Here is a 54521-nt window from a genome sequence, read left to right on the forward strand (position 1 = left end):
CATGCTCGACCACGATGACCGACTTGCCAGCCTCGGCCAGCCTGTAGGCCATGGCACAGCCCGCGCTGCCTGCGCCCACGACGATGTAGTCCGCTTTTTTCATTCCGTGTGTCCCGTCTGAAACCGTGGATGCCTCCGGCGGGGATATTTGCAGCAGAGAAGAAACCAGGGCTGCGTGCCAGTTTCTTCTCTGATCAAATATCCACTGCAACCGGCAGAGCTGTGCGCCGCCTTCTCAGAAGGGAGCTTCCACGTCACCCATGCGCACGTAGACGCTCTTGAGTTGGCTATAGTGCTCGATCGCTGCCTTCGAGTTCTCGCGGCCAACGCCAGAGGCCTTCACCCCGCCGAAGGGCAGTTCGACCGGTGCATCGTTGTAGCTGTTGATGAAGCAGCTGCCTGCACGCAGGTTGCCGATCACCCTGTGGGCGCGGGTCAGATCGCGCGTGAAGACACCGGCAGAGAGGCCATAATCCGTGGCGTTCGCCCGGGCGATGACCTCTGCCTCATCGGAAAAGCTCAGGACCGACATGACCGGCCCGAAGATCTCTTCGCGGGCGATGGTCATCTCGTCCGTTACATCGGCAAAGACGGTCGGGTCGACAAAGAAGCCATCCCGCTGCGGCGCGGTGCCGCCAGCCACCAGACGCGCTCCCTCTTCGACGCCCTTGGCGATAAAGCCCATGACGATCTCGCGCTGACGCTCGGACACCATCGGACCGATGTTCACGGCCTCATCCATCGGATCGCCCATGACCACGCCCTTGAGCCGTTCGGCAAGCCTGTCGAGGAAGGCCGCCTTGATGCTCTCATGCACGAAGACACGAGTCCCGTTGGAGCAGACCTGACCTGTGGAGTAAAAGTTGCCGTTGATCGCCCCGCCGACAGCGTTGTCGATATCCGAGTCCTCGAAGACGATCAGCGGGCTTTTCCCGCCCAGCTCCATGGTCACATGCTTCATCTCCGCTGCCGCAGCAGCGTAGACTTTACGACCGGTCGGAACGGAGCCTGTCAGGGACACCTTGTCGACACGCGGGTCAGTCACGAGCGCGCCGCCAACGGCACCGGCCCCCTGCACGACGTTGAACAGCCCTTTGGGCGCGCCTGCCTCGATCAGGATCTCTGCTACTTTCAGCGCGCAGAGCGGCGTGGTTTCTGACGGTTTGAAGATCATCGCGTTGCCGCACGCCAGCGCCGGAGCGCCCTTCCAGCAGGCAATCTGCGTCGGATAGTTCCAGGCGCCGATGCCCACGCAGAGCCCCAGCGGCTCGCGCACCGTGTATCCCCAGTCGGCGCCCAGCGGCACATGCTCGCCGGTCAGGCTCCCAGCCAGGCCGCCAAAATACTCCAACGCGTCAGCGGCCGAGGTCGCATCGGCCACCAAGGTTTCCTGCAAGGGCTTGCCCGTGTCCCACGTTTCAAGAACCGACAGATCACGGTTGCGCTCACGCAGGATGTCCGCCGCGCGGCGCAGCACACGTCCGCGCTCCACGCCCATCATCGCGGCCCACTGCCTCTGCGCGCGCAGGCCGGATTCGATGGCCGCCTCGATCACCGCGGGCGTCGCGGCGTGGACCAGCGCGATTTGCGCGCCCGTGGCAGGGTAGATCACCGGGATCTGCTCCCCGGCGGTGTCTTCAAGATAGGCGCCATCAACAAAATGGCTGGCTTCAGGCTGCGTTGCATAGCTCATAGGTATGTCCTTCCAATCCTCCCCACCGCGAGCCCGCGCCCGGGTGGGTGAGTGACAGGCGTGCCGACCAACGGCCACACCCGGTCCTGTCATTCGCCGCGCGGAAAGCGCTGGCGCTCTTCAACGGTGTTCAGATCCATGTGATTGCGCATGTAGCGCTCCGAGGCCTTCTGCAGGGGCTGATAATCCCATGGGTAATAGCCGCCCTCGCGCAGCGCCTCGTACACCACCCAGCGCCGCGCCTGGCTTTGCCGGACATCCGCGTCGAAGCGGTCGAGATCCCAACGGCTCTCTGCCTTTGTCCTGAACGCGGCCAGCACATCCGCGTGGGCCGCATCCCTCGCCAGCTTGGTCAGCTCGTGCGGGTCCGCCTCCAGATCGAAAAGCTGCTCGGGATCAAGCGAACAGCGGGTGTATTTCCACCGCCCCTCGCGCAGGCAGACCATCGGCGCATAAGAGGCCTCTGCGGCATATTCCATCGCCACCGGCGTCTCGCGCGCATTGCCCGCCATCAGCGGCACAAGGCTCTCGCCCGCCGTCCACGGCATGACCTCCGACATGTCCACACCCGCAAGATCGCAGAGCGTCGGACAGACGTCGATATTGCTCACCGGATCGGTCACAAGGCCACCCTTGCCACCCGGCACCGCAACCATCATCGGGACCCGCGCGGAGCCTTCGAAAAAGCTCATCTTGAACCACAAGCCGCGCTCGCCGAGCATGTCGCCGTGATCGCTGACAAAGAGCACGATGGCCTCCTGCCGCGTGTCCTCAAGCACCTGCAACAGCGTGCCGATCTTGTCATCGAGATAGCTGATGTTGGCGAAATAGGCGCGTCGCGACCGACGGATGTCCTCGTGCGAAATCTCGAAGCTGCGCCAGTCGTTCGCGTCGAAGATGCGCTGCGAATGCGGATCGTGATCGGCGTAGTCCATCGCGGGAACCGGCGGGTCGAGATGGGCGCAATCCTCGTAGAGGTCCCAGTATTTCCTGCGCGCCACATAGGGATCATGCGGATGCGTGAAACTTGCCGTCAGGCACCACGGCCGCTCGTCCTGAGCGCGCGCGAGGTCATACAGCTTCATTTTGGCGAAATGCGCGACCTCGTCGTCGTATTCCATCTGGTTGGTAATCTCGGCCACGCCCGCCCCGGTGACCGAGCCCATGTTGTGATACCACCAATCTATGCGCTCGCCCGGCTTGCGGTAATCCGGCGTCCAGCCGAAGTCCGCCGGATAGATGTCCGTGGTCAGGCGATCCTCGAATCCGTGCATCTGATCGGGGCCGACGAAATGCATCTTGCCCGACAAACAAGTGTAGTATCCCGCGCGGCGCAGGTGGTGCGCATAGGTCGGGATGTCAGAGGCAAATTCGGCGGCGTTGTCATACACCCGGCTCATGCTCGGCAGTTGCCCGGACATGAAGCTCGCCCGTCCTGGCGCGCAGAGGGGCGAGGCGGTATAGGCATTGCGGAACCGCGTCGAGCGCGCCGCCAGCGCCTTGAGATTTGGGGCATGAAGCCAGTCTGCAGGCCCATCGGGGAACAGCGTACCGTTCAGCTGATCAACCATGATTATGAGGATATTGGGATTCATGCAGGGGTCTCCATCATTGCGCGAGCGGCGCACAGAACACGGTCGGCGGCGCCCTCGACCCCCTGCCCGACCAGGGCCGCGCGCAGGTACACGCCGTCGATCATCGCCGACAGGCTCTCGGCCACCTCATGTGGCGCCGCGCAGCGTCCATGCAGCGCATGAACGAGGTTGGAGCGGAGTCGAGACTGATAGATGCGCAGAAGCCGCGCGGCCTCCTTGTCGCTCTGTGCGAGAACGTAGAAATTCAGCCACGCGGCGATGGCCACCGGACGGAAGCAGCTCTCGGCAAAATTCGCCTGTACGATTGCTTCCAGTCGCTGATCTGGCGGGGCGGCCTTCAGCGCAGTGCGCACCTCCATCGCGTATTCATTCAGAATATGACGCATGGCGGCGAGGAAAATCTGCGCCTTGCCACCAAAATAATGATGGGCCAGCGCGCTGGACATGCCGGCGCGCTTGGCAATCTGGCCGACGGTTACGTCAAGCGTGCCGGCCGCGCCGATTTCCTCGACTGTGGCGGCCACGAGCGCTGCGCGGCGAAGGGGTTCTTGTCCGATCTTGGGCATGTGCCCTTGGTGAAGGTTTTTGACTGATCAGTCAATAAAAACCGTACCCCGAACCCATTGCGCCGCAGACGGCACAAGCCAAGGGCCGCCAACCCCAAGGCGGTCGGCGCTGTCGCAGGCCGTGGGAAGCGAATGAAGAAGGCCGTGAAGATGTCATCAGCCCGGTCGAGGCTGACCATGGTGGCCTGGCAACCGCCAGACCCCTGCGGACCGGGTGTTGCGCCAAATCGCAGTGCGATGGTCGCCGCAGTCCAACCTGTTGCTGGCTTCGGTGCTATGCGTCGCCGGGCAAGCGCGTCCCGATCCGGGCGATCAGCCCTGAATGGTGCCGATCAGCGTATTTTGCGGCAGCCGTGCTACCTCGATCCCGCTGTCGGTGCGGCGCAGGTTGTAGCCATAGCCGCGCATCCGGAATCGCCATTCGGCTTCGGACAGAACCTTCTCACGCTCGCTGAGCAGGAAGGCTTCGATCTCGTGCATGTCTTCGGTCATTTTGTTCTCCGCAAACATCTCATGGAACTCCTTCATGGTAGCGGGCTTGCGTTACACACTGTTTAAAGAATGGGGCAGGAACTGGCCTGAGATGCGGACTTTTGAAGATATGGCGACAATCGCAGCGAGAAGGCACGATTTTCCACGCCGAACCGCCAGTCACGCGGTGCGGCCCTGATGGGAAACCGTCATGTCTTCGATGGGGTTACACTGAACAAGCGCGCGACAGGCGCAATAATCCGTTCAATGCTTTGTTTCGAACAGCGAGGGCGTCACACGCCGTTTCAGAACCGCTTCGCGCCATGTGATGAACACCACCGCCGACAGGATCACAGCGCCGCCCGCGATCACCCAGGGGTCAGCCGGCTCACCAAAGAACAACGCGCCGATGGCCACGGACCAGACAAGCTGCAGGAAGGTGATCGGCTGCGTCACCGTTACCGGCGCGGCGGCGAAGGCCAGCGTCATGGTGTAATGCCCTGCCGTGGCAAAGCAGGCAACGCAAAAGAGGATCCCCAGATCCCACCATGTTGGCCAGACCCAGACCGTCCAAGCCAGAGGCGCAAGGCCGATCGTGACGGTGACAGAGAGCATGCTGACGACCACCGCCGCGTTCACCTCGCTCGAAAAAATCTTGGCGAGCAGGTAGGAAATCGAAAACGCAAACGCGGTGCCGAGCATGGCGATATGACCAGGGTCCAGTTCACGAAAGCCCGGACGCAGGATCAGAACCGCCCCGGCAAGCGCCGCGCAGATCGCCAGGATACGCCGGAGTGCGAGAGTCTCACCGAGGAAAAACACTGCAAGGATCGTGACATAGACCGGGTTGAGATAGTTGAGCGCGGTGACTTCCGCGATCGGAATCCGGGTCATGGCGTAAAACCACATGGCGACGCCGACGGAATGCACAACGCCGCGCAGGCCAAAGAGCTTCCACAGGCGCGGCGTCATCGGTGCGCGGCGCAGCGCGGGCCACATGGGAATCAGGAAAACGAGCCCCAGAAGATACCGCAGGAAAGCCGATTCCGCCGCCGGAACCCGCCCGCCGAGCGCCTTGACCAAGGCCGTCACGGCCACGAAGCACAGCCCCGTCACCACCATCCAGAAAATGCCGACCCCGGGCCGCTGCGCCAATTCATTGTTCATGCAGACAGGCTTAGCCGGTTTGACGCTGAGGGCAAGAGGGTGCGGGGCAACAGCCCCGCCCTACGCAGCGCCGTGCCCTGAGCCGAACCTGCGCGCGGCACAGATGCAGGGCGGAGCCGCGCCCCTTTGCCCCGGATCAGACCAGCAGCAGTTTTGCCGCGATCGCCCACATGGTCAGGCCGATGATCAGGTCGAGGATGCGCCACGCGCCCGGTCTGGCAAAAAGCGGCGCCAGAAGCCGCGCCCCGTAACCCAGCGAAAAGAAAAACACAAAGGATGCGGACATGGCGCCGAGGGCAAAGGCCAAACGGTCGTGATATTGCGCGGAAACCGCCCCGAGCAGCACCACGGTATCGAGATAGACATGCGGGTTCAGCCAGGTCAGCGCGAGACAGGTCAGCACGGCGCCCCGCAGGCTGCCCGCTTCCTTGCCGGCCGTCAGCACCTCACCGCCGCGCCACGCCGAGCGCAATGTCCGAGCGCCGTACCAAATCAGGAAAGCCGCGCCGAACAGACGCATGGCCCATTCCAGCCCCGGGATCGCCTCCACCAGCACGCCAAACCCGGCCACGCCACCCGCGATCAGCACCGCATCCGAAATCGCGCACACCAGCACCACCGGGAACACATGCACCCGCCGCAACCCCTGACGCAGGACAAAGGCGTTTTGCGCGCCGATGGCGAGGATCAGGCTCAGCCCGAGGGCAAAACCGGCCAGAGCTGCCGTCATGGCTCGTTCCTTTCTCCCGGCCCCACCCGGAACAGATATTCCAGCAGCACGCCCATGCGAAAGGGCAGCCGGTCCTTGCGTTCGTGCAATTGCCGGACCGTGAGGCGCCGACGCCGCACCACCGCGCGGGCGACGCGGTAATCCCAGCGTCTTTTCCACGCCAGCACGCGGTTCGGCAACAAACGCTGCAGCCCGAGCCACAGCCATCCCAATTGCAGAAACGCCAGTGCCTTGAACACCGTTTTCTGCACCGAGGTCCAGAGCATCTTGCCCAGCGAGATCGCCGCCGAGACCGCCCAGAGCGGCAGTTTGACCGAGAACAGGATCAGCCATAGGCCAAGCCCGCCAACCGAAAGCGCAAGCGTGCCGAACAGGATGATCGCCCAGGCCAAGGCCCGCTCAACGCCGCTCAGCCCGTTGAACCAGGCCATCATCGCCGCCTGCCGCGCCTGCACCCCGTCAAGGTATCCCGAGAGCCAGGCCTTCATCTGACGGAAGAACCGTTTGCCCAGCGCCAGCGGCACCACCACCGTCATCAGGTATTTCTTGATCAGCTCGACCTTGAAGAACGCGCCGCCCTGCGTCTTGAGCCACATGATCAGGACCGGCCACTCGATCAGCCAGAGCTTCTTGGTCAACACTTTGAGCTTAACGAGGATCAGACCAAGCGCGATCAGCACCTCGTTGCCGAAATACCAGGTCGCGAGGACCGACAGGCCGATCGTCAGGGACAATAGGAGAAGCGCACGCCAAAGCATGACAGGGTTTTACGCGGCGGCCAACGGCGGCGGCAATCCCTGACTTGCCCGGCCAATGACCGGATCAGATCGGCCTCAAGAGTGGCAAGACGAAGCCAGCCGGGTCCGAAACGCGTTCCGCGCAGCCGGTGCAGTCATCCGGGCGCGCGGATCAGGCAATTACGTCCCGAACGAGCCACCAAGACGGCCTGCCATGCCTCTCCCCCCGATCACTTCAATCGCGGGCGGCGCATGACCTCTGAACATGACTGGCAAAGACCGGGCACGGCAATCCACGAATACCGATGCACCACAACAATCGCGCCGGGACCATCGGAAAGCAAAACGCCCGGAGGTCTCCCCCCGGGCGCAAACAAGACCCTCAACGCGCCTCAGGCGGCGTCGAACTGCTCCATCACCTCGTCTGAGGCTTCGAAGTTGGTTGTCACGCGCTGCACGTCGTCGTCGTCTTCCAGAGCGTCCACCAGCTTCATCAGCCCCTGCAGACCATCGAGGTCCAGCTCCGTCGTGGTGGTCGGCTTCCAGATCAGCTTGGTGCTCTCGCTTTCGCCAAGCTCCGCCTCCAGCGCCGTCGAGACGTCATTGAGATCGGTGTCGGCACAGTAAACCACGTGGCCCTCTTCCGACGACTCGACATCCTCCGCACCGGCCTCGATCGCGGCCATCATGACGGTATCCGCGTCGCCCACGGACGCAGGATAAATGATCTCTCCCTTGCGTTCGAACATGAAACCGACGCTGCCGGTCTCTCCAAGGTTGCCGCCGTTCTTGGTAAAGGTGGAGCGCACGTTGGAGGCGGTCCGGTTGCGGTTGTCGGTCATCGCCTCGACGATCACCGCCACGCCGTTCGGGCCATAGCCCTCATAGCGGATTTCTTCGTAATCCTCGCCTTCGCCGCCCATGGCTTTCTTGATCGCGCGCTCGATATTATCTTTGGGCATGGACTGCGACCGCGCTTCCTTTACCGCAAGGCGCAGGCGCGGGTTCTTGTCCGGATCGGGATCACCCATCTTGGCTGCGATGGTGATCTCCTTGGAGAATTTGGAGAAAAGTTTGGCCCGCAGTTTGTCCTGACGGCCCTTGCGGTGCTGGATGTTTGCCCATTTACTGTGGCCGGCCATGGTGTACGCCTCTTCAAGGTGTCGAAAAATCTGTGCTCGTATAGGTCATGCGCCCCCCCTTTGCCAAGGGCACGGCGCGTGATCCTCTTGGCAATCGCGCGCCGCCCCCGTAATCGGGTACCATGGCACGCTTTCTCATCCTGCAGCTGCGCCCCGAACCGGAGGCCAGCGACGAAGAATACCACGCCTTTCTCGACAAGGGCGGGCTGCGCGATGCGGACTGTCATCGCATCCGGCTCGATTGCGAGGATTTGCCGGAGGGCCTCGATCCGCAGGACTATGCCGGGGTGATCGTCGGCGGCGGACCGGGCTGCGTATCGGACAAACCGGAAGACAAAAGCCCCGTGGAGGCGCGGATCGAGCGTGCCTGCCTGTCGCTCATGCCCGCGATCACCGAGGCCGACATCCCCTTCATGGGCTGCTGCTATGGCATTGGCATCCTTGGCCATCATCTGGGCGCGGACGTCAGCAAGGCGCGCTATGGCGAGGCCGTCGGCCCCTCCACCTGCATCAAGACAGAGGACGGCGCGGCGGACCCGCTCTTAAGCAACCTGCCCGACCGTTTCGACGCCTTCGTCGGCCATAAGGAAGCGCTGCAGGCGCTGCCCGAGGGCACAGCCCATCTGCTGCGCTCCGACGCCTGCCCCTTCCAGATGATCCGCCATGGACGAAACGTCTATGCCACGCAATTCCATCCGGAGGCTGACGCGGCGGGCTTCGAGACACGAATCAACATTTACAAGCACAAGGGCTATTTCCCCCCGGAAACCGCCAGCGATCTCATAGAGATGTGCCGCGCCGCCGACGTTATATGGCCGGCGGGCGTGCTGTCTGCCTTCGTCGCACGCTATCGCTGAGCGGGGCTTTCAGCCCCGCGCGCGCAGCACGGCACCGGGGTTCATGATGCCCTGCGGGTCCAGTGCCCCCTTGATTGCGCGCATCGCGTGCAGCTTGGCCGGGTCGCCGTATTTCTCCAGGTCGGCGACCTTGTGCCGCCCGATCCCATGCTCGGCACTGACAGAGCCGCCGCGCGCATGGGTCAGATCATGCACCAGCGCTGTCACCTCGGCGCCGCGTTCTTTCAGCTCGGCCTTGGACACACCTTTGGGCGGAAAGACGTTGAAGTGCAGGTTGCCGTCACCAAGGTGGCCAAAACAGTTGATCCGCCAATCGCCGATCCCGTTCAAAGCCGCGACGGCCTCGGGGATGAAGGCCGGAATCTCGCTCAGAGGCAGGGAAATGTCATGGCTTGCCACCGCGCCGATGCGCTTGTTCGCCTCCGGGATATGTTCACGCAGGTTCCAGAAATCCTGGCTTTGCTGCAGCGATTGGGCGATCACACCATCGCTCAGGAGCCCGGCCTCGAAGCCCGCTTCGAACAGATCCTCCAGCGCCGCCGACGCGCCCTGCCTGCCGGACAGGCCCAATTCGATCAGAACGCACCACTCCGGCGCCTCTGGCCAGGGCTGGCGAATATCGGGCAGCGCTTCGCGCAGAAAGTCAAAGCCGGTCTTCGACATCAATTCAAACGCGCTGATCCCGTCGCCGATCCGCTCCCGTGCCAGCGACAGCAGATTGAGCGCCGCTTCCGGCCCGGGCACGGTCAGCAGCGCCGTGCCGGTCTCCGCCGGGCGCGGATAGAGTTTCAGGCTCGCCGCCGTGATAATGCCAAGCGTGCCCTCAGCCCCCATCAGCAGGTGCCGCAGGTCATATCCGGTGTTGTCCTTGCGCAGCCGCTTCAACCCATGCCAGATCTGCCCGTCCGGCAGCACCGCCTCCAGCCCGAGCACCAGCTCGCGCGCGTTCCCATACCGCAACACGTTGACGCCGCCCGCATTGGTCGAAAGCAGCCCGCCGATCTGCGCCGAGCCTTCGGAGGCAAGCGACAGCGGGAACAACCGCCCCGCCTCTTCGACCGCCACCTGCACATCGGCGAGCACACATCCCGCCTCAACCACCATGACGTCTTCCGCACGGTAGACCGCCCGCACCTGGTTCATCCGTTCGACAGAAAGCAGAAGCGGCGCCGCCCCCTCGCGCGGCACCTGCCCGCCGACAAGTCCGGTGCCGCCGCTGTAGGGAACCACCCCGACTTTCGCCTCGGCGCAGGCCCGGACAATTGCCGCGACCTCTTCGGGACTGCGCGGCAGGGCGACATGGCTCGCCACACTGGGCCAGCGCCCGCGAGGGTCCTCGCGGTAGCGCGCCTCGGCGGCACAGACCGTGCCCTCGGGCAGATCCTGCGACAAGCGCGCGACAAAATCGGCATCGGCGGGGTTCAATGGCATGGTCGGCTCCTCCTTGCCTCTCCCTTATCGTCTGCCGCAGCCAAGCCCAAGCCATTGGTTTGCCTGCCCCCGGGGATTTTCCGTCGCAAGCCTCGCCTCCGGCAACAGCCAGTCTCCCAGCGCACCGCCTCCTCTTTGGTCCCCAAATACCTTGGGGTTTGGGGCAACGCCCCAATGCGCCCCACCGGGGCGCCGGTCGGGCCGCGAAGCGGGCCGAAACATGCTATTCTTTCAGCAGGTCGTCATCCTTTCAGCAGGTCGTCATCCTTTCAGCAGGTCGTCATCCTTTCAGCAGGTCGTCTTCCTTGGGACCTTCCACCGCCGTGGCCATCTGATCTTCGAGGCCCTCCACTTCGTTCGACAGGTCGTCCTCCGCGTGGCTGGTCTCCGCCTCGGGCACCGTTTCGTGCACCGGTGCGACGCGGGGCGGCGTTCCGGCCGACACCGACGCATCCACCGGCCAGGGCAGCCCTTCGGGAAAGATGATCTCGCGTGCCGGGTCCGGCATCGACACACCCGCTTCCATCAGCGACTTCTTCACCCGGCGGATCAGCGCCGAGCGCAGTTTCAGGGGTGAGAACCGCGTGCCGTCGAACCAGTAGTAGACGGTGATGGTCACCGTGGAATCGCCAAGCCCATCCGCAAGAACCATCGGTTCGGGATCGCGGCTCACCGCCTCATGCTCCATCAGAACGGCAAGGATGATGTCCTGCGCCTCTGAAATCGCGCCGTCATAGCCGATCCCCACCTGGAAACTGCCCCGGCGCGAGGCGCTGGCGGTGTAGTTTTCGATGGTCGACTTGAACACCGACGCATTGGGGATCTGGATGTGGTTGCCCTCCGGCGAGACCAGCACGGTCGAACGCGTGTTCATCGAATGCACCACGCCCTGATAGCCGGCAACGTCCACGAAATCGCCGCGCCGGAAGGGTTGGCGCAGCGACAGCAGCAGCGAGGCGAGGAAATTCTCCGCAATGTCCCGGAAGGCAAAGCCGATCACGATCCCGACTATCCCGGCCCCGCCGATCAGCGACACGGCAAGCTGCGTCAGCCCGGCCACCTGCAGCACGATATAGAGCCCGATCAGGAACACCGGCAGCGCGATCATCCGCACCGTGATGTCGCGCAGGATCGGCGTCTTGATCCGGTCTTTCAATCCCCATGCAGCGATCCGCGCCACCACGCTCGCCAAAAAGAAGGCCAGCGGCAAAATCAGCACGGCCACCACCACCGAGGGCGCCGCCGCCACCGCCTGATCGCGCAGCGCGCGCAGCTCCGACATGGCCGGGGACAGCGTGAATTTCACTTTCTGGTTCAGGCGAATGCGGTTGACGACGGCGACCACGCCATCTGTCTTGGCCGCCAGATCGCGCACCCATTCCTGACGCTTCACGCTGTCGGTGGTGCCATCGAGAAACACGATGCCGTCCTCCACGTGCACCGCAACATCCGAATACCAGCCCGAGGATTCGATGATATTGCTAAGGCGGCGCTCGATCTGATCGTCGCGCACGCCACCCTCGACAGAAACGGTCTGATTGGTGTCCACCACCTCCTCGTCCATGCTCTCCGCCTCGGCGGCGGGGGCGTCCTGCGCAAGAAGCGGCGTGGTCAACAGGAGGAGCAGGCTCAGGGCGGCAAGCAACGGTCGGATCATGGCTGGGTCAACAACTTTTCAGGGAAAAACGGTCTCAGGCTTCAAGAGCGCCCGCTGCGAGAGGGTAATGACCCGCCGCGCCATGTCAAACCGTTCCTGACTGCAGCGAGCCACAACTTGTCCGGGAGCGCATTTCGTTTGGGCTTTCCGGCGCTTCCCCTGACCCTCCGGTACGCTTCATGCTTGAAACCGCCCCGCAAGCGGGCGATGTAATGACCAGGAACAAAACGGAGCAGTCATGGCCCTGCCGGTACGGGAACAGTTCAAATATTGGGGACTCGCCACGGCGGTCCTGGCCATCGTGCTGTGGTTCCTCGGCGATGTGCTGCTGCCCTTCGTACTTGGCGGGGCGATCGCCTATTTCCTCGATCCAGTGGCTGACCGGCTGGAGCGCGGAGGCTTTTCCCGCGGCGCCGCCACGGCGATCATCACGGTCGTCGCGCTGATCGTCTTTGTCATCCTCGCGCTGGCGGTCATCCCGACGCTGGTCCAGCAGGCGATTCAGCTCTTCGACTTCGCGCCACGCCTGTTTCGGGATCTCCAGGCCTTCCTGACCGAGCATTTCCCCAGCCTGATCGTCGAGGACAGCCCGGTGCGCAAGACGCTGGCCACCATTGGCGAGACGATACAGTCCAAGGGCGGCGAGCTGCTGAACACCGCGCTGAGCAGCGCCGCCTCGCTGCTCAACCTCGCCGTTCTCTTCGTGATCGTGCCGGTTGTGGCGGTCTATCTGCTGCTCGACTGGGATCGCATGGTTGCCCGTGTCGATGAACTGGTGCCGCTCGATCACCGCAACACCGTGCGCACCCTGGCCCGCGACGTCGACAAGGTGCTCGCCGGGTTCGTGCGCGGCATGGGGTCGGTCTGCATCATTCTCGGCGTCTACTACGCCTTTGCGCTCTGGCTCGTCGGGCTGCAGTTCGGGCTGGTGGTGGGTGTCATCGCCGGGCTGCTGACCTTCATTCCCTACGTCGGCGCGATTGTCGGCGGGGCGCTGGCCATCGGCCTCGCGCTCTTTCAGTTCTGGGGCGACTGGACCTGGATCGTCGTGGTCTGGGCGATCTTCCAGTCCGGACAGTTCATCGAAGGCAACATCCTGACGCCGCGCATGGTCGGCCAGTCGGTCGGGCTGCATCCGGTCTGGCTGTTGCTGGCGCTGTCGGTCTTCGGCTCGCTGTTCGGCTTCGTCGGGATGCTGGTCGCAGTGCCGCTGGCCGCCGCCATCGGCGTGCTGATGCGCTTTGCCACGCACCAATACAAGACCAGCCGCCTCTATCTCGGCATCAGCGGACAAAACGACACATGAGCGAACGCAAGCAACTTGCCCTTCCCCTGCCGACCCGCGCGGCACTGGGGCGGTCCGACTTTTACGTCACCGCCTCCAATGCGCTCGCCGTGGCACAGATCGAGGGCTGGGAACTCTGGCCCTCGGGCAAGTTCGTCCTGTCCGGCCCGCCGGGCTCTGGCAAGACCCACCTTGCCCATGTCTGGGCGCGGATGACCGGTGGGCTGATCCTGCCCTCCGAAGCTCTGGCGCAGGCGGACATCGCGCAACTTGCCGACGGGCCGGTCTGTGTCGAGGATATCGAGATCATCGCCGGCAACCGCGCCGCCGAAGAAGCCCTCTTTCACCTGCACAACCTCGTGCTGGCGCAGGGGCACACGCTGTTGATGACCGCGCGGACCCCGCCCGCGCAATGGGGGCTGACCCTGCCCGACCTGCAAAGCCGTGCCGAGGGGGCGCAGGGCGCCCAGCTCTCGGAACCCGACGATGATCTGCTCTCAGCCGTGATCGCCAAACTGTTTGCGGACCGGCAGATCGTGCCGGCAGGCGACGTCATCCCCTATCTCGCCCGCCGCATCCCGCGCAGCTACACCGCCGCGCAGCTGATGGTCGAAATCCTCGACCGCGAAGCGCTGGGGCGGCCCAAGGGTGTGAACCGTCCGCTGGCGTCCAACGTCTTCGACAGGCTGTTCTCACCGAAACTTTTGCCAAACGACGACGAAGCGTCATAAAATTGTTTCAAGCCGTTCGGATAAGCCCAGCATGACAAAAGCCGATTTTCTGAAAGCCCCCCTGCCGCCCGCCCAGGACATGCCCGAGCTTGACCTCACCGGTCCGGGACGGTTCTACAATCGCGAACTCAGCTGGCTGGGCTTCAACTGGCGTGTGCTCGAAGAGGCGGGCAATCCGCGTGTGCCGCTTCTGGAACGCCTGCGGTTCCTGTCGATCTCGGCGAACAACCTCGATGAATTCTACACCGTGCGCGTTGCCGGGCTGCGCGAGTTGGCCCATGCGGGCAACGCCACCCCCGCCGATGACGGGCTGACCCCTGCTGAACAGCTTGTCCTGATCGACGAGGACGCGCGCAAGCTGATGGCCTCGCAACAGAAAATGCTCGGCACCCTGCGCAAGGAGATGGAAGCCGAAGGCATCAGCATCGTCTCCCGCAGCGACCTGACCGAGGCGGATCGCAAATCCCTTGGCACGGCCTTTCTTGAACAGGTATTCCCGGTTCTGTCGCCGCTGGCCATCGACCCGGCACACCCCTTCCCCTTCATCGCAAACATGGGCTACTGCCTTGCGCTGCAGCTCGAACGGGCCAAGGACAAGCGCCCGCTGCAGGCCCTGCTGCCGATCCCGGCCCAGATCGACCGCTTCATGCCGCTGCCCGCAGAGGATGGCCAGTTCCGCTTCATCCTGCTCGAAGACGTGCTGCTGCTGCACATCGACAGCCTGTTTCCCGGCTATCACGTCAAGGATCACTTCGGCTTCCGCGTGCTGCGCGACAGCGATCTCGAAGTCGAGGAAGAGGCCGAGGACCTCGTGCGCGAATTCGAAGTGGCGCTCAAGCGACGCCGCCGCGGCGAAGTGGTGCGCCTGACCACATCCGTGAATGCCCCCGTGGCGCTGCGCACAATCGTGATGCGCGAGCTGCACGTGGACGACAGCGAAGTGATCGAACTTGACGGCATCATCGGTTCTGCGGACCTCAAGGAGCTGGTGCTCGATGAGCGGCCCGACCTGCTCTGGCCCACCTTCACCCCGCGGGTGCCGGAGCGTGTGCAGGACCACGACGGCCACATGTTCGACGCCATCGCGCAGAAAGACATGCTGCTGCACCACCCCTACGAAACCTTCGACATGGTGGTGCGCTTTCTCAATCAGGCGGCGGCCGATCCCGATGTGGTGGCGATCAAGCAGACGCTCTATCGCACCTCGCGCAAATCGCCCATCGTCGAGGCGCTCTGTGCCGCCGCCGAGGACGGCAAATCCGTCACCGCGCTGGTCGAGCTCAAGGCCCGCTTTGACGAGGCCGCCAACATTCGCCAGTCGCGCCGCCTTGAACGCGCCGGGGCGCATGTGGTCTATGGCTTCCTCGGCTGGAAGACCCACGCCAAGATCAGCCAGGTCGTCCGCCGCGAGGGGGACCGTTTGGTGACCTATACCCATTGGGGCACCGGAAACTACCACCCGATCACCGCCAAGATCTACACCGACCTGTCGTTCTTCACCTGTGATGGCCCGCTCGGGCGCGATGCGGCCAAGCTGTTCAATTACCTCAGCGGCTATGCCATGCCGGCCGGGCTGGAGAACCTGCATTTCTCGCCGCACACGCTGAAGTCCGGCATGATCGAGATGATCAACGCGGAGATCGAGCACGCCAAGGCCGGCAAACCGGCGCAGATCTGGCTCAAGATGAACTCGCTGATCGAACCCGACATGATCGACGCACTCTACCGGGCCAGCCAGGCCGGGGTGAAAATCGACTGTGTCATTCGCGGAATCTGCGGCCTGCGCCCGGGTGTTAAGGGGCTGTCCGAGAACATCCGGGTCAAATCCATCATCGGGCGCTTTCTCGAACATTCGCGCATTGCCTGCTTCGGCAACGGCCATGGGCTGCCGCACAAGAAGGCCCGCGTCTTTATCAGCTCGGCCGACTGGATGGGCCGGAACCTCAACCGCCGCGTCGAAACCGGTGTCGAAATCCACAACCCGACGGTCAAGGCACAGATCGTCAGCCAGATCATGGCCGCCAACCTCGCCGACACGGCGCAAAGCTGGATCATGGGGCCGGATGGCCACTTCGTGCGCGACGTGGTGCCCGAGGGCACCTTTGCCTTCAGCTGCCACCGATTCTTCATGGAATACCCGTCGCTCTCCGGGCGCGGCTCTGCCGGGGCCGCGGACGTTCCGAAGCTCACGCACGCGGATGATTGAAACATTCGGGCCCTAATGGGCCCGTTGTTTCCGGTTAAGCCCGAAATCTAAACGATGCCTTAAAATGGCCCCCCTGCTGCCGCGGTGTCAAAGGCCGGGATTAAGAGGCCCGGTCCATCCTACCAATCGCACGAAAACCAAGTGGCGCAGACCGTTCAGAACCGGCTTGCAGCGTCGAAAGGATGCACAGACGCCGGGCAAGCGGCGTCTTTGGCGTAGAAGCGCCTTGATCCTTGAAAAGGCGAGCAATATGTCGAGTATTTTGACCAACGACGGGGCCACCACGGCCCTCGCGACCTTGCGAAATATCAATTCGCAGATCGCAACCACACAAAACCAGATCTCCACCGGCAAGCGCGTGGCCGACTCCACTGACAACGCGGCGGTCTGGTCCATTTCAAAAACCATGCGGGCCGACATCGAAGGCTTCCGGAACGTCTCCTCCAGCCTCGCGCTGGGGCAATCCACTATGGCCGTCGCCCGGCAGGGTGCCGAGACGATCACCGAGCTGCTGACCGATATCAAAGGCAAGATCGTCGCGGCCCAGGAAGGCAACGTCGACCGCGACAAGATCCAGACCAACATCGCCGCCCTGCGCGAACAGATCGACGGCATCGTTTCGTCGGCCGCCTTCAACGGGCAGAACCTGCTCCAGAACCGGGGCACCGACGCAGGCTCCGGCCAGATCAGCGTGCTCGCCTCCATCGACCGAACCAACGACGGCGTGGACAGCTCGGACCTGTCCTTCCGGCGCCGCGATCTCGGCACGTCGACATCCGCCATCGCCGCCACCGGCGGCACCTTTGACGCCACAGCGGCCACCGGCACGCTCGACACCACACAAGAGGCCACGCTGGATCTCAGCGGCCTCGACGTCACCGCCGGAGCGGCCTTTTCCCTGTCGATCTTCGGCACGGATGCGAACGACAGTTCCTTCCCCCAGGCCGATTACCGCACCAACGCGCTGGCCGACCAGACGCAGACGGAGATGGCGGCGAGCGACATCAGCTATGTCGCCCGCGATGGCGACACCGCCGGGGACGTGGCGCGGGCGCTCAAGGCCGAATGGGACAACTACGCCGCCAAAAACAAGCTCGATAAAGATGTCTTCGACGTACGGGCCTCGGGTCAGTCTCTCGTTGTCTCATCGAACGTAACCACCGCCGGCGACAGTATCATCGCCAACGTCAGCTCGTTAACCGCCGACGCGGGCAACACGATCGGCGGCGGGCTGGAGGCGTTGACGGAGATCAACGTGACCACCTCGGACGGCGCAAACACCGCCCTGGTCCAGATCGAAGGGCTGCTGTCCTATTCCATCGACACCGCCGCTGCTTTCGGCTCTGATCAGGGGCGGATCGACACCCAATCCACCTTTGTCGGCAAACTGACCGATGTGCTGAAGAGCGGCCTCGGCCAACTTGAAGACGCCGACATGGAGGACACCTCTGCCCGGCTTCAGGCGCTGCAGGTTCAGCAACAGCTTGCCGTGCAAGCCCTGTCCATCGCCAATTCGGCCCCGCAACAGCTCCTGAGCCTGTTCAGATAAGGACACCAAGCGCTGCCGCTCCGTCCGGGCCTTTCCCAAGGCCCGGACGCGGCCCTCCCCCGGCGTCAGAGATCCAGATCGACGCTCACCGGGAAATGGTCCGACGCGGTCAACAACGCCTCGCGCAGCTCTGGCGTGCGCCAGCAGACCGGATCGTCGAACGGATGCCAGATCCGCCAGCGCGGATCATGTTCCCGCAGCCGCACAGAGATCATTACGTAATCCAGCAACGCCTGCAGGTAGCGTTTCTCTGCAGTCAGAAAGAACCGCGCGGTGGTCGGCTGCGCGCTGATCCGGCTGATCAGCGCCTGTTCCGCATGCGGGTCGAACAGACGAGGACCGCCATCGTCATCTCCATCGCCAAGAATGATCTCCACAGAGCTGCGGCCAAACAGGTTCTCGTATTCGTCCAGCCCCGGCCCGTCGTTCAGATCGCCCATCACGATCAGATCATCCCCCATCGCCAGATGCGCCTCGATCCGCTGCCGCAGCCAGATCGCCTGAGCCAGTTGTTTGCGCCGGTTGGCAATCGACATCCGCATCACCGCGTCATGCCCCTGCGCACCATGCGGCGCCTTGGACTTCAGATGTGCCCCGATCATCCGCAGCCGCCGCCCGCTTTGCAGCGCAACAGTCAACTCCAGTGGCGGCTTGGAAAACGTCACGTGATCCAGCGTCGCGTCGATATCGAGATCAATATCGAACGCCCCGTCAAAGCGCGGTGGAGCACTGTCCGGCCCGCCCGCCGGATCATGGCGCACGCTCATCACCGCAGGATCATAGAGCAGCGCGATTTCCTGCTGGGTGTCATTGGCGAAACCCGTCACCACGGCCGTGGTCCGCAGATCGAAGGCCTCGGCAAAATGGCTCAGCGCCCGCGTGGTGCTGCGCCTGCGCGAGGTGTCCGGCGCCTCGATCACCATAACCGCATCAGCGTCGAGCGCCGTCAGCACGATGGCGATCGCCTCCGCCTGCTGTTTCCGGGTCACATCATAGCGCACCGACCAGCCGCCATCGGCCAGAAGCCGCCCCTTGTTGTCAAACAGCGAGTCGAACCATTCGATGTTGTAGGTGGCGATCCGCACGACCGGATCAGGCCGTCTCGCGGGCCGAGATTTCTTCCCACGCGCGGTTGATATCCGCCAGCCGCCGCTGCGACAGTTGCACCGCCTCTTCGGGAACGCCGCGCGCGATCATCACGTCGGGGTGGCTGTCGCGAACCAATTGTCGATAGGTCTTGCGAATCTCGGAGATCGGCGTGTCTGGCGCGACGCCCAGCACCCGGTAAGGGCTGCATTTGGCATCCGGCACGAACCGCGCGCGCAGGTCCTCGAATTGCGGCTCGGCAATGCCGAAGATCGCTGCCACCCGCCGAAGGAAATCGTCCTCTTTTGGATGATAGGAGCCATCCGCCATGGCAATATGAAACAACCCCTCCATCAGATCGACCAGCGCTTTGGCCTCCTGATCGAACAGACGGCGGATGCGCGTCGCGTATTCCTCGAAGCCGGCCACGTCCTGCCGCGCAAGGTTGAACACTCGCGCCGCCCCGGCCTCATCCTCCGGCGCAATGGCAAAGACCTCGCGGAAGGCGCTGACTTCGTCGCGTGTCACCAGACCGTCGGCCTTGGCCATCTTGGCCGAGAGCGCAATCACCGCAATGGTAAAGCCCACCGTCCGCTCGGGCGGCGTGCGCAGCTTTTCAAAAACGGAAGCCAGTCCCTCGCCGGTTGCAAGGGAGGCAATGGCCTTCGTTATACGGGTCCAAATCGACATGACGCCAGCTTACGCCTTTATCGACGTGCTGTCAGGTCGGGTTTCACAGAATTTTCTGCATCAGAACAAGGTCCATCCAGCGCCCGAATTTGAAGCCAACCTCCGGCAGCGTCGCGATCTGCGTGAACCCGATAGCCCGGTGAAACGCCACACCGCTCGGGTTCTCTCCGCTGACGCCCGCAAACAGCGAATGGGCCCCGTGCGCGCGCAGGTTGTCCTCAAGCTGCGCCATCAGCACCCGCCCCGCCCCCAGCCCCCGCGCCTCCGGCGCAAGCTGAACCGTGTGCTCGAATGTGTGGGCATAACCCGGCCCACCGCGAAACTGAAATGCCGTGGCAAAGCCGCAGACCGCATCATCCTGCGTCGCCACTAGGAACAGCGGCCCGCGATCTGTGATGTCCCTGGCCAGCCCCTCGGGCGTCTTGAACTCGGTCGTGAAGGTGATCGCCGTGTGCGCGATCACCTCATTCCAAAGCGCCGCCACGGCGGGCACATCGGCGGGCCCGGCTTGCCGGATCGTCACACTCACAGCGACAGCGCGTCCGGACCGCACTGGATTTCGGCCCGCAATCCGGGCTCGGCTGCCGTCTCGAAGGCGACCAGCGGTGCGTCCAGATGCGGCAACAGCAGCGCGCGCAGCGCCTCCGCTTCCGGGTGCGCAACCGTCAACCGTGTGAGCCGGTGCCCATCCGAGGCCAACACATACCCCGGTGCCGGCGCATCGCCATGCCATTGAATCAATGCCGGAAACAGCCCGTCAAAGGGCAACATCCCGTCCAGCGGCACCGCCATCGACCACCGCAGGCCACCGCGCTCCAGCGCCACCTTGCGTCCCGCCATCGGCAGCGCCTCAAGCGCCGCATCCAGATCCGGCACCCGGCAAATCCACTTGTCCAGCCGCGCGGCCCCGCGAAACCGGTCAAGCCCGAACCATCGGGCATCCGGCGGCGGCGGCGCCTGCGGGTCGATCGCAATCGCCTCGATATAGAGCTGCGGGTCCAGCCCAAGCAGCGCATTGTGCGTGGCAAAACGCGTATGACGACCGCCCGGCCACATCACCCGGCCAAGACGGGCCTCTATATGATCCACCGCCTCTTCCAGCGTCTCGCCCGCCACCGCGATATGATCCAGTTCCAGCACCCGGCCCCCTTCCAAAGACTCCGCGTTCGGAACACGATAGGTCAGCGCTCCAGCCTTGCCCAGCGCAAATGATGCACCCCGAACCAAGGTTTGTTCCCAACGGAAAAAAGGCGCCCGCCGAATGCGAGCGCCTTTTCCTCCCTGCCGGACCGGGGTCAGCCCCGTTCAAAGACCGCCGGGCGCGAACCCGGCGCGGCCTCAGCCGGCCTCCTTCAGTTCGCCGCTCTCGATCTGCTCGCGCTCGATCGACTCGAACAGCGCCTTGAAATTGCCTTCGCCAAACCCGTCGTCGCCTTTGCGTTCGATGAACTCGAAAAAGATCGGCCCGATCACCGTCTTGGAGAATATCTGCAGCAGGATGCGGGTCTCTCCGCCATCCACCACGCCTTCGCCGTCGATCAGGATGCCATGTTTCTTCATCCGCTCCACCGGCTCTTCGTGGCCGGTCACCCGCTCGAACGACAGATCGTAATACGCATCCGGCGGCCCGGGCATGAAGGTCACGCCCTTCTCGGCAATGGCATCCGTCGAGTCGTAGATGTTCCGCGCACCCACGGCGATATGCTGGATACCCTCGCCCTTGTATTTCTTGAGATAGGCCACGATCTGCCCTTTCTCGTCGCGGTCCTCATTGATGGGGATGCGAATGCGCCCGCAGGGCGAGGTCAGCGCGCGGCTGGTCAGGCCGGTGTATTTGCCTTCGATGTCGAAAAAGCGGATTTCGCGGAAGTTGAACAGGTTACCGTAAAAGGCGAACCATTTGTCCATGTTGCCCTTGAACACGTTGTGCGTCAGATGGTCGAGGTAATAGAACCCCACACCGCGCGGCTTGCTCTGCTCGATCCAATCGAACTCGGCGTTGTAGGGCGAGGTGTCGTAGTATTGATCGGTGAAGTAGATCAGGCTGCCACCGATCCCCTTGATCGCGGGCCAGTCGACCGTCTTGCCCGGCCCGTCGTAAGGCTCCGCGCCCATTTTAACCGCATGGTCAAAGGCGTGCCGGGCATCGACCACGCGCCAGGCCATCGACGGCGCACAGGGGCCATGCTCCTCCACGAACCCGGCAGCAAAGCTGCCCGCTTCGGCGTTCAGCACATAGGTGATGTCGCCCTGCTGCCACAGCTCGATGGCCTTGGTCTTGTGGTTGGCCACATGACTGTAGCCCATGCGGGTGAAAAGATCGCGCAGCTCCTGAGGCTCCGGATGAGCAAACTCGACAAACTCAAAGCCGTCGGTGCCAGCGGGGTTTTCCTCGGTGATGGTCGATTGCGGGGCGTCGTGCGGGAAAGGTCCCATGATCTGTCCTCCTGTTGCGCGTTTCCCGCATCATACGCTGGAGGCCACGCGCAGTTTGCGCATTTTCAGGCACCCATCGACCATTGTACGCGAGAGCCGGGCGTAATAGAGACACATCATGCAAGAAATCCGCATCACCCTCGACTCAACGGACCGCGCCCTTCTGACCGAGCTGCAGAAGGACGCCCATGCCACGGCGCAGGATCTGTCCGAGAAACTCAACCTCTCAGCGAGCCAGATCGGCCGCCGCCGCCAGCGCCTCGAAGAGGCCGGGCTGATCATCGGCTACCGCGCCCGGCTGGACCCAGCACGGCTTGGCCTCGATGTGCAGGCCTTTGTCCAGGTGCAGTTGGCGCGCCACGGCGCCGAGGAAGGCAGCAGCTTTACCCGCCTGCTCTCCACGCGCCCCGAGATCATCAGCGCCTGGACCATGACCGGCGAGGCGGATTACCTGCTGCGGGTGTTCTGCGCCGATCTTCCGGCGCTGAACCGGCTGATCCACGAGGTGCTGCTCGCCCATCCAAGCGTGAGCCGTGTGCACAGCCAGATCGTGATGAACCAACCCAAGGGCGACGCGCCGCTGCCGGTCTGAGCATCGACCGAAGCCGACATGCCGATGGCCTGAAACCGAACCAGTCTCCCCAAGAGCAAAAGGCCCCGGATCAGCTCCGGGGCACCTCACTCATTGCAGGCTTGCGGGCTCAATCGCCCAGGCCGCCGAATTACTTGTCCAACTTCGACAACTTGCTCTGCAATTCCGCCAGCTGTTTCTTGATCGCGTCGAGATCCTCGCCTTCCTTCGGACTGTCGTCCTCGGATGGTCCGGACCACGCACCGCCGACACCCACGCCGGCCGTCATCGCCTTCAGAAAGGCTTCCTGCTGCGCCTGCATCGCCTCGAAGCCCGGCATCTTGGCCATCGGGTTGATCGTGTTCATGTTCTCGACCCACTTCGACTGGCTCTTCTGGAACGCATCGAACGAGGCCGCGAGGAACTGTGGCACCATGGTGCCGGCCTGCGTGGTGTAGCTGCGCACAAGGTCGGTCAGCACGTTGATCGGCAGAACGCTCTCGCCCTTGCTCTCGTGCTCCGCCACGATCTGCAGCAGGTACTGCCGGGTCAGGTCGTCGCCGGACTTGAGGTCGATGATCTGGACTTCACGGCCGTCCCGGATAAACCCGGAAATGTCTTCGAGCGTCACGTAGTCCGAGGTCTCGGTGTTATAGAGCCGACGACTGGCGTAGCGCTTGATCAGCAGTGGCTTTTCGGACTCCGCCATAAGTGGCTCCCCTTGATGCAGCATTGCAGAAAAAGTCTATGCGACTGCAGAACACAAAGTAAAGCCTTACGTAGACACAAGGGCTTGCGCGGCGTTCCTCAGAAAAGGCTGCCCTGCTCCGGCGGCACGTCCTTCGCCTTGGGTTTTGCCTTCGCCGCAGGTTTTGGTCGTGGCGGCTCCGGCGCCGGACCGTCCCCGCCACCGACGCGCAGAACCCCGTCGGAGAATTCGATCTCCAGCGCCTGCGCCTGTGCCGCCGCGATTTGTGTTGTGACCACAGCGCCGTCGCCGCGCACCACCGCATAGCCGCGCTTGAGCGTCTCACGATAGCCCAGCGTCTCGCGCAGCCGGTCCACCGCCTCAAGCCGCTGCTGCGCCTGCTCGATGCGCCGCGCCTGCGCCTGATCCATGCGGCGGCCCATGGCCTCCAGCCGCTCGGTCTGGGCACTGATTTCGCGCCGGATCGGCCGCAGGCTGAGGCCGTCCACCCGCCGCGCCAATGCCTCGCGCCGCACCTGCACAAGGCGCTGTAGCGCGGGCCGCAGCCGCGCGGCGCGATCCGCCACCTTGCCCTGCTCCGCCGCAATCGCCCGGCCCAGAACCGACGGGCGCAGGCTCCCCGCCTGCTCGCTCAGCCACAGCCGCCGCCGGTCCACCAGCCGCGTCAAAGCCGCCGGAAGCCGATCGCCCAGCACGTCCACCCGTTGGCGCGGCCCGTCCAGCAGCTCTTCGGGGCGTGGCATCGCCCGCGCCAGATCGCGCAGCCGCTGCCCGCGCACCTCCACCCGCTGGCCCATGGCCCGCGTCATCCGCGTCCCGGCATCCCGGGTCCATGCGAGCAGCTCCAGCCGCACCGGCACGGCAATCTCCGCCGCCGCCGTCGGGGTCGGCGCCCGCTTGTCCGAGGCAAAGTCGATCAGCGTCGTATCCGTCTCGTGGCCGACGGCGGAGATCAGCGGGATCTCACTCGCCGCCGCCGCCCGCACCACGATCTCTTCGTTGAAGCCCCACAAATCCTCCACCGATCCGCCGCCCCGCGCCACGATCAGCAGATTCGGCCGTGGCAACGCGCCGCCCGGCGACAGCCGGTTGAACCCCTCGATAGCCCGCGCCACCTCCGGCGCGCAATTGTTGCCCTGCACGGCCACCGGCCAGATCAGCACCTTGCGCGGAAACCGCTCGCGCAGCCGGTGCAGGATGTCCCGGATGACCGCCCCGGTGGGTGAGGTCACAACCCCGATCACCTCCGGCAGATAAGGCAGCCGCACCTTGCGCGAGGCATCAAACAGCCCCTCCCCGGCGAGCTGCACCTTGCGCTTTTCCAGCATCGCCATGAGCGCGCCCATACCGGCTGGCCGCATGTCTTCCAGAACGATCTGATATTTCGACTGGCCGGGAAAGGTGGTCATGCGACCGGTGGCGACAACCTCCATGCCCTCCTCCGGCATGGTTTGAAGCCGCGCCACAACGCCCTTCCACATCACCCCGGAAATCACCGAGCGGTCGTCTTTCAGATCAAGATACAGATGCCCGGAGCGCGGCCGCGTCACCCGTCCCACTTCGCCGCGCACCCGGACAAAGCCGAATTCGCCCTCGATCATCCGCTTCACCGCGCCGGAAAGCTCGGACACGGAAAACTCCGGCGTATTGCCCGCTTCGCCCTCGTCGATCAGATCCATGCCCATGCGTCCCTTGCCTCCAAAGCCCCCCGACTTTAAAGGAGCACGCAGCAAGACAAAAGCGCCCCCTGCCCTTCTTTGGTCCTGAAAATACCTCGGGGTCCGGGGCAGAGCCCCGGGGCGGTGCCACACAGACCAGAGCCAACCAATGGAGCGCCCCATGAACATCCTCATCCTCGGCAGCGGCGGCCGCGAACACGCGTTGGCATGGGCCACGCTCCAAAACCCCAAATGTGACAAACTCATCGTTGCTCCCGGCAATGCCGGCATCGCCATGATCGCCGAATGCGCCACGCTTGATATAAACGATGGCGGCACCGTGGCGGAATTTGCTTCGGAGAACGCCATCGACCTGATCATCATCGGCCCCGAAGCGCCCCTCGCCGCCGGTGTTGCGGACAGGCTGCGGGCTGCGGGCTTTGCCGTCTTCGGCCCCTCCGCCGCCGCCGCCCGTCTCGAAGCCTCCAAAAGCTTTACCAAGGAAATCTGCGACGCCGCCGGGGCCCCAACCGCCCGCTATGGCCATTTCACCAACGCAGAAGCCGCCAGGGCCCACGTCCGCGCCACCGGCGCGCCCACCGTGATCAAGGCCGACGGCCTCGCGGCGGGCAAGGGCGTGATCATCGCCGAAACGGTCGAGGAGGCCGACGCGGCGATTGACGACATGTTCGGGGGCAGCTTCGGCGCCGCCGGGGCCGAGGTCGTCATCGAGGAATTCATGACCGGCGAAGAGGCGTCCTTCTTCGTGCTGGTGGATGGCGAAACCTGCCTGCCCATCGGCACCGCGCAGGACCACAAACGCGTTGGCGACGGTGACACCGGCCCCAACACCGGGGGCATGGGCGCCTACTCGCCCGCCCCGATCATGGACGCGAGCGTGACGCAAAAGGCGCTGGACGAGATCGTCCGCCCGACCATGGCCGAAATGGCCCGGCGCGGCACCCCCTATCAGGGCGTGCTTTATGTCGGCCTGATGATCGAAAACGGACAGCCCCGCCTTGTCGAATACAACGTCCGCTTCGGCGATCCCGAATGTCAGGTGCTGATGCTGCGGCTCGGTGCGCAGGCTTTTGACCTGATGCAGGCCTGCGCCGAAGGCCGTCTGGACGAGGCACAGGTGACATGGGCCGAGGATCACGCCATGACGGTCGTGCTCGCCGCCAACGGCTATCCCGGTGACTATGAAAAAGGCTCGGTGATCAAGGGCCTTGGCGACCTTCCCGAGGACAGCTTTCACATGATGTTCCACGCCGGCACCGCCGAGACGAATGGCCAGATTACCGCCGCTGGAGGCCGTGTGCTCAACGCCACCGCGCGCGGCGTGACCCTGCAGGAGGCCCGCGATCGCGCCTATGCCATGGTCGATGCCACCGACTGGCCCGAAGGCTTCTGTCGCCGCGATATCGGCTGGCGCGCACTCTGACGCACCGTCACAGTCAAAACCAAAGCGGCGGCAGGTCTCCCTGCCGCCGCTTTGCGTTTGTGGACATCAAACTCCTCAGACCGAGCGGAAGCCCGCCAATGTCCCGCCGCCGATCAGATGGTCCAGCAGCCGCGCCCGCCCGGTGCGGTCCATGCCATTCAGTGCCCGCACCTCTTCCACGGTAAGATCGCGCCGCACGTAGCCCTGCTTTCCAAGGCAGCGGTCAATCGCATGCACCTCGCCGCCATACCGAATGTCCGCCTGGTTCGAGGCCACGACGATCGGGCCAAGCAGAACGCCACCAAACGCCATCCCGACCAGGTAGCTCGCCGCCAGGGCATTTTCCCCGCCCTCCGGCGCGGAGGGCAGGCAGGCCTGCAGCGCGCCCCGGGCCGAAGCGAGGTTCTTGCCCGGCTGCGACGGCACCGACGGGCCGGGGACCGGCGAGGCACAGCCGGACAACGCCACGGCTGTCAGGGCAAGCACGCTGCCTCTCAGAATGCCTTTGCCAAATTTCGCACCCATGGCGACCCTGTTCTTACAAATCACATGCTTTCCTTTGCATCTTCAATACGTGGGCCGGAGCGATCTACAAGCGGGCTTGAGCGCCGCGCGGTCCGGGACCGTGCCGCGATCCGCCATCGTGCCGTGCCGTCGCCGACAACCCACCCCGCGCCGTGCGGCACGGACCCGCGACAGCCGAACGGCCTTCAACAATTCCATCGTCTTCCGGCTGATACGGAAAGTCGCCGACTCGGATCAAGCTTGCAAGCGCTTATCCGGCCCCTGTGACCGAATTGCCCTGCGCCGCCGCCAATGCCCGTTACGAAAGCTTCACCGCAGTTTCATACAGCGAACACCCTACGGTTACATGGGGAACGGCAGAAGACCACAGGGCCGCGCGAACAAGGCCCCCCGCATCCAATAGCCAACAGAGGTTCTCATGACCCGTAAGCCCTTCTCCCGCCGCAGCTTTCTTGCTGCCACCACCGCCGCCTCCGCGACGCTGTTCCTGCCGTCGATCTCCCGCGCGAACACCCGCCCGAGCTTCACCCACGGGGTGCAGTCCGGCGACGTCAGCGCCCGCTCCGGCATGATCTGGACTCGCGTCGACCGTCCCTCGCGGATCACGATGGAAGTCTCCAACACCGAGAGCTTTGCCAACGCCCGCCAGCTTGCGCCCATGGATGCGCTGCCCGGCAGCGACATGGCGATCAAACGGATGGTCGAAGGCCTCACCCCGGATCAGGACATCTTTTATCGCTTCACCGCAGCCGACCTGTCGGACATCAACGCCACCTCCGAACCCATCGTCGGCCACTTCCGCACCGCTCCCGAATCGCGCCGCTCGATCCGCTTTGCATGGTCCGGCGACACCGCTGGCCAGGGCTGGGGCATCGACGATGCGGGCATGGTCACCTATCAGACCATGGCCAAACACGAGCCGGACTTCTTCATCCATTCGGGCGACACGATCTATGCCGATGGCCCGATGCAGGACGAGGTCGAAAAGGATGGCGCGGTGATCTGGAAGAACGCCACGCTGATCGACGAAAAGCGCAAGGTAGCGGAAACGCTGGACGAATATCGCGGCCAGTGGAAGTACAACATGATGGACGAACACCTGCTGTCGATGAACGCGGTGGTCCCGACGTTCTTCCAATGGGACGATCACGAGGTGGTCAACAACTGGTCCTCCTCGCGCAGCCTGATGGAAGATGACCGCTACAGCGAGAAATCCATCCACGTGCTCGCCGCCCGCGCCGCCCGCGCCTTCCACGAGATGACGCCGATCTCCTACACGCCCGCCGAGCCGGGCCGCGTCTATCGAAAGATCCCCTACGGGCCGATGCTCGACGTCTTCTTCCTCGACCTGCGCAGCTATCGCGGCCCGAACAGCGAGAACATGCAGGACACCCTGTCGGACGAGAGCCGTATCCTCGGAGCCGAACAGATGGCATGGCTCAAGCGCGAGCTGACCAACTCCAACGCAACCTGGAAGGTCATCGCCTGCGACATGCCGCTCGGTCTCGTCGTCGGCGGCGGGCAGGAAGCGGTGGCCAATGGCGACAACGGTCCGGCCAAGGGCCGCGAGTTGGAAATCGGCCAGCTGCTGCGCTTTATCAAGCACGCGGGCATCACCAACACCGTCTGGCTCACCGCCGATGTGCACTACACCGCCGCCCACTACTACAACCCCGACAAGGCGCAAATGCAGGACTTCGAGCCATTCTGGGAATTTGTCTCCGGACCGCTGCACGCGGGCACCTTCGGGCCGAACGATCTCGACATGACCTTCGGGCCGGAGCTGAAATACGTCAAAGCCCCGACCGATGAGCAGGGCCAGAACCTGCCGCCCTCCGACGGGCTGCAATTCTTCGGCCTCGTCGACATCGACGGCGGCACCGAGCAGCTCACCGTGCGCCTGATGGACCGGGCGGACAGCGAACTGTGGTCGATCACGCTGGATCCCGCCCGCGCCTGATCCACGGCCCCACGGCGACCCGAGGCGCGCGGTTTCCCGCCGCGCGCCTTTTGGCGTCTTTCGGCAATTTTTTGAGTATTTGGAAAGAGAAGAAGACAGGCCCTGCATGCTTTTTTCGCCTTTGCGCCCGATTGCAGCGTTTGTGTGCTATCGCCCCGGACGCGCGCGGCGCAGGGTGGCGGCGAACCGCCCGGAGGCACGCCATGATTGTCGGCAAACGCAAAAGCACCTTTGCCCTGCTCTTTTCCCTGCGCGGCTCCGTGCTGCCGCATATCGGGCTTCGTATCCTCGTCGTCATGGCCTTTGCCAGTGCCGTGGTCGCGGTTGATCTGCACGTGGGCGAGCTGCAGCACACCGCCACCGGCACCTTTGCCGTCTTTGGTGTGGCGCTCTCGCTGTTTCTCGGGTTTCGCAACAACGCCGCCTATGAACGCTGGTGGGAGGCGCGGCGGCTCTGGGGGCAGTTGGTGGCCGACATCCGGGCGCTTGCACGCGAGGCGACGCTGTTCCTCGATGCGCCGGACGCGCGCGACGAGACCCTGCGCCTCAGCCTCGCCTTCCTGCATTTGCACCGATTGAACCTGCGCCGACTGCCCGCCGACGACGCCGCAGGCCCGTGGATCAGCGACGGTCAGACAACGGCGCCGCACCCGCCCTGCGCCCCGCTTGACGCCCTCGCCGAGCGCCTGCGTGAAGAGCGCGCCGCAGGTCGTCTCGATGGCTTTGGCGCCAAGGCGCTGGACGAACGGCTGGCGTCCATCGCTCTCGCTCAGGCAGGCTGCGAGCGCATCGCCACAACGCCCCTGCCGTTCGTCTACTCGCTGCTCGTTTACCGCACCTCGGTGCTCTACTGCCTGCTGGTCCCGCTCGGCCTGGTCGAAGCGTCGGGCTGGCTGACGCCGTTCATCGTCGGGATCATCGCCTACATCTTCTTCGGTCTGGCGGAGGTGACGGAAGAGCTGGAAAACCCCTTCGGGCAAACGGTCAACGGGCTGCCGCTCGACGCCCTGTGCCGGGTGGTGGAAATCAGCCTCATGCCCAAACTCGGCCTGCCCGCACCACCGCCCCTGCAGCCGATCGACAGCTATCTGTCATAACATCAGGGCTGGATCACCGCGTCTTCCGTCACGATCAGATCGAGCGGCTGATCGGTGTCCTCCAGCGGCAGCGCGCCGTCCTCCTGCGCACCGAAAGCAAAGCCGATGGCCAGCGTAGGACGCTTGGCCCGCAGCCTCTCCAGGGTCCGGTCATAAAATCCGCCGCCATAGCCCAGCCGCCCGCCTTCCCGGCTAAAAGCGACAAGCGGCACGATGAGAAGCTCCGGCTCGAAAAACTCCGGCCTCTCGGGAATGCGCGCGCCGAAGGGGCCATCGACCAGCGTACATCCCGGCTCCCAGAGCGCGAATTTCAGCGGCATCCCGGCCGCCTCAATCACCGGCACCCCCACCGGGCCATGCGCCGAGGCCTCTTCCATTGCGGCCACCGGGCTGATCTCTGTGCGGATCGGCATGTAACCGGCCAGCGGCACGCCGCGATAGCCCGCCAGAACTTCGCTCAGCTTGCCCGCCTGCCCCGGCCGACGCGTCTCGAAGGCCTGCCGTCGCCGGGCGAACGCCGCCGCCCGTGCGGCTTTTTTCAACGCATCCAATGACATCGGACGATCCCCTAAAGCAAAACCACGACCGCAAGGCCAAGGAAGGCAAAGAAGCCCACGACATCCGTCACCGTCGTCACGAAGGCACCGGAGGCCAGCGCCGGGTCCACCCCGGCCTTCTCCAGCACAACGGGGATGACGATCCCCGCAAGCCCTGCCACCACCAGATTGATCACCATCGCGGTGGCGATCACACCGCCCAGCGCCGGCGAGCCGAACCAGACGATGCCGACGACCCCCATGACCACCGCAAAGATCAGCCCGTTGATCAGCCCCACCATCACCTCCCGCCGGATCACCCGCCAGAGGTTCGATGTCGTGAGGTCCTTCGTCGCCAGCGCGCGCACCGCCACGGTGAGGCTTTGCGTGCCCGCATTGCCGCCCATCGACGCCACGATCGGCATCAGCACCGCCAGAGCCACGACCTGCGCAATCGCCGCTTCGAATTGCGCGATCACCAGGCTCGCCATGACCGCCGTCAACAGGTTCACCGCGAGCCAGGGGAAGCGCCGCTTCGTCGTGTCGATGAAATTGTCGGACAGCGAGCTTTCCTCGCCCACACCGGCGAGGCGCAGGATATCCTCTTCGTGTTCCTCGTCGAGCACCGCCATGGCGTCGTCGATTGTGATCACACCGACCAGCCGCTCGTTCTCATCGACCACCGGTGCGGAAATCAGGTGATACTGGTTGAAGGCATAGGCCACATCGCCTTCGTCGCGCGTCACCGGGATGATGTGCAGCGTCTCCTCGATGAGCGAGCGCAAGAGCACCTCGCGCCGCGAGCCCATGAGCTTGCCCAGCGTGACATTGCCCACCGGCCGCAGCTTGGGATCAACCAGAACGATGTGATAGAACTGCTCGGGCAGATCCTCGGAATTGCGCAGGTAATCAATGGCTTCACCGACATTCCAATGCTCGGGGGCCATCACCACCTCGCGCTGCATCAAGCGACCGGCGGAGAATTCCGGATAGGTCAGCGACTTTTGCACCGCCACGCGGTCACTGTCTTCGAGAACGTCGAGAATCGCCTCTTTCTGCGATTCGTCCAGATCTTCCAGAAGATCCACGACGTCGTCCGAATCCAGTTCGCGCACCGCATCGGCCAGAACCTGCGGATTGAGGATCCCGATGACCTCCTCACGGATGGACTCATCGAGTTCCGAGAGAATCTCACCGTCGAATTCCTTGCCGTAGAGCTTGATCAAGCGCATCCGGTCAAAGGCGTTGATCTGTTCCAGCACGTCGGCGATGTCGGCCTGATGCAGCGGTTCGAGCAGCGCAATCAGCTTTTCGCGGTCCCCGATATCAACAGCATAGAGAACCTGCGCGACGGCCTTGCGATCCAGCACATAGGCATCGTCATCCGAGGATTCGGCGTCTGGGGTGATGGTTTCGGCGTCGTCCAGCATCCCGGCCTCCTGTTCATTCTTGTTCGTCGCGCCCGGCGTCTGCCCGCCCGGTGATTTGCCTTCAAACTAGGGCATCCCCTACAGAAGAAACAGGGCAAAGCGGCAATTTACCTTTGCCTTATCCACACGTAGTAGGGACGATGCACGTATCGGAGGACCTTATGACATCGACCACGCTCCACCTAGGCCAGACGCTTCGGTTTGACGGCGATCCCTTTTCCGAAGGGCTCGCGGCGATACACCATGAGCGACAGGGCGCCGTGCTGGTGAGCGATGGCACAATCAGCGATCTCGGCACGGCGGATGCGCTAAGGGCGCGCCACCCCGGCGCGGCCGTCGCGGACCATGGTGCGGGCCTCATCGTGCCGGGATTCGTCGATGCGCACGCCCACTATCCGCAGACCGCGATGATCGCGAGCTGGGGCAAACGGCTGATCGACTGGCTCAACAGCTATACGTTCCCCGAAGAAATGCGCTTTGGTGATCCCGCCTATGCGCGCGAGATCGCCGGGCGCTATCTCGACCTGTTGCTCGCCAATGGCACCACGTCGGTCTGCTCTTTCTGCACGATCCACCCTGCCTCGGTCGACGCGCTGTTCGAGGCGGCGGAGGTGCGTGGGATGCGGGTCTTCGCGGGCAAGACCTGCATGGACCGCGACACCGCTCCGGAGCGGCTGCGCGATACGGCGCAATCGGCCTATGACGACAGCAAGGCGCTGCTGCAGCGCTGGCACGGACGCGGGCGCGCCGCCTATGTGATCACACCGCGGTTTTCACCGACCTCCACCCGCGAGCAGCTTTCGGCCCTTGGCGCGCTCTGGGCCGAGCACCCCGATTGTCTCATGCAGACGCACCTGTCCGAGCAGACGGACGAGATCGAGTGGGTGAAATCGCTCTACCCCGAGGCCCGCGATTATCTCGACACCTACGAGGCGTTTGGCCTGCTCGGCGCGCGCGGCCTCTACGGCCACGCCATCCACCTTGAACCGCGTGAAAAGGACCGCCTGCGCGAAATCGGCGCCGGGCTGGTGCACTGCCCGACCTCAAACACCTTTATCGGCTCGGGCCTGTTCGACATGGCCGGACTCAAATCGGGGGGGCACACCATCGGCCTCGCCACGGACACCGGCGGCGGTTCGTCCTTTTCCATGCTGCGCACCATGGCGGCGGCCTATGAAATCGGTCAACTGCGCGGCACGCCCCTGCACCCCGCGCATCTGATCTGGCTCGCGACGCAGGGGTCTGCTCAGACCCTGCATGCCACCGACAAGATCGGCAATCTCGCCATCGGTCTGGAGGCCGACATGACCGTGCTCGACCTCGCCTCCACCCCGGCCATCGCACAGCGCAGCGCCGAAGCGAACGATTTGTGGGAAGCGCTCTTTCCGACCATCATGATGGGCGACGACCGCGCCATTCAGGCGACCTACGTGGCGGGCCGCAGGCGCTGATCGCGGCTCAGCAGTTCGCCCGGCCCAGCACCAGCACCCAGATATTCCCCGGCGCCCGCACCAGCCCGTATTCGGTCACGCGTGGCGACAGTAAATTACGCCGATGCCCGGCCGACCGCGCCCAGCCGCCCATGACCTCGGTCAGACTGTCTTGCCCCTTGGCGATATTCTCTGCGACGAAACACGCGCGATAGCCCTCGCGCTTGGCCCGCGCCATGGCCTTCGTGCCATCGCTGCCGACATGGCCGAAAAAGCCCTCCCGCGCCATATCCATGGCATGCGCCATCGCCGCCTGTTCCAGCGCCGAAGAGGGCCTTAACGGGCCAAGGCCATTCTCCGAACGGATACCATTCAGCATCTGTCGTACCTGCTGCGCACCGGCCGTCGCGGGCACCAGCATAAGGCAGATCAGCGCTGCCCAAATCATCCTCATAGCCAGACCTCTAGACTGCTTCGGCCAACCTCAGAGCTAGGCGATTCTGTTTAACAACCGCCTCACGCAGGTCGAAGGTCGCGATTTCTCCGTCGCGCACCACCTGCCGCCCCTCAACCAAAAGATGTCGCACCCGGCGCGGACCTGCAAGCAGAATTGCCGCCTTGTCCCAACTCCCCGCCGCCTCCACGCCGCTCACGTCCCAGAGCGCCAGATCGGCACGTTTGCCCACCGCGATCTGCCCGCAGTCGGGACGGCCCAGCACCGCCGCGCCGCCGCGCGTCGCGATCCAAAGCGCCTCTCGCGCACTCATCGCATCGGCGCCCCTGTCCACGCGCTGAAGCAGCATCGCCTGCCGCGCCTCATCCATCAAAGACCCGGCATCGTTGGAGGCCGATCCGTCGACACCCAGCCCGACCGTCACGCCCGCGTCCCGCATCGCCCGCACCGGGGCAATGCCGCTCCCCAAACGGCAGTTCGAACACGGGCAATGCGCAACGCCCGTCCCGGTTTTTGAAAAAAGATCAATCTCTTGCGCATCAAGCTTCACGCAATGCGCATGCCAGACATCCTCACCGGTCCAGCCAAGTTCCTGCGCATATTCGCCGGGGCGACAACCGAACTGCGCCTGGCTATAGGCGATGTCCTCGTCATTCTCCGCCAGATGCGTGTGCAGCATCACGCCCTTGTCCCGCGCCAGCAGCGCAGCGTCCCGCATCAGCTCGCGGCTGACCGAAAATGGCGAACATGGCGCCACGCCAACACGCAGCATCGCGCCGTCGCGCGGATCGTGAAAGCGGTCGATCACCCGGATACAATCGTCGAGGATCGCCGCCTCCGTCTCGACCAGCGCATCGGGCGGCAAACCACCGTCGCTTTCACCGATACTCATCGCGCCGCGCGTGGGATGGAACCGCAGCCCAATCTCTGCAGCCGCGTGGATCGTGTCATCCAGACTCGCGCCATTGGGGTATAGATACAAATGATCGGAACTCATCGTGCAGCCTGACAGCGCCAGCTCCGCCAGCCCGATCTGCGCCGAGATGAACATCTCTTCCGGCCCAAAGCGCGACCAGATCGGATACAGCGTCTGCAGCCAGCCAAACAGCAGCGCATCCTGCCCGCCCGGCACCGCCCGGGTCAGCGTCTGGTAAAGATGATGATGCGTGTTCACCAATCCCGGCGTCACCACACAAGCGCCCGCCTCGATCACCGAGCCATCGCCGCGCAGTCCGGGCCCGATCTCGGTGATCACTCCGTTGCTCACACGGATATCGACGCCGGCAAGCTCACGTCGGTCGTCGTCCATGGTCAGGACCGTCTGGGCATTGCGGATCAGGGTTTCAGTCATGGCTCTTTCCTCTCCAGCCCCTTTTCAGAGAGAGGAAATCGGGCGCCGGAAAAGGGGAAGTGCGCGCCCTGTTAGCGTTATGTAGCCGTGTTCAGCACTTCAAGAGCCGCAGCATGGATGTCCCGGTTTGCCGCCGCCAGGGCGCGTCCGCCATTATGCGCCGGGCCGCCTTGCCAATCGGTCACGATGCCGCCTGCGGCCTCGATCACCGCGATCGGTGCCTGAATGTCATAGGCATTCAGCCCAGCCTCGATGACCAGATCTACTTGGCCCGCCGCCAGCAGCGCATAGGCATAGCAGTCCATGCCGAACCGCGTCAGCTTGACCCGCTGCGAAACCCGGCGGAAGGCCGCGCCTTCCTCGGCGCTCCCAACCTCGGGGAAGGTGGTGAAAAGAATAGCATCACCAAGGGCTTGCGTTCCGCGCACCCGAAGATCCGCGCCGCCATGCGGCCCCGTCCAATGCGCCTGGCCAAGCCCGCCGACAAACCGCTCGCCGGTGTAGGGCTGGTCAATCATCCCGAACAACGGGCCGCTCTCGTCGCCGACAGCGATCAGCACGCCCCAGGTCGGCGTGCCGGAGATGAAACCCCGCGTGCCGTCGATGGGATCAAGCACCCATGTCAAACCGGAGGTCCCCTCCGTGTGGCCGAACTCTTCCCCAAGGATCGCATCCTGGGGCCGCCGCACGGCAAGCACAGCGCGCATCGCCTCTTCGGCGGCACGATCGGCAATGGTGACCGGATCGAATCCGCCAGCCAATTTATTGTCTGAGATCAGCCCAACCGTGCGGAAATGCGGCAAAATCGCCTTACCCGCAGCATCAGCCAAAGCATGAGCGGTTTCTACCAGCTCATGCGACACGGTATCACTCAGGGCCATCATGTTCCCTCCGGCGCTCGGATTTTATCCAGAGCTACCGCAGGGAAAGACGCGGCTCAAGCCACGTCTGACAGAACACGCGCCAATTCAAAAAGGCGGCGGCGCTGGTTCTCGGGGATTGCGTAATAAGAGCGCACGAGGTCGAGCGCTTCCTTGTCGCCAAGGATGTCCGCCGGAACGCTCTCGTTCTTCGGCGTCTCGCCATCTTCGGCTTCGATGCCTTCGAAGAAGAAGCTGACCGGCACCACGAGGGCGTCGGCAATGTCCCAAAGACGCGACGCGCTGACGCGGTTCGCGCCGGTTTCGTACTTCTGGATCTGCTGGAACTTGATTCCGACCTGCTCAGCAAGCTGCTGCTGTGTCATACCGACCAGCCACCGACGGTGGCGGATACGCTTACCCACATGAACGTCTACCGGATGCGCCATTTTGATTAGTCCTATTCTATATTTCGCCCGACCTACCCACAGAAGCGGCAAGCCGCCATAGCCGTCGGCCCGATCGCATCATACACGGAATTATCCGCAATTCAGTACATCATACAACTATAACAAATCAAGAAGGAAGAACCTGCGATGATGGTAAACTTCTTCTCAATTCGCCACTAAGTTGCACGAACAACTCTACTGTATACGATTTGAGAACAAGTATACTCACTTGAATATATGCTCGGTTTGGGGAGACTCCACCTCAAACAAACGGAGTCTTCATGCGCGCACTTTACCTCACGTCACACGACACCCCGCCCACCCTGACCGAGCTGCCGGACCCCGATCCGAAGCCTGGTGAAATCCGCCTGAGAATCGCCGCTTGCGGCTTGAATTTCGCGGATTTGTTGATGCTCAAGGGCACCTATCAGGACACACCGCCGTTGCCGTTCGTCATGGGCATGGAAGTGGCCGGAACCATCGACGCCCTGGGCGAGGGGGTGACCGGATTCGCCCCCGGTGACCGGGTCGCTGTGTATGGTGGTCAGGGCGGTTTGGCGGAAACAGGTTGTTTCGAAGCGGCCCGCGCCGTGCGCCTGCCAAATAGCATGAATTTTACGGATGCCGCCGCTTTTCAGATTGCCTACGGCACCAGCCACGTGGCGCTCGATCATCGCGCGCGCCTGCAACCGGGCGAGACTCTCCTGGTCCTTGGCGCTGCGGGCGGCGTCGGCCTTACTGCGGTGGAAATCGGCAAACTGATGGGTGCCCGGGTCGTGGCCTGTGCGCGCGGGGCTGAAAAGCTCGCGGTTGCCAAACAGGCCGGGGCCGATCACCTGATCGACGCCCAATCGCAGGATATCCGCGCCGAGATGAAAAAGCTCGGTGGCTGCGACGTCGTGTATGACGCGGTCGGCGGCGATCAATTCACCGCCGCCTTCCGCTCCTGCAAACCCGAGGGCCGGATTCTGACCATCGGATTCGCGTCGGGCGACGTCCCGCAAATCAAGGCCAACCACCTGCTGGTCAAGAACCTGTCGGTGATGGGCCTGTATTGGGGCGGCTATCTCGCCTTCCGCCCCGAAGTGCTGACCGGCTCGCTGGAGCAGCTGCTGCAATGGCATGCCGACGGCCGCCTCCACCCGCATGTCAGCCACACTCTGCCGCTCGATCAGGCGCTGGATGGTATGGACCTGCTGCGCAGCCGAAAGTCCACCGGCAAGGTGGTCATCACCATGTAATCAGGGGGTTAGGGCAATCAGCGGGCCGGAACGCCCCGGCCCCGCTCAGCCCGCCTCCTTGGCCCAAACCATGTCGATCATCGCCTGTGTTCCGCGCGAGAATTCCAGCGGACACGGGTAATCCACCCCATCCAGTACGCTCGCGTTGAACGCCTCGACCTGGTTCACATAATGGTTTGCCGCCGGGAACCGCCATTCCACCACCTCATGCGCCGGGCGGTGCAACTCGATCCGCGCCTCGCCGTAGACCTGCGCATTGAACGGCGCGGTCAGCCGGATCAGGCCCTTTTCCCCGTGGAACGTCATGTCCTGCCACGGGCTCATCCGCATGGAGACAAGGCCCGTGTAGTGAAACGAAGGGAAACGCGCGGTGATATGGCTCCAGACATCCACCCCGTTTTCCCGAACGATTTCGGCGCTCAGGATCTCCTGCGGTTCCTCACCGGTCACAAAGCGCGTCGCGCCGTAGATATACACCCCGATATCCGGGATCGCGCCGCCGCCTGTCTCCGGCTTGTTGCGAATGTTGGCCGTATCCGCGCGATTGTCGTAGGAAAACGCGCCGGACACCCGGACCAGCTTGCCGATCTCGCCGCCCTGCACCAGCTCCCGCACTTTCTGCCACTGCGGATGATGCACGATCATGTAGGCTTCGGCGACCAGTTTGCCCTGCCGATCGCGCTCAAGGATCAGCGGATCAAAGCCGTCCGCGCGCATCGCCAGCGGCTTCTCCACCAGCACATGCTTGCCCGCCGCAACCGCCCTCAGCGCCGCCTCCAGATGCAGGTGGTTGGGCAGCGGAATATAGATCGCATCGATCTCAGGATCGGAGATCAGCGCCTCGTAATCATTCTCCGAAGACAGCACCCGAACACCGGGCGTGCGCGCCACGAAGGGCGCGGCCTTCTCCGCCGAAGAACTCGCCACCGCCGCAAGGGCGCCGCGCTGCGCCATGTGGATCGCCGGCCCCATGTGATCGCGGGCGAATTTCGCAGCCCCCATGATTCCCCACCGAACGTGATCTGCCATGCTCGCCTCCCTCGAAGTTATCATACATGTTAGCGCCCGCACACTACCCGTCCAAGCGCGACCCGCAAGCCCTTTCCCGGCCCGCTCCGGCAAATCACCGCCGCGGGACCTCCCAAACGAAAAACCCCCGCGCCGGGGGGCACGGAGGCATGAGCGCGTAACGCAAAGACCGCAAGGGAGAGGGAGCCCCCCGATCAGGCCTCCGTCAGCAACCCCTGCTTGGAGGCCAGCTCGCGCATCCGCGACTGCAGCTTTTCGAAGGCGCGCACCTCGATCTGCCGGATCCGCTCGCGGCTGACGTCATAAACGCCAGACAGATCTTCCAGCGTCACCGGCTTGTCGGCCAGACGGCGCTGCGTGAGAATGTCCTTCTCGCGCTCGTTCAGCGCGTCCATCGCCTGGGCCAGAAGCGCCCGGCGCGCGTCAAGCTCGTCGCGCTCCGCGTATTCGCCTGCCTGATCGGCGTCTTCGTCCTCAAGCCAGTCCTGCCATTGCATCGTGCCCTCGCCCTCGCTGCCGACGGTGGCATTGAGAGAGGCATCGCCACCGGACATGCGGCGGTTCATGCTGATGACCTCATCCTCGGTCACCCCGAGATCGGTGGCGATCCGCTGCACGTGTTCGGGGCGCAGATCTCCCTCTTCGAGCGCGCCGATGCGCGCCTTGGCCTTGCGCAGGTTGAAGAACAGCTTCTTCTGCGCCGAGGTCGTGCCCAGCTTCACAAGGCTCCAGGAACGCAGGATATACTCCTGAATGCTCGCGCGGATCCACCACATGGCATAGGTCGCAAGGCGAAACCCCTTTTCCGGGTCGAACCGCTTGACCGCCTGCATCAGGCCCACGTTCGCCTCCGAGATCACCTCGGCCTGCGGCAGACCATAGCCGCGATAACCCATGGCAATCTTCGCCGCCAGACGCAGGTGGGAGGTAACCATGCGGTGCGCCGCCTCGGTGTCCTCGTCCTCGACCCAACGCTTGGCCAGCATGTATTCCTCTTCCGGCTCCAACAGCGGAAACTTGCGGATTTCCTGCAAGTACCGGCTGAGGCCCGCTTCCGGCGACGGGGCCGGCAAATTCGCATAGTTACTCATGTCACTCTCCCTCTTGGGGCGCCGCATGTAACAGCGCTTAACATTCAAATGGGAAGCCCGGCCCGGGCTTTCAACCCTTCACGGTGTTTCCGTTAACATTTTGCGCAGGGCGAAACGTCCAGACGGGCACCGCGCCACTGCCGGGCCGCAAAGCCCTTCGATTTACCAACGCTTTACCTCTTCAAAGGTTACAACGCAGTTAGCCCGCTTTTCCGTCGAAAAAATCTATATTTCGTCGATCTCACGCGGCTGTGCACGGAAGGGGCGGACTTCAATCAATACAGATTCGCATGATGACCATTCCAATTTGGGCAATGAACATACGCGATTGCATGGAGTAATGTCAATCATATCCGCCCCCCATCCGAAAGCCGCCAAAGATGCACACTGCCCTTGCCCAACCGCACAGACCCGCCGCCGCCCTGCCCCGCACCGCCGGGGCGCTTTATGTCCTGATCATCCTTTGCGGCCTCAGCGCCGAGCTCCTGTTGCGCGGGCCGATCCTCGACAGTGCCGACACCCTCGCCGCGCATCTGCCCGCCTTCCGCCTGTCGCTGCTTGCCGATCTGACCATGATCCTCGCCGACATCGCGCTCGCGCTGATCTTCTTCACCCTGCTGAAGCCGATCTCGGAGCCGCTGGCCCGCGCGGCCATGGTGCTGCGGCTGATGCAGGCGGCGCTGATCGCCATGGGACTGGTCCTGCTGACCGGCGCGGCGCTGGCCCTGCCCACCCTGCCGCAAAGCGCCATGCTGCTCACGCAGATCCACGCGGCAGGCTATGACATCGGCCTGATTTTCTTCGGGATAAACAGCCTGATCATGGCGCGGCTGCTCTGCGACGCCGGAGGTGTGCCCCGGCTGATCTGCGCCGGGATCGGTGTTTCGGGGCTGGTCTATATCGCTGGCGGCCTCGCCCGCCTCGCCGCGCCAGGCCTTGGCGAAGCGCTGCAACCGGCCTATGCCATCCCGATGCTGTCGGAGAGCGCGCTGGCGCTCTGGTTGCTGATCACCGGGCGCCTCACGCGCCCCTGAGCGCCGCCAGAAGATCGGCCATATCCGGAGGGAGCGGGGCCTGAAACAGCATCTCCTCCCCGCTCACCGGATGCACAAAGCCCAGCTCCGCCGCATGAAGCGCCTGCCGGTCAAAGCCCTGCGCCGCTGCCAGCGCCGCCTCGCTCAGGGCCTTGGCCGACAGCTTGCGCCGCCCGCCATAGACCGGATCGCCGATCAGCCCATGCCCGGCATGTGCCATATGCACCCGGATCTGATGGGTGCGCCCGGTCTCCAGACGGCACTCGACAAGGCTCAGCGTCGGCGGGGTGCCATAGCTCTCCAGCACCCGCGCATGGGTGATCGCGTGCCGCCCCTGCCCGTCGAAGAACACCGCCTGCCGCTGCCGGTCGGTCTTGTGCCGGGCAAGGCCGCTTGTGATGGTGATCTCGCCGCTTGGCCCCGCCGCCACGCCGCGCGTGCCAAGCAAACGCGGATCGCCCCGGTCCGGCACCCCGTGGACAAGCGCGAGATAGGCGCGCTGCGCGGTGTGCTTCTCGAACTGCTTGGCCAACCCGTGATGCGCCATGTCGGACTTCGCCACTACCAGCAGACCGCTGGTGTCCTTGTCGATGCGGTGCACGATGCCGGGCCGTTTCTCTCCGCCGACACCGGACAAATCCCCGCCGAAATGATGCAGCAGCGCGTTGACCAGCGTGCCATCCGGCGTGCCGGGCGCGGGATGCACCACCATGCCCGCCGGCTTGTTCACCACGATCAGCGCATCATCCTCATGGACCACGTCGAGCGGGATATCCTGCGCCACGACGTCATACTCCTGCGCCTCCGGCACGGCGATCTCGATCACGTCGCCCTCGGCCACCGGGCCCTTGGGATTGTCCAGCACCACGCCGCCCCGCGTGACCGCCCCTTCGGCGATCAGCCGCGCCAGCCGGGTGCGCGACAGCGCCGCTTCTGCTGGCACATCGCGGGCAAGCGCCTTATCAAGGCGCGGCGGCGGATTGGCCGTGATCGTGATCGAAAGATGTGCCATGAACGCTCCTGTGGACCCCGAGGAAACCCTGCCCGAACCGCCGCAGCTGCGCTTTTTGCGGCTTCTGGTGACGGTGCTGACCGGCGTCATGATCGCCGGGATCGTGCTGATCCTGTTCCTGATTTGGCACCGCTATAGCAATGCCCGCGCGCCACTGCCAGAGGTGATCACCCTGCCCTCCGGCGCAAAGGCCACGGCCTACACCCAAGGCTCGGACTGGTACGCCGTGGTGACGGCGGACGACGAGATCCTCATCTTCGACCGTGCAACCGGCAGCTTGCGCCAAACGCTGCGCATCGACAGCGCGCCCTGACAGGCCCCGCCGCCGCCGCGATACTGCGGGCGCTTTGGGATACGACGGGGACCGATACCACTCGGCCCTCGCGCCCTCAGCCGATATAGCCGAACATCCTTGGCAGCCAAAGCACGATCCCCGGCACGAGAATCAAGGTCATCAGCGCCAGCAGCAGCACCGCGAGGAAGGGCAGCACCTCGCGGATGATCTCGGCCAGCGGAATGCTGGTGACCGCGTTGATAACGAACAGCAAGATGCCGTAGGGTGGCGTGATCAGACCGATCATGCAGTTGACCACCGCCACCACGCCGAAATGCACAAGGTCGATGCCAAGCTCGCGACAGGCAGGCAGGAACAGCGGAATGATCACGAGGATGATCGTCGTCGCATCCAGAACGCAGCCGAGCAACAGGATCAGCAGGTTCACGGACAGCAGGAACATCAGCGGCGAGACATCGAGATCCACCAGGTAGCCGGCCATCATGTTCGGAATATTCTCCGACGCCACGATATAATTGAGGATCAGCGCCCCGCCGATCACCAGCCCCACCGCCGCCGAGGAGCGCGCGCTCTCGACGAGGATGTCGTAGAACGCCCTCAGCTTCAACGCGCGGTAGAAGAACGCCGCAAGCAGCAGCGCATAGAAGGCCGCGACCGCCGCCGCTTCGGTCGGCGTGGTGACCCCGCCATAGATGCCATAGAGCAGGATCGCCGGCATCAGCAGCGCCGGGAAGGCGCGCACCGTCAACTGCGGCAGCTCGCTCAGGGGCACCGGCTCTTCGGTGCCGAACTTGCGGATATGCGACATCCACCAGTTCATGCCCATGAGCACCACGCCCATGAACAGCCCCGGCACGATGCCGCCGAGGAAGAGGTAGCCGATCGAGGTGTTGGACACCAAGGCGTAAAGCACCATGGGGATCGACGGCGGGATGATCGGGCCGATGGTGGCCGAGGCCGCGGTGATCGCCGCCGCATAGCCGCGCGTGTAATGGCCGGATTTGACCATCATCTCGATGATGATCTTGCCGATGCCCGCCGCATCCGCCACCGCCGAGCCGCTCATCCCCGAAAAGATCAGCGAGGCGACCACGTTCACATGGCCCATGCCGCCCTTGAACCGCCCCACCAGTCCGATGCAGAACCGCAAGAGCCGGTCAGAGATCGTGCCCGCGTTCATGATATTGGCCGCCACGATGAACAGCGGCACCGCCAGCAGGATGAAGCTCTGGTACAGCCCATCCATCAGCACCTTGCCCGCAAGGCCGATGCTCTGGCCCGCCGTGAGCAGATAGACAAAGGATGCCAGCAGGATCGAATAGGCGATCGGCGTGCCGATCCCGGCCAGACCCACAAGCGTGATCAGGCACAGCGTGAATTCAAGGCTCATCGCTTCGTCCCCTCACCCGGCGCATCGAACCCATGCAGCTCGTCCTCAACCCCATGACGCGTCGCCTTCCATGCCCGCAGCGCATAGCGCAGTGACACCGCCACAAGGAAAAACGCGTAAACCGAATAGATGTCCCGCATCCGGATCCAGTCCCCGAAGACATTCGACAACGTCGCGGTCTTCTTCAGACGCAGAATGTAGAATTTGCTCCAGGTCGGCTCCAGCGACCACAGCAGCCCAGCGCAGATCGCCACCGCAGAAATCACCGCAAAGCCCCGGCGCAGTCTCGGGTTCACGCTCAGGTACAACAGATCGAAGGTCACATGATCGCGCTCCCGCACGATCGTCGCATTGCCCCAGAACACGATCCAGACCCACAGCGCGAGGCAGAATTCCAGCGTCCAGCCATAGCGCGACGGATCGAACAGCGGCACCGCCTCCGCAACCCAGTCGAGCCGCGCGGTATAGCGCACCGCCACCTGCAGGATGAACGTGCCGAACATGAGCGCCATCATCAGCGCGGCCAAGCCTTCGGCCAGCCGGGTAAACCCGTCGGTCACTCGTTTCATGAAGACGCCCCCCGTCAGGCAGGCCCCGCTCCGGGACCGCCGAAGATCAAAGGCCCCGGATCACCTCCGGGGCCCGCACAAACCGGCGCTCAGTTGCCCAGCGCGTTGATCTTTTCGAGCACACCCTCGGGCCAGCTCGCCGCGAATTCCGAGCCGACATATTCGCCTTGCACATGCTCGCGGAAGGCCGTCAGGTCCGGCTCGTAGATCTCCAGACCCTTTTCCTCAAGGAAGGACACCAGGTCGGCTTCCTTCTGCAACTGCGCCTCGCGGCCCGCCTGCGCGGCGGCATCGGCGGCGGCCTGCACGGCCTCCTGCTGCTCGGCGGTCATCTCGTCCCAGACCGCCTTGGAAAACGCGACATAGTTCAGATCAACCAGATGCGAGGTCAGCACGATCTGGTTGGTCACCTCGTAGAACTTCGCATCCACCACCGTCGGCAGCGGGTTGTCCTGACCATCGACCGATCCGGTCGACAGCGCGGTGTAGACCTCGGTGAATGACATCGGCGTCGGGTTCGCGCCCAGCGCCTTGCCCAGGAACTGCCACGCATCGGTGCCCGGCATCCGCAGGTTGACCCCGGCCAGATCGGCAGGCGTCATCACCGTCAGCTCATCCTTGGTCTGGCGCAGATTCACGTGGCGACGCCCGAGGTACATGACCGACAGCAGCTTCACACCAAGCTCGTCCTCGACGGTCTTCTTGAACGGGTCCATCAGTGGATCGTTGAAGACCCGGACCTGATGCTCCGCGTCCTGATGCACGTAGCCCGTTGCAAAGATGGAGAACTCCGGGAAGAACGTGGCCAGTTCCTGCGCCGAGGCAATGGACATGTCCAGATCGCCCGAGGCAATCGCCTCCAGCTCGGAGCCCTGCGCGATCAGCGAAGCGTTGTAATGCGGCTCGTAGGTGGCGAAATCCGCCACGGCCGGGGCAAAAACCTCGGCCAGCGCCACAGAGCGCTGATCGGTTTCGGAGGCTGGTGTGGACATGCGCAGCGTGATCTTGTCCTGCGCGGCGGCGCCGGTGGCCAGCGATGCGGACAGCGCAAGCGCGCTCATTGATGCCAGTGCAAACCGGCGGGTCATCGTTGTCATGAGTGTCTCCTCCCAGAGAGTAAGAAGTGCCGATCTGTCGTCGGCGGTTGATCGCTTTACCCAGCCACGAGGCTAGCAAGCGTGATGTCGGGGCGCAATGCGCGCCTCGCGTTCAGTACCCTTTGACCGCACCAGGAACCTGCCCGGTCAGCCCGGCCAGCTCGGCGCGCGCCCCATCGATCACCAGCGAGGCATCGTTGATCCCCGCCACCAGCCGGAAGCCCAGCTTTTCCAGATCGGCCCAGTCGCGCCCGGCGCTGCGCACCGTGGCCAGCGGCTTGCCCGCGGCGGCGCAGGTCTTCTCGACCCGGGCAAACAGCGCCAGCGCCTCCGGATCGTCCAGCCGCTCCAGATGCCCCGCCGTGGCCGCAAGATCGTTCGGCCCGAGGAAGATCATGTCGATCCCCGGCACCGTGACAATCTCCTCCAGCGCGTCGACCGCGTCGACATGCTCGCATTGCACCATGACGACCAATTCGTCGTGCGCCTCCTCACGGGCATACTCCGGGCGCGCCCCCCAGTCCGAGCCGCGCACGATCGGCGCGGCATAGCCGCGATGGCCGCGTTTCGGGTAGTAGAAGGCCGAAGCGATGCGCTCCGCCTCCGCCTTGCTGTTGACCATCGGCACGATGAAATTGCGGAAACCCCGGTCCAGCGCCTGCTTGATCCGCGTGTCGTCGCCGTCGGGCAGGCGCAGAATCGCAATGCCGCCTGCCGCTTCCACGGCCCGCTGCATATGTACCCACAGCTCCAGATCGCCGCGCCCGTGCTCACCGTCGATGATGATCACATTCCAGCCGTGGCGCACCATCATCTCGGCGGTGTCCGGCGAGCCAAGCTCGGCCCAGGCGGCCGGGATCATGTCGCCCTTGGCGATCAGGGATTTGAGAGGGGTGGTCATGGCGATGTCCAATCGTTTTCGCGCGAATCCGGCTGCCCCAACGGCAGTCGGAATTTGGTATACCATTATGCAGCGCGTCTCCGGATGGCAAGTACCCGGCCCCCGAGAACGCCCCGCCGTCTGCGCGCGCGGACGGCCCCCCGCAGGGCGGCGCCTGGTCCCGCGCATCGCGGGCGCGCGCCACGGCGCTGCGGCAATCCCCTCTGGCCCCCCGCGCCCATCTGCGGCACAAACACACCGGACCCCAGCCACCGGGAAACAGCACCATGAAGATCGCCACCGCCGCCTACCCGCCCAGCTTTCTGACCTCGTGGAAGGACTACGCCGACAAGCTCACCGACTGGACCCGCAGTGCGGCGGGCGATGGCGCCGATCTGCTCGTCTTTCCCGAATACGGTGCGCTCGAACTGGCCACGCTCGACGGCCCCGACGCCGCCCTTGATCTCGAACGCTGCATTCAGGCCACCAACGCCCGCATCCCCGACGCCGACGCGCTGCACGCGGATCTCGCCGCGAAATTCGGCGTGCACATCCTCGCCGCCTCCGCCCCGGTCCTCGACGAAAGCCTCGCCCCCCGCCCCGTCAACCGCGCCCGCCTCTTCACGCCCACCGGCGCCATGGGCATTCAGGACAAGCAGATCATGACCCGCTTCGAGCGCGAAGACTGGGACATCGTCCCCGGCGGCCCGCTGCGCCTCTTCGACACCGCGCTTGGCCGCATCGGCATCCTGATCTGCTACGACAGCGAATTTCCCCTGCTCGGTCGCGCGCTGGCCGAGGCCGACATCCTCCTGATCCCCTCCGTAACGGAAGCCCTCGCCGGCCATTCCCGCGTGCGCATCGGTGCCCGCGCCCGCGCGCTCGAAAATCAATGCGTCACCGCCATGGCCTCCCTCGTCGGCGCGGCGCCCTGGTCCGAGGTCATCGACATCTCCGTCGGGCGCGGCGGTCTCTTCGGCCCGCCCGACACCGGCTTTCCGCCCACCGGCATCCTCGCCTCCGGCGCGCTCAACACCCCCGGCTGGACCATGGCGGATGTCGACCCCGAGGCGATCCGCACCGTCCGCCGCGACGGCGTTGTTCTGAACCACGCGCATTGGCCCGAACAACACGGCCGCGACGCCCCCGCCCCCGTCACCAGGCTGCGGTGATTTGTGGACTTGAATTAAACGCGCGTTAGGCTCATATACACGCTCGCCCGATACTATCGCGGGCAGTCAACTCAGGAGAGACCATGGCCAAGGAAGACACACTCGAATTCCCCGGCGTCGTTAAGGAACTCCTGCCCAATGCGACATTCCGGGTCGAGCTCGAGAACGGCCATGAGATCATCGCACATACGGCAGGCAAGATGCGCAAGAACCGCATCCGTGTTCTGGCTGGCGACAAAGTTCAGGTGGAAATGACCCCCTACGATCTGACCAAGGGTCGGATCAACTACCGCTTCAAGTAAGCCACTTACCGCCAAAACGAACAACGCCGGGCCAATGCCCGGCGTTTTGCGTTTCTGCCCACGCGCAACTGGCGGCAAAGGTCCGGCGTCTCGTTAAAGGTCCGGCGTCTCGGCAAAGGTCCGGCCAATCGCCGCCGCCGCCCCCCCCCTTGATCTTACGACAACATCGCCCGCGCCTGCCGGAACGACAGCAACCGCTTGCTGTTCTCATCCCACAGGTGCAGCCGCGCGTTGGCAAAGCTTTCACGCAACGTCATGCGGTTGCTCTCTTCGAGCACCTTGTGATCGCGCAGCACCTCGGTCAGCCGGTAAAACGGAATGCGGCTGTAGAGATGGTGCACATGGTGAATGCCGATATTCCCACTCATCCACTGCAAGGCGCGCGGCAACACGTAGTGCGAGCTGCCCTCAAGCGCCGACTCGTGCAGTTGCCAATCCTCGTCCTGATCCCAATGCGTCGTCTCGAACTGGTGCTGCACGTAGAACAGCCAGATCCCGACCGTCGCGGCAATCAGCGTCGACGGCAGGAAAATCAGCAGCAGCGGCGCCCAGCCTCCAAACCACCACATCACGCCAAGCGCCAGGAAAATAAACACATTCGTCAGCATCGCGCTGATCCAGTACCGTCGGCCGTTCATCAGCCCGAACGGAATCCGGTTCTGCACGAAGAAGATGTAAAACGGGCCCAGCCCAAACAGAACAACGGGGCTGCGGTACAGCCGGTACATCAGCCGTCCGACCCAGCTCTCCGCGCGGTATTCCGCAAGCGTCATTGTGTGAATATCGCCCAGACCCCGGCGCGACAGGTTGCCTGCGCCGCCGTGGTGGATCGAATGGCTGCGTTGCCAGACATCATAAGGCGTCAGCGTCAGCACCCCGAGGCAGCGACCAAGCCAGTCCCCGGCTTGCTTGCTGCGGAAAAACGCGCCATGGCCGCAATCGTGCTGAATGATGAACAGCCGCAGCAGGAAACCCGCGTTTACCACGGAGAGCCCGAGCGCCAGGAAATAACTGACCGAAAGCGCCCACCAGGCCGCCGCCCAAAGCGCCAGGAACGGCACAAGCGTCACCGCCAGTTCAAAAATACTGCGTCCCAGGCTCGGATCCCGGTACGTCGCAAGGACCTTGACCCAGTCACGCGCGGTGCGGGGGCTGTGCGTATCAATTGTATTTTGCATCTGCCTGCTTTTGTCGTTGTCAGCCGACCTCATAGCCGATGAAGACCCTCACGCAAACGATCCATTTGAACAGGACACCGCAAAATTCGCGCGCGGCTTTTATGCCGCAGGCCTTTTTGTCCGCATGTCATGCCCGTCTCGGCAGGCATCTTGGCGCAAAACTGTTAATAAAGGGTGTGTTCTCGCACACGGCCCGACGCGGAAATGTCGACAACGAACGGATCTTAAATACTGAAATAAAAAGAAAAAATCTAAAATCAGCGCACACTGCCTGCGCACACGCCCCGGAAGCCGGGAAAACCCGCCCAAATCCGGACGGGACGACGCGATCACAAAGGCGAGACTGCGACGCACCCCGGCTTCTTCTCTTCAAAAATACTCGAAAACCGCGCCGAAGGCGCGCCGGTCGCCCTGCACAAGCAGGGCGAAACCGCTCAAAACGTTACGCGTCCACGCCCGCCGCGCCATCCGGATCGCGCAGCCCGTGCAGGCGGCGCGCCGCATGAAACGCGAATTTTCGCAACAGCTTACTGCGCCGCGCCCCGGCCAGCTTGTCCTCCGGCGCCGTGCGAACCACCTCCGCACCATAGCCATCGGCCATGATCAACCCGGTCTCCTCCGGCAACAGCTCCACCGGAAATTGCGAATCAACCGCCCAAAAGAACCGGTCGCAATACTCAAGATAGCCCTGCCACTTGCCGTCACTCATGTAATCGGCGCGGCTCGATTTGCATTCGACGACCCAAAGCTCGCCCTTCGGCCCCAGCGCCATCACATCCACCCGCAGCCCGCGCTCCGGTACGAATTCCTCGACCACGGCGAACCCGAGACTGGCAAGATGACGGCACACCCCCCGCGCCAGAACCTGGCCGGGCATCAACACGGGCGGAGAATAGACAAGCGGCGAAACCATGCCGGGATTTTACGAACATTTCATGAACAAAGACAAGCCCGTGTCGCAAGCATCTTCCAAACCCATGAAATTCCCCTACATTTGCCACAACCAAATTCAGGGGGGCCCATGGCCGAGAAGCATCACCTCACCCGCAGCGAGGCGCGCGGGGTGCGCCATGCGCGCGAACTCGAAGGCCACCTGACCTGGCTCGACACCTTCTCCGGCACCGCGCTCGGCGTGCTCTCCGTTGCTTCGGGCATTTACACATACCTCGGTGTCTCCTCGCTGCTCGATCAGAACGGTGCCATGTCGGTCTTTGCCGCCATCGCCTATTCCGTCGCGGTTTCGGTCGGCATTTTCGTCTTCTGGTCCTACCTCATGCGCCTGTTTCCGGCGGTCCGCACGGCGCGGGCGCGAGTCGGGCTGCTCGGTGCCATGGGCCTCGGCTCGCTGGCCATCATCGCCATGTCATCCTGGCTGAACGCCGCCGCGCTCGCGGGCTCTGCCGCCGTCGAGCAACACCTCGCCGAAACCGTGCAGGACTACCAATCCGCACTCGAACGCGCCCATGAAATTGCCCTGTCCGGTCAAGCCCTTGAGCGCGATGTCGCCCGCGTCCGCCAGTCCTTCGAGGACCTCTCCGAACAGGAGGCCGCAGGCTCGCTCTCCGGCCTTGCCGGGCGCGGCGCGGTGTTCCGCGTCCTGCGCCAGAAATCGGCGGAACTCTCCGCGCTCGAAACCCAGATCGCGTCGCAGACGCCGCTGGTCGAAACCGCCTTCACCGAGGGCAACACCATCCTGAGCCGGATGCGCGCCCTCACCGTCGAACAAGGCCCGGTCGAGGCCCGTTCCGTCGAATTCTCCGAGGCCGCCGTGCGCCTGCAGGGTCTCATCACGCAGCTGCGCCAGCTCTCCGTCGCGCAGCTTGTCGAACGTGCGGCGCAGGATCTCTCCGCCTCCGTCGTCCTGCCCGAGCTCGATGGCCGCACCGACGCGAATCGCGCCGATCAAACCTCCACCATCAATTCCGTCCTCGACGTGCTCGCCGCCCGCGCCGCGACCCTCGAACAGGCGGCGCAGGCCGTCGGCAGCCTGCAGCCGCCCGCCGAAGTGACCTATACCCCGGTTTCCTCCGCCGACGCGGTCATCCTCTACGCCCGCAATTTCGTGCCCTCCTGGGCCGGGGCCATCGCCATCGACCTGCTGCCCGGCGTGCTTGTCCTGATCCTTGCCATCACCCAGGGCGCCATCCGCGAGGGCCGCGAAGGGGCCGCCATCGAAGACACACTCACCCTCGCCGAGCTGCGCGCCGCCGTCACCGCCCTGCGCGATGTCGAAGGCACGCTGGCCGAACGCCCGGAGGGTCTTCTGCCTGCGCAGGCCGCAACCGAAGGCAAGGCCGCCGAGGCCACCCCGCGCCCGTCAGAGCCCGAACAGGGCAACGTCGCCCCCCTCAAAGGCCCCTCCTGATGAAGGCGGCCACCGTCGCCCGGACCCTCTCTGCCGTGCTGGTGTTCCAGCTCGGTATCGGGGCCTTCCTCGTCCTCTCGGACATGCAATCGGGCGGCTTCTCCCTGCCCGGCCTGTCCAGTCCCGATGCCCCGCGCCTTGCCGAACCGGTGCGGCCCGGCGATCAGACCCGCCGCTTCACCCCGGGCCGCGACCGCCCCGCCGTGCGCCCCGCCCGCGATCCCGGCGATCTGCCCGAGCGTCTGACCCTCACTTTCGAGAACCGGCAGTACCGGCTCGAAGGCGGCATCGCCCCGGACGATGCCCCCCGAATCATCGACCAGATCACCGCCGCCGACCCGCAGATCGACAGCCTCATCCTGCAATCCCCCGGCGGCTCGGTCCGCGACGCCCTCGCCATCGGCCGCCACCTGCGCAGCATGGGCATCGCCACGCAGATGCTCCCCGGCGAATACTGCTTCTCCGCCTGCCCCTACATGCTCGCCGGGGGCACCACGCGCGACATCCCCGACACCGCCTCCGTGGGCGTGCATCAACACAGCTTTGGCGAAAACACCCTCCTGCCCGCCTTCCTCGCCGTCGAGGACATTCAGCGCGGGCAGGCCGAAGTCATGGATTATCTCGACCAGATGGGCATCGACCCTCGCGTCATGCGCCACGGCCTCGCCACGCCCGCCGACGAAATCTACATCCTTCTGCCCGAAGAACTCGACCGCTACGGCTTCACGAAGAAATCCGACGACTAGCCCCTTGTCAGCAGCCCCCCGCACCACTACCTCAGGCCGTGACGGGTTCTGCCCTTTCCGTGAACCGATCCATTCCGGTGGCCTTAAGCAAATCCGAGGGAGCTGGCTCTGTTGGGACCGTGGTCTCATTACCTGGCGCCCACCTGTATATACAGGTCCTCGGGAATGCACGATCTACACGTCTGCGGTGGTTCCCGTCATTGTCCGCAAACGCCGATTGCAGCGGGCGCGTGATGCCGATGTCGCGTCGAACCCGCCCGTTCGGCACAGCCAGCCATCCCCCCCCGCAAACGAAAACGCGGCCCCCGCCGGGAACCGCGCCAATCCTCTTTGAATGCGGGCCGCGCCGTTACGCCTCGCCGCGTCCGCGCAGCACATCGCGCCGATCCTCGGCTGCCACGCGCACAGGCACCATCGCCCGAACCGCATCGCGCTTGCCCCCGGCAGGCGGCTCATCCCCGCCCATCCGCATCACCGCAATTCCGAATTGCACACCGGCAAACACGATCCCGTTAAAGACCCAGAGCATCACGACGGCGACAAACCCGCCCGAACTATGCGTCACCAGATGCCAAAGCCCCGCCACGTCAAGCCAAAGCAGGGCGCCGACGAACAAAGCCGACAAACCAAAGCCCGCGATCACCTGGCGAATATACATCTTGATCAGTTCCGGCATGGGAAACCTCCGTCACATTCCATAAACCGGATATTATACCGCCCCCAGCCAAAAACAACCCCGCCAGTTGCCGCACCCGCCACGGCCAACGCAAGACCCCGAAGCGCACAGGCACCACGCACACCCGACCCAAACCCGGGCGATCGGCAGCGCGAAGATCGGGTTTGAGCCCAATGTGTCTGATGCTGCACGGCACGCCCATGGCGGCACTTCTGTTCAACGATTCGTTCGATCATGTTAACTTTCGAGTCAGACCCGATCGCGATTTGAGGACAGGACATGCTGCGCAACGCTGAAACGCCATCTGAATTCTTGAATATGCTGGACGACGATTGGCGTCGGGACATTTTGAAAGAAATCAGGGCGCTAATCAAATCAAAGGCGCCGCAACTTGCTGAGCGCATCCACTACAAGATGTTGGGATATGGGATTGATGATGCGTATGCTTTTCATCTCAACGCACAGCGCGCATATGTCAGTCTCTATGTGGGAAATGTCTCCAAAGTCGACCCGAATGGAGAGTTGCTGGATGGTCTGAATGTTGGCAAAGGCTGCATCCGCTTCTCTAAGACTACCAAGATCAAGGACACGCGTATCGACGAATTCATAGCCCGCGCTTTTGCGATGTGGCAAGCGGGCGAAGACGTCGATTGCTAGATGCAAGGTGTGGGGCGCTTGCCATGAAGTGGCCGTTCGTGGCCTCGACACAAATGGCAGCAAAGTCCGCGGAGCAGCCTTCTGACCGACACAGGTTCAAGCGGCCGTTCTCCATACGGCCGGCACCGGGCCGGCAGGAGGTGCCCCTTTGGTTCCTGAAACCGCAGCAGTGCCCCGCCCAAAGGGGGACCTCCTGTGATCCAAGCCGGAATTAACCAAATCTGCCGCTGCGTCATGGCGGGCGGCCGATCCACGGTAGGCGTTTTGTACCAAACGCGCCCGAAATCGTACCAAACGCCGTCAGAGGGGCCCAAGGGACCCCTGCCGCCTTTGCGCGTTTTGTACTGAAATCGACGAATTTTGTACCAAACCCGGCGCGGAAATCCTGCGCAACGGGGGACCGGACGCCCCGTTACCCCCAACGCACGCTGCGTTAATCAGAAGGCTTCGGGGCGTGCCTCTCGGGCCATATGATCGAGCACGGCATTGACGAATTTCGCTTCCTTGCCGTCGGCAAAGAACGCGTTCGCCACGTCCATATATTCCACGATCACCACTTTCGGCGGTGTCGTCATCGCCACCAGCTCCGCCCCCGCCGCGCGGAACAGCGCCCGCAGCACCGGGTCGATCCGGGCGATTGGCCATTTCGCGACAAGCGCGCGATCGGTCATCTGATCGATCTTCGCCTGATAGCTCAGAGCCTCTTCCAACAGCTTGGAAAACATGGAGATATCGCCTTCGATCATCTCCTCGCCCTCGATCTGCTCAAGGCCGAAGCGGTGTTCGAGGAACTCTGCCCGCACCCGGTCGAGCGCCGTGCCCGATTGCTCCATCTGGAACAGGGCTTGCACCGCGTAGAAGCGGCTGGCGCTCTTCATCTTGCGTTTGTCGTTACCGGATTTGGCACTCATGCGATGTCGGACCCTTTGCCGCCTGCAACCTGAAACTCGTCGCGCGCGGGCACGAATCCCACGCCTTTCCGCGAAGCGCCCCACCTACGGGCAAGCGCGATCAGGTGCAAGGCCGCAGCCGCCGCCCCACCGCCTTTATTCTGCCCTTTCGCCTCGGCGCGCGCCTCAGCTTGTTCAATGTTTTCAACGGTCAAGATGCCATTGCCGATGCACAGCCCCTGCAGGCCAAGCAGCGTCAAACCGCGCGACGAATCATTGCACACGGTCTCGTAGTGAGTCGTCTCGCCCCGCACCACACAGCCCAGAGCGACATACCCGTCAAAGTTGCTCATCCGCTCCGCGATTCCAATCGCCGTCGGCACCTCCAGAGCGC

Annotated in this window: 55 protein-coding genes (2 of these 55 only partly in view); 18 read left to right on the plus strand and 37 right to left on the minus strand. The window is 64.0% G+C overall.

Annotated elements, in window-relative coordinates; all coding sequences use genetic code 11:
- The 9 genes from betA to ACN2XU_RS05375 form a co-directional block, all read right to left on the minus strand.
- Nucleotides 1–103: the start of a choline dehydrogenase gene (gene betA, locus ACN2XU_RS05335; RefSeq protein ID WP_419409376.1), read on the minus strand. 1553 nt of this gene lie to the left of the window's left edge; 103 of the gene's 1656 nt are visible here — the first part of the coding sequence; its start codon is at nucleotides 101–103; its stop codon lies beyond the left edge, outside the window.
- Nucleotides 104–235: 132 nt separating this feature from the next.
- Complete coding sequence (gene betB / locus ACN2XU_RS05340) at nucleotides 236–1693, minus strand: betaine-aldehyde dehydrogenase (RefSeq protein WP_419409377.1); 1458 nt, start codon at nucleotides 1691–1693, stop codon at nucleotides 236–238.
- 89 nt (nucleotides 1694–1782) lie between these two features.
- Nucleotides 1783–3288, minus strand: a complete 1506-nt coding sequence (gene betC / locus ACN2XU_RS05345; protein WP_419409378.1) for a choline-sulfatase — start codon at nucleotides 3286–3288, stop codon at nucleotides 1783–1785.
- Complete coding sequence (gene betI, locus ACN2XU_RS05350) at nucleotides 3285–3854, minus strand: choline-binding transcriptional repressor BetI (RefSeq protein WP_419409379.1); 570 nt, start codon at nucleotides 3852–3854, stop codon at nucleotides 3285–3287. The genes betC and betI overlap by 4 nt, the downstream gene beginning before the upstream one ends.
- A 312-nt stretch (nucleotides 3855–4166) precedes the next feature.
- On the minus strand, nucleotides 4167–4346 hold the full coding sequence (locus ACN2XU_RS05355; protein ID WP_419409380.1) for a hypothetical protein: 180 nt from the start codon (nucleotides 4344–4346) through the stop codon (nucleotides 4167–4169).
- A 243-nt stretch (nucleotides 4347–4589) separates the two neighbouring features.
- Nucleotides 4590–5492, minus strand: coding sequence for a DMT family transporter (locus ACN2XU_RS05360; protein WP_419409381.1), 903 nt, complete (start codon nucleotides 5490–5492; stop codon nucleotides 4590–4592).
- A 136-nt stretch (nucleotides 5493–5628) separates the two neighbouring features.
- A complete protein-coding gene (locus tag ACN2XU_RS05365) occupies nucleotides 5629–6222 on the minus strand; it encodes a LysE/ArgO family amino acid transporter (protein ID WP_419409382.1) in 594 nt (197 codons plus the stop codon).
- Complete coding sequence (locus tag ACN2XU_RS05370) at nucleotides 6219–6980, minus strand: hypothetical protein (RefSeq protein WP_419409383.1); 762 nt, start codon at nucleotides 6978–6980, stop codon at nucleotides 6219–6221. Before ACN2XU_RS05370 ends, ACN2XU_RS05365 begins: the two co-directional genes overlap by 4 nt.
- A gap of 371 nt (nucleotides 6981–7351) precedes the next feature.
- The gene (locus tag ACN2XU_RS05375; protein WP_419409384.1) at nucleotides 7352–8101 is read right to left on the minus strand and encodes a YebC/PmpR family DNA-binding transcriptional regulator; all 750 of its coding nucleotides are present in this window, start codon (nucleotides 8099–8101) and stop codon (nucleotides 7352–7354) included.
- 122 nt (nucleotides 8102–8223) lie between these two features.
- Here ACN2XU_RS05375 and ACN2XU_RS05380 point away from each other — a divergent pair, with 122 nt between their 5' ends.
- On the plus strand, nucleotides 8224–8958 hold the full coding sequence (locus tag ACN2XU_RS05380; RefSeq protein ID WP_419409385.1) for a glutamine amidotransferase: 735 nt from the start codon (nucleotides 8224–8226) through the stop codon (nucleotides 8956–8958).
- Nucleotides 8959–8967: 9 nt separating this feature from the next.
- Here the strand turns inward: ACN2XU_RS05380 and ACN2XU_RS05385 are convergent, their stop codons facing one another.
- Both ACN2XU_RS05385 and ACN2XU_RS05390 read right to left on the minus strand, forming a co-directional pair.
- Nucleotides 8968–10389 (minus strand): FAD-binding oxidoreductase, encoded by a 1422-nt coding sequence (locus tag ACN2XU_RS05385; protein ID WP_419409386.1) that lies wholly within the window; start codon nucleotides 10387–10389, stop codon nucleotides 8968–8970.
- A gap of 280 nt (nucleotides 10390–10669) precedes the next feature.
- Nucleotides 10670–12046 carry a mechanosensitive ion channel domain-containing protein gene (locus ACN2XU_RS05390; protein ID WP_419409387.1) on the minus strand — a complete coding sequence of 459 codons (1377 nt, stop codon included), beginning with the start codon at nucleotides 12044–12046 and terminating at the stop codon, nucleotides 10670–10672.
- A gap of 238 nt (nucleotides 12047–12284) precedes the next feature.
- Between ACN2XU_RS05390 and ACN2XU_RS05395 the strand changes: the two genes are divergently transcribed.
- The 4 genes from ACN2XU_RS05395 (at nucleotide 12285) to ACN2XU_RS05410 (ending at nucleotide 17817) form a co-directional block, all read left to right on the plus strand.
- Complete coding sequence (locus ACN2XU_RS05395; protein WP_419409388.1) at nucleotides 12285–13352, plus strand: AI-2E family transporter; 1068 nt, start codon at nucleotides 12285–12287, stop codon at nucleotides 13350–13352.
- Nucleotides 13349–14062 (plus strand): P-loop NTPase family protein, encoded by a 714-nt coding sequence (locus tag ACN2XU_RS05400; protein ID WP_419409389.1) that lies wholly within the window; start codon nucleotides 13349–13351, stop codon nucleotides 14060–14062. The genes ACN2XU_RS05395 and ACN2XU_RS05400 overlap by 4 nt, the downstream gene beginning before the upstream one ends.
- Before the next feature lie 31 nt (nucleotides 14063–14093).
- Complete coding sequence (locus ACN2XU_RS05405) at nucleotides 14094–16268, plus strand: RNA degradosome polyphosphate kinase (RefSeq protein WP_419409390.1); 2175 nt, start codon at nucleotides 14094–14096, stop codon at nucleotides 16266–16268.
- A 250-nt stretch (nucleotides 16269–16518) separates the two neighbouring features.
- Nucleotides 16519–17817, plus strand: coding sequence for a flagellin N-terminal helical domain-containing protein (locus ACN2XU_RS05410; RefSeq protein WP_419409391.1), 1299 nt, complete (start codon nucleotides 16519–16521; stop codon nucleotides 17815–17817).
- 65 nt (nucleotides 17818–17882) lie between these two features.
- On the opposite strand, the gene ACN2XU_RS05415 is transcribed toward ACN2XU_RS05410, so the two are convergent.
- The 5 genes from ACN2XU_RS05415 to hppD all read right to left on the minus strand — a co-directional run bounded on the left by ACN2XU_RS05415 (nucleotide 17883) and on the right by hppD (nucleotide 22029).
- The gene (locus ACN2XU_RS05415) at nucleotides 17883–18902 is read right to left on the minus strand and encodes an endonuclease/exonuclease/phosphatase family protein (RefSeq protein WP_419409392.1); all 1020 of its coding nucleotides are present in this window, start codon (nucleotides 18900–18902) and stop codon (nucleotides 17883–17885) included.
- 7 nt (nucleotides 18903–18909) lie between these two features.
- Nucleotides 18910–19593 (minus strand): TerB family tellurite resistance protein, encoded by a 684-nt coding sequence (locus ACN2XU_RS05420; protein ID WP_419409393.1) that lies wholly within the window; start codon nucleotides 19591–19593, stop codon nucleotides 18910–18912.
- A gap of 43 nt (nucleotides 19594–19636) precedes the next feature.
- Nucleotides 19637–20116 carry a GNAT family N-acetyltransferase gene (locus tag ACN2XU_RS05425; protein WP_419409692.1) on the minus strand — a complete coding sequence of 160 codons (480 nt, stop codon included), beginning with the start codon at nucleotides 20114–20116 and terminating at the stop codon, nucleotides 19637–19639.
- Nucleotides 20117–20118: 2 nt separating this feature from the next.
- Entirely contained in the window at nucleotides 20119–20778 is a 660-nt protein-coding gene (locus ACN2XU_RS05430) for a VOC family protein (protein ID WP_419409693.1), read from the minus strand.
- A gap of 153 nt (nucleotides 20779–20931) precedes the next feature.
- Nucleotides 20932–22029, minus strand: a complete 1098-nt coding sequence (gene hppD, locus ACN2XU_RS05435; RefSeq protein WP_419409394.1) for a 4-hydroxyphenylpyruvate dioxygenase — start codon at nucleotides 22027–22029, stop codon at nucleotides 20932–20934.
- Between the two features lie 118 nt (nucleotides 22030–22147).
- Between hppD and ACN2XU_RS05440 the strand changes: the two genes are divergently transcribed.
- Nucleotides 22148–22621, plus strand: a complete 474-nt coding sequence (locus ACN2XU_RS05440) for an Lrp/AsnC family transcriptional regulator (RefSeq protein ID WP_419409395.1) — start codon at nucleotides 22148–22150, stop codon at nucleotides 22619–22621.
- Between the two features lie 130 nt (nucleotides 22622–22751).
- Here ACN2XU_RS05440 and phaR read toward each other — a convergent pair whose 3' ends face one another.
- Nucleotides 22752–23309 carry a polyhydroxyalkanoate synthesis repressor PhaR gene (gene phaR, locus ACN2XU_RS05445; protein WP_419409396.1) on the minus strand — a complete coding sequence of 186 codons (558 nt, stop codon included), beginning with the start codon at nucleotides 23307–23309 and terminating at the stop codon, nucleotides 22752–22754.
- A 98-nt stretch (nucleotides 23310–23407) separates the two neighbouring features.
- Complete coding sequence (xseA, locus tag ACN2XU_RS05450; protein WP_419409397.1) at nucleotides 23408–24988, minus strand: exodeoxyribonuclease VII large subunit; 1581 nt, start codon at nucleotides 24986–24988, stop codon at nucleotides 23408–23410.
- A 160-nt stretch (nucleotides 24989–25148) separates the two neighbouring features.
- Between xseA and purD the strand changes: the two genes are divergently transcribed.
- Entirely contained in the window at nucleotides 25149–26411 is a 1263-nt protein-coding gene (purD, locus tag ACN2XU_RS05455; protein ID WP_419409398.1) for a phosphoribosylamine--glycine ligase, read from the plus strand.
- A 75-nt stretch (nucleotides 26412–26486) separates the two neighbouring features.
- Here purD and ACN2XU_RS05460 read toward each other — a convergent pair whose 3' ends face one another.
- Complete coding sequence (locus ACN2XU_RS05460; RefSeq protein ID WP_419409399.1) at nucleotides 26487–26936, minus strand: hypothetical protein; 450 nt, start codon at nucleotides 26934–26936, stop codon at nucleotides 26487–26489.
- A gap of 418 nt (nucleotides 26937–27354) precedes the next feature.
- On the opposite strand from ACN2XU_RS05460, the gene ACN2XU_RS05465 reads away from it, so the two are divergent.
- Together ACN2XU_RS05465 and ACN2XU_RS05470 are read left to right on the plus strand one after the other, a co-directional pair.
- Nucleotides 27355–28896: an alkaline phosphatase D family protein gene (locus ACN2XU_RS05465; RefSeq protein WP_419409400.1), complete on the plus strand. Its 1542-nt coding sequence runs from the start codon at nucleotides 27355–27357 to the stop codon at nucleotides 28894–28896.
- Nucleotides 28897–29099: 203 nt separating this feature from the next.
- A complete protein-coding gene (locus ACN2XU_RS05470) occupies nucleotides 29100–29993 on the plus strand; it encodes a bestrophin family protein (protein WP_419409401.1) in 894 nt (297 codons plus the stop codon).
- A gap of 2 nt (nucleotides 29994–29995) precedes the next feature.
- Here ACN2XU_RS05470 and ACN2XU_RS05475 read toward each other — a convergent pair whose 3' ends face one another.
- Both ACN2XU_RS05475 and mgtE read right to left on the minus strand, forming a co-directional pair.
- Complete coding sequence (locus tag ACN2XU_RS05475) at nucleotides 29996–30550, minus strand: 5-formyltetrahydrofolate cyclo-ligase (protein WP_419409402.1); 555 nt, start codon at nucleotides 30548–30550, stop codon at nucleotides 29996–29998.
- Nucleotides 30551–30561: 11 nt separating this feature from the next.
- Complete coding sequence (gene mgtE / locus ACN2XU_RS05480; protein WP_419409403.1) at nucleotides 30562–31959, minus strand: magnesium transporter; 1398 nt, start codon at nucleotides 31957–31959, stop codon at nucleotides 30562–30564.
- 161 nt (nucleotides 31960–32120) lie between these two features.
- On the opposite strand from mgtE, the gene guaD reads away from it, so the two are divergent.
- Nucleotides 32121–33410, plus strand: coding sequence for a guanine deaminase (gene guaD / locus ACN2XU_RS05485; protein ID WP_419409404.1), 1290 nt, complete (start codon nucleotides 32121–32123; stop codon nucleotides 33408–33410).
- 7 nt (nucleotides 33411–33417) lie between these two features.
- On the opposite strand, the gene ACN2XU_RS05490 is transcribed toward guaD, so the two are convergent.
- The 4 genes from ACN2XU_RS05490 to ACN2XU_RS05505 form a co-directional block, all read right to left on the minus strand.
- Complete coding sequence (locus tag ACN2XU_RS05490) at nucleotides 33418–33843, minus strand: CAP domain-containing protein (protein ID WP_419409405.1); 426 nt, start codon at nucleotides 33841–33843, stop codon at nucleotides 33418–33420.
- Nucleotides 33844–33853: 10 nt separating this feature from the next.
- Complete coding sequence (locus ACN2XU_RS05495; protein ID WP_419409406.1) at nucleotides 33854–35194, minus strand: 8-oxoguanine deaminase; 1341 nt, start codon at nucleotides 35192–35194, stop codon at nucleotides 33854–33856.
- Between the two features lie 77 nt (nucleotides 35195–35271).
- The gene (gene hisN / locus ACN2XU_RS05500; protein ID WP_419409407.1) at nucleotides 35272–36078 is read right to left on the minus strand and encodes a histidinol-phosphatase; all 807 of its coding nucleotides are present in this window, start codon (nucleotides 36076–36078) and stop codon (nucleotides 35272–35274) included.
- A 53-nt stretch (nucleotides 36079–36131) separates the two neighbouring features.
- Nucleotides 36132–36503 carry a helix-turn-helix domain-containing protein gene (locus ACN2XU_RS05505; RefSeq protein WP_419409408.1) on the minus strand — a complete coding sequence of 124 codons (372 nt, stop codon included), beginning with the start codon at nucleotides 36501–36503 and terminating at the stop codon, nucleotides 36132–36134.
- 281 nt (nucleotides 36504–36784) lie between these two features.
- Between ACN2XU_RS05505 and ACN2XU_RS05510 the strand changes: the two genes are divergently transcribed.
- Nucleotides 36785–37744: an NADPH:quinone oxidoreductase family protein gene (locus tag ACN2XU_RS05510; protein ID WP_419409409.1), complete on the plus strand. Its 960-nt coding sequence runs from the start codon at nucleotides 36785–36787 to the stop codon at nucleotides 37742–37744.
- 45 nt (nucleotides 37745–37789) lie between these two features.
- On the opposite strand, the gene ACN2XU_RS05515 is transcribed toward ACN2XU_RS05510, so the two are convergent.
- Entirely contained in the window at nucleotides 37790–38773 is a 984-nt protein-coding gene (locus ACN2XU_RS05515; protein WP_419409410.1) for a Gfo/Idh/MocA family protein, read from the minus strand.
- A 194-nt stretch (nucleotides 38774–38967) separates the two neighbouring features.
- Nucleotides 38968–39864, minus strand: coding sequence for an RNA polymerase sigma factor RpoH (rpoH, locus tag ACN2XU_RS05520; RefSeq protein WP_419409411.1), 897 nt, complete (start codon nucleotides 39862–39864; stop codon nucleotides 38968–38970).
- 380 nt (nucleotides 39865–40244) lie between these two features.
- Between rpoH and ACN2XU_RS05525 the strand changes: the two genes are divergently transcribed.
- On the plus strand, nucleotides 40245–40898 hold the full coding sequence (locus ACN2XU_RS05525) for a DUF4386 domain-containing protein (RefSeq protein WP_419409412.1): 654 nt from the start codon (nucleotides 40245–40247) through the stop codon (nucleotides 40896–40898).
- Here ACN2XU_RS05525 and ACN2XU_RS05530 read toward each other — a convergent pair.
- Nucleotides 40885–41910, minus strand: a complete 1026-nt coding sequence (locus ACN2XU_RS05530) for an RluA family pseudouridine synthase (RefSeq protein WP_419409413.1) — start codon at nucleotides 41908–41910, stop codon at nucleotides 40885–40887. The two genes, ACN2XU_RS05525 and ACN2XU_RS05530, sit on opposite strands and share 14 nt — an antisense overlap.
- Between ACN2XU_RS05530 and ACN2XU_RS05535 the strand changes: the two genes are divergently transcribed.
- Nucleotides 41909–42223 carry a DUF6476 family protein gene (locus tag ACN2XU_RS05535; RefSeq protein ID WP_419409414.1) on the plus strand — a complete coding sequence of 105 codons (315 nt, stop codon included), beginning with the start codon at nucleotides 41909–41911 and terminating at the stop codon, nucleotides 42221–42223. The genes ACN2XU_RS05530 and ACN2XU_RS05535 overlap by 2 nt on opposite strands.
- Before the next feature lie 76 nt (nucleotides 42224–42299).
- Here ACN2XU_RS05535 and ACN2XU_RS05540 read toward each other — a convergent pair whose 3' ends face one another.
- From ACN2XU_RS05540 to ACN2XU_RS05555, 4 genes are all read right to left on the minus strand, one after another.
- A complete protein-coding gene (locus tag ACN2XU_RS05540; protein WP_419409415.1) occupies nucleotides 42300–43595 on the minus strand; it encodes a TRAP transporter large permease in 1296 nt (431 codons plus the stop codon).
- Entirely contained in the window at nucleotides 43592–44164 is a 573-nt protein-coding gene (locus ACN2XU_RS05545; protein ID WP_419409416.1) for a TRAP transporter small permease, read from the minus strand. Before ACN2XU_RS05545 ends, ACN2XU_RS05540 begins: the two co-directional genes overlap by 4 nt.
- 89 nt (nucleotides 44165–44253) lie before the next feature.
- A complete protein-coding gene (gene dctP / locus ACN2XU_RS05550; RefSeq protein WP_419409417.1) occupies nucleotides 44254–45261 on the minus strand; it encodes a TRAP transporter substrate-binding protein DctP in 1008 nt (335 codons plus the stop codon).
- 112 nt (nucleotides 45262–45373) lie between these two features.
- The gene (locus tag ACN2XU_RS05555; protein WP_419409418.1) at nucleotides 45374–46162 is read right to left on the minus strand and encodes an HpcH/HpaI aldolase family protein; all 789 of its coding nucleotides are present in this window, start codon (nucleotides 46160–46162) and stop codon (nucleotides 45374–45376) included.
- A 266-nt stretch (nucleotides 46163–46428) separates the two neighbouring features.
- On the opposite strand from ACN2XU_RS05555, the gene ACN2XU_RS05560 reads away from it, so the two are divergent.
- Together ACN2XU_RS05560 and infA are read left to right on the plus strand one after the other, a co-directional pair.
- A complete protein-coding gene (locus tag ACN2XU_RS05560; protein ID WP_419409419.1) occupies nucleotides 46429–47313 on the plus strand; it encodes a carbon-nitrogen hydrolase family protein in 885 nt (294 codons plus the stop codon).
- 83 nt (nucleotides 47314–47396) lie between these two features.
- A complete protein-coding gene (gene infA, locus ACN2XU_RS05565; RefSeq protein WP_005978431.1) occupies nucleotides 47397–47615 on the plus strand; it encodes a translation initiation factor IF-1 in 219 nt (72 codons plus the stop codon).
- Between the two features lie 155 nt (nucleotides 47616–47770).
- On the opposite strand, the gene ACN2XU_RS05570 is transcribed toward infA, so the two are convergent.
- Both ACN2XU_RS05570 and ACN2XU_RS05575 read right to left on the minus strand, forming a co-directional pair.
- Nucleotides 47771–48793: a fatty acid desaturase gene (locus ACN2XU_RS05570; RefSeq protein ID WP_419409420.1), complete on the minus strand. Its 1023-nt coding sequence runs from the start codon at nucleotides 48791–48793 to the stop codon at nucleotides 47771–47773.
- Nucleotides 48794–49235: 442 nt separating this feature from the next.
- Nucleotides 49236–49706 (minus strand): MmcB family DNA repair protein, encoded by a 471-nt coding sequence (locus ACN2XU_RS05575; protein ID WP_419409421.1) that lies wholly within the window; start codon nucleotides 49704–49706, stop codon nucleotides 49236–49238.
- 108 nt (nucleotides 49707–49814) lie between these two features.
- Here ACN2XU_RS05575 and ACN2XU_RS05580 point away from each other — a divergent pair, with 108 nt between their 5' ends.
- Both ACN2XU_RS05580 and ACN2XU_RS05585 read left to right on the plus strand, forming a co-directional pair.
- The gene (locus tag ACN2XU_RS05580) at nucleotides 49815–51158 is read left to right on the plus strand and encodes a coiled-coil domain-containing protein (protein WP_419409422.1); all 1344 of its coding nucleotides are present in this window, start codon (nucleotides 49815–49817) and stop codon (nucleotides 51156–51158) included.
- Entirely contained in the window at nucleotides 51158–51904 is a 747-nt protein-coding gene (locus ACN2XU_RS05585; protein ID WP_419409423.1) for a COG3904 family protein, read from the plus strand. Before ACN2XU_RS05580 ends, ACN2XU_RS05585 begins: the two co-directional genes overlap by 1 nt.
- A gap of 349 nt (nucleotides 51905–52253) precedes the next feature.
- Here the strand turns inward: ACN2XU_RS05585 and ACN2XU_RS05590 are convergent, their stop codons facing one another.
- Nucleotides 52254–52580, minus strand: a complete 327-nt coding sequence (locus ACN2XU_RS05590) for a hypothetical protein (RefSeq protein WP_419409424.1) — start codon at nucleotides 52578–52580, stop codon at nucleotides 52254–52256.
- 279 nt (nucleotides 52581–52859) lie between these two features.
- On the opposite strand from ACN2XU_RS05590, the gene ACN2XU_RS05595 reads away from it, so the two are divergent.
- Entirely contained in the window at nucleotides 52860–53237 is a 378-nt protein-coding gene (locus tag ACN2XU_RS05595) for an iron chaperone (protein ID WP_419409425.1), read from the plus strand.
- Between the two features lie 437 nt (nucleotides 53238–53674).
- Here the strand turns inward: ACN2XU_RS05595 and nusB are convergent, their stop codons facing one another.
- On the minus strand, nucleotides 53675–54148 hold the full coding sequence (nusB, locus tag ACN2XU_RS05600) for a transcription antitermination factor NusB (protein WP_419409426.1): 474 nt from the start codon (nucleotides 54146–54148) through the stop codon (nucleotides 53675–53677).
- Nucleotides 54145–54521: the 3' portion of a 6,7-dimethyl-8-ribityllumazine synthase gene (locus tag ACN2XU_RS05605; protein WP_419409427.1), read on the minus strand. It continues 172 nt past the right edge of the window; 377 of the gene's 549 nt are visible here — the last part of the coding sequence; its start codon lies beyond the right edge, outside the window; it ends in the stop codon at nucleotides 54145–54147. The genes nusB and ACN2XU_RS05605 overlap by 4 nt, the downstream gene beginning before the upstream one ends.

The sequence above is a fragment of the Pacificoceanicola niger genome, assembly GCF_048553275.1.
GTDB lineage: Bacteria > Pseudomonadota > Alphaproteobacteria > Rhodobacterales > Rhodobacteraceae > Pacificoceanicola.

Excerpts from the sequence above, each read along its gene's own strand:
- ACN2XU_RS05460 (WP_419409399.1), bottom strand. The coding sequence starts at position 26,936 with ATGGGTGCGAAATTTGGCAAAGGCATTCTGAGAGGCAGCGTGCTTGCC.
- guaD (WP_419409404.1), top strand. The coding sequence starts at position 32,121 with ATGACATCGACCACGCTCCACCTAGGCCAGACGCTTCGGTTTGACGGC.
- xseA (WP_419409397.1), bottom strand. The coding sequence starts at position 24,988 with ATGGATCTGATCGACGAGGGCGAAGCGGGCAATACGCCGGAGTTTTCC.
- ACN2XU_RS05555 (WP_419409418.1), bottom strand. The coding sequence starts at position 46,162 with ATGACCACCCCTCTCAAATCCCTGATCGCCAAGGGCGACATGATCCCG.
- purD (WP_419409398.1), top strand. The coding sequence starts at position 25,149 with ATGAACATCCTCATCCTCGGCAGCGGCGGCCGCGAACACGCGTTGGCA.
- ACN2XU_RS05465 (WP_419409400.1), top strand. The coding sequence starts at position 27,355 with ATGACCCGTAAGCCCTTCTCCCGCCGCAGCTTTCTTGCTGCCACCACC.
- rpoH (WP_419409411.1), bottom strand. The coding sequence starts at position 39,864 with ATGAGTAACTATGCGAATTTGCCGGCCCCGTCGCCGGAAGCGGGCCTC.
- ACN2XU_RS05535 (WP_419409414.1), top strand. The coding sequence starts at position 41,909 with ATGAACGCTCCTGTGGACCCCGAGGAAACCCTGCCCGAACCGCCGCAG.
- ACN2XU_RS05575 (WP_419409421.1), bottom strand. The coding sequence starts at position 49,706 with ATGGTTTCGCCGCTTGTCTATTCTCCGCCCGTGTTGATGCCCGGCCAG.
- ACN2XU_RS05365 (WP_419409382.1), bottom strand. The coding sequence starts at position 6,222 with ATGACGGCAGCTCTGGCCGGTTTTGCCCTCGGGCTGAGCCTGATCCTC.
- ACN2XU_RS05525 (WP_419409412.1), top strand. The coding sequence starts at position 40,245 with ATGCACACTGCCCTTGCCCAACCGCACAGACCCGCCGCCGCCCTGCCC.
- ACN2XU_RS05405 (WP_419409390.1), top strand. The coding sequence starts at position 14,094 with ATGACAAAAGCCGATTTTCTGAAAGCCCCCCTGCCGCCCGCCCAGGAC.
- ACN2XU_RS05590 (WP_419409424.1), bottom strand. The coding sequence starts at position 52,580 with ATGCCGGAACTGATCAAGATGTATATTCGCCAGGTGATCGCGGGCTTT.
- betB (WP_419409377.1), bottom strand. The coding sequence starts at position 1,693 with ATGAGCTATGCAACGCAGCCTGAAGCCAGCCATTTTGTTGATGGCGCC.
- dctP (WP_419409417.1), bottom strand. The coding sequence starts at position 45,261 with ATGACAACGATGACCCGCCGGTTTGCACTGGCATCAATGAGCGCGCTT.
- hppD (WP_419409394.1), bottom strand. The coding sequence starts at position 22,029 with ATGGGACCTTTCCCGCACGACGCCCCGCAATCGACCATCACCGAGGAA.
- ACN2XU_RS05595 (WP_419409425.1), top strand. The coding sequence starts at position 52,860 with ATGCTGCGCAACGCTGAAACGCCATCTGAATTCTTGAATATGCTGGAC.
- ACN2XU_RS05505 (WP_419409408.1), bottom strand. The coding sequence starts at position 36,503 with ATGGCGCATCCGGTAGACGTTCATGTGGGTAAGCGTATCCGCCACCGT.
- infA (WP_005978431.1), top strand. The coding sequence starts at position 47,397 with ATGGCCAAGGAAGACACACTCGAATTCCCCGGCGTCGTTAAGGAACTC.
- betI (WP_419409379.1), bottom strand. The coding sequence starts at position 3,854 with ATGCCCAAGATCGGACAAGAACCCCTTCGCCGCGCAGCGCTCGTGGCC.
- ACN2XU_RS05495 (WP_419409406.1), bottom strand. The coding sequence starts at position 35,194 with ATGACTGAAACCCTGATCCGCAATGCCCAGACGGTCCTGACCATGGAC.
- mgtE (WP_419409403.1), bottom strand. The coding sequence starts at position 31,959 with ATGCTGGACGACGCCGAAACCATCACCCCAGACGCCGAATCCTCGGAT.
- hisN (WP_419409407.1), bottom strand. The coding sequence starts at position 36,078 with ATGATGGCCCTGAGTGATACCGTGTCGCATGAGCTGGTAGAAACCGCT.
- ACN2XU_RS05370 (WP_419409383.1), bottom strand. The coding sequence starts at position 6,980 with ATGCTTTGGCGTGCGCTTCTCCTATTGTCCCTGACGATCGGCCTGTCG.
- ACN2XU_RS05470 (WP_419409401.1), top strand. The coding sequence starts at position 29,100 with ATGATTGTCGGCAAACGCAAAAGCACCTTTGCCCTGCTCTTTTCCCTG.
- ACN2XU_RS05530 (WP_419409413.1), bottom strand. The coding sequence starts at position 41,910 with ATGGCACATCTTTCGATCACGATCACGGCCAATCCGCCGCCGCGCCTT.
- ACN2XU_RS05540 (WP_419409415.1), bottom strand. The coding sequence starts at position 43,595 with ATGAGCCTTGAATTCACGCTGTGCCTGATCACGCTTGTGGGTCTGGCC.
- ACN2XU_RS05400 (WP_419409389.1), top strand. The coding sequence starts at position 13,349 with ATGAGCGAACGCAAGCAACTTGCCCTTCCCCTGCCGACCCGCGCGGCA.
- ACN2XU_RS05510 (WP_419409409.1), top strand. The coding sequence starts at position 36,785 with ATGCGCGCACTTTACCTCACGTCACACGACACCCCGCCCACCCTGACC.
- ACN2XU_RS05515 (WP_419409410.1), bottom strand. The coding sequence starts at position 38,773 with ATGGCAGATCACGTTCGGTGGGGAATCATGGGGGCTGCGAAATTCGCC.
- ACN2XU_RS05395 (WP_419409388.1), top strand. The coding sequence starts at position 12,285 with ATGGCCCTGCCGGTACGGGAACAGTTCAAATATTGGGGACTCGCCACG.
- ACN2XU_RS05560 (WP_419409419.1), top strand. The coding sequence starts at position 46,429 with ATGAAGATCGCCACCGCCGCCTACCCGCCCAGCTTTCTGACCTCGTGG.
- ACN2XU_RS05545 (WP_419409416.1), bottom strand. The coding sequence starts at position 44,164 with ATGAAACGAGTGACCGACGGGTTTACCCGGCTGGCCGAAGGCTTGGCC.
- ACN2XU_RS05375 (WP_419409384.1), bottom strand. The coding sequence starts at position 8,101 with ATGGCCGGCCACAGTAAATGGGCAAACATCCAGCACCGCAAGGGCCGT.
- ACN2XU_RS05410 (WP_419409391.1), top strand. The coding sequence starts at position 16,519 with ATGTCGAGTATTTTGACCAACGACGGGGCCACCACGGCCCTCGCGACC.
- ACN2XU_RS05570 (WP_419409420.1), bottom strand. The coding sequence starts at position 48,793 with ATGCAAAATACAATTGATACGCACAGCCCCCGCACCGCGCGTGACTGG.
- ACN2XU_RS05390 (WP_419409387.1), bottom strand. The coding sequence starts at position 12,046 with ATGATCCGACCGTTGCTTGCCGCCCTGAGCCTGCTCCTCCTGTTGACC.
- ACN2XU_RS05355 (WP_419409380.1), bottom strand. The coding sequence starts at position 4,346 with ATGACCGAAGACATGCACGAGATCGAAGCCTTCCTGCTCAGCGAGCGT.
- phaR (WP_419409396.1), bottom strand. The coding sequence starts at position 23,309 with ATGGCGGAGTCCGAAAAGCCACTGCTGATCAAGCGCTACGCCAGTCGT.
- ACN2XU_RS05420 (WP_419409393.1), bottom strand. The coding sequence starts at position 19,593 with ATGTCGATTTGGACCCGTATAACGAAGGCCATTGCCTCCCTTGCAACC.
- ACN2XU_RS05385 (WP_419409386.1), bottom strand. The coding sequence starts at position 10,389 with ATGCCATTGAACCCCGCCGATGCCGATTTTGTCGCGCGCTTGTCGCAG.
- ACN2XU_RS05580 (WP_419409422.1), top strand. The coding sequence starts at position 49,815 with ATGGCCGAGAAGCATCACCTCACCCGCAGCGAGGCGCGCGGGGTGCGC.
- ACN2XU_RS05360 (WP_419409381.1), bottom strand. The coding sequence starts at position 5,492 with ATGAACAATGAATTGGCGCAGCGGCCCGGGGTCGGCATTTTCTGGATG.
- ACN2XU_RS05475 (WP_419409402.1), bottom strand. The coding sequence starts at position 30,550 with ATGTCATTGGATGCGTTGAAAAAAGCCGCACGGGCGGCGGCGTTCGCC.
- ACN2XU_RS05440 (WP_419409395.1), top strand. The coding sequence starts at position 22,148 with ATGCAAGAAATCCGCATCACCCTCGACTCAACGGACCGCGCCCTTCTG.
- ACN2XU_RS05585 (WP_419409423.1), top strand. The coding sequence starts at position 51,158 with ATGAAGGCGGCCACCGTCGCCCGGACCCTCTCTGCCGTGCTGGTGTTC.
- nusB (WP_419409426.1), bottom strand. The coding sequence starts at position 54,148 with ATGAGTGCCAAATCCGGTAACGACAAACGCAAGATGAAGAGCGCCAGC.
- ACN2XU_RS05490 (WP_419409405.1), bottom strand. The coding sequence starts at position 33,843 with ATGAGGATGATTTGGGCAGCGCTGATCTGCCTTATGCTGGTGCCCGCG.
- betC (WP_419409378.1), bottom strand. The coding sequence starts at position 3,288 with ATGAATCCCAATATCCTCATAATCATGGTTGATCAGCTGAACGGTACG.
- ACN2XU_RS05380 (WP_419409385.1), top strand. The coding sequence starts at position 8,224 with ATGGCACGCTTTCTCATCCTGCAGCTGCGCCCCGAACCGGAGGCCAGC.